Here is a 56,356-nt window from a genome sequence, read left to right as displayed (position 1 = left end):
CCAGGCCTCGGGCGCGCCGATCAGACGGGACATCTCGGCGGTGCGGATCGCGGCCTCGGCGTCCCGGTCGACGGCCACCACGCGCGCGCCGGCCTCGGCGAACGCGTACGCCGTCGCCCGCCCGATACCGCTGCCCGCGCCCGTGACCAGCACGAGCTGTCCGCCGAAACGGTCGGCGTACTTCCCGGTCGCCGTCACGCTCTCCGGTCGGCCGCCCTCCACGGAGGTCACGAACTCGGTGATCCAGGAGGCCAGTTGGGCGGGCCGGGAGCGCGGGATCCAGTGCTTCGCCGGCAGTGTGCGCCGGATCAACTGCGGAACCCACAACTCCAGCTCGTCGTAGAGCCGCTCCGAGAGGAAGGCGTCCCCGAGGGGCGTGATGAGCTGCACGGGCGCGTGGGCGTACGCGTCCGGGCGGGGGCGGCGCAGCCGGGTTCGTACGTTGTCCCGGTACAGCCACGCCCCGTGCGCCGCGTCCGTCGGCAGGGACGGGGTCGGGTAGCCGTCGCCGGGGACCTTCTCCACGCGCTCCAGGATGCGCGGCCAGGTCTTGCCGAGGGGGCCGCGCCAGGCCAGCTCGGGCAGCACGGGCGTGTGCAGCAGATACACGTACCAGGACTTGGCGCCCTGCCCGAGGAGCTGACCGACACGGCGCGGGGTGGGTCGCTTGAGGCGGCTGTTGATCCAGTGGCCGAAGTGGTCCAGGGACGGCCCGGACATCGACGTGAAGGACGCGATCCGGCCCTCGGTGCGCTTGATCGTGGCGAACTCCCAGGCCTGCACCGAGCCCCAGTCGTGCCCCACCAGATGCACGGGCCGGTCCGGGCTGACGGCGTCCGCGACGGCCAGGAAGTCGTCTGTCAGCTTCTCCAGCGTGAACCCGCCGCGCAGCGGCTTCGGCGCCGTCGACCGGCCATGCCCTCGGACGTCGTACAGCACGACATGGAAGCGGTCGGCCAGCCGCGGCGCGACCTCGGACCAGACCTCCTTGCTGTCTGGATAGCCGTGCACCAGGATCACCGTCGGCTGCCCGGGATCGCCCAGCTCGGCGACGCACAGCTCGACCCCGCCGGCCCGCACCCGGCGCTCACGCGCGCCTTCAAGAGTCACCGGCACCGTCACTTCTCCTCCGCCCAGCGCCGCACGTGCGGCAGATCGTCGTCCAGCCAGAAGGCGCTCTGCTCGGGGTCCCTGGAGTCGGTGACGACGAGGATCTCCTCGAACTTCGCGCCCGTCCCCCGGAATCCGAGGTGCGGTTCGACCGCCCACAGGCCCGGCCGCGGGGGATGGTCGGAGAAGCGGTACGGCGACCACAGCGGGGACCAGCCGTCGCGGTGGCCGTGCAGCGCGTCGCTCGCCAGGCCCTTCAGGGACTGGGTGCCGAACCCGAAGACATGCGGTGACCAGCGGCGCTCCTTGACGCGGTCGATCTTGTGGGCGATCACGCCGAAGGGATAGGCGCGGTGCCGGTTGGCGTAGCCCTGGCGGACCATGAGCCGGTCGACGTCCTCGTAGATCTCGCGCAGTGGCCGCCGCTCGCGCACCTCGCGCAGGATCAGCTCCCGGTGTGCCTCCAGGTCGGCCATCAGCTTGTCCTGCACGGGGTTGATGCCGAGCGAGCCGGAGTAGCCGATGTCGGCCGTGTAGCCGTCGTAGACCGGGGCCATGTCCAGGATGAACGGCATTCCGGGCTCAAGGCGGCGGTTCGTGGGGAAGAACTGCAGCGGGATCCGGAAGTTCACGAACGCCGTGCGGTCGCCGAACCAGGCGAAGGGCAGATGGAACCAGTCGCGTACGCCGCGCTCGCGCAGCCATTCGCGCTGCATCCGCGCTGCCTCCCGCTCGGTGATGCCGGGCTCCAGCCGCGCCGCGACGGCCTCCGCGCATGCGTAGGCCAGCTGCTGGACCTGCCTGAACCCGCGCAATTCCGCCGAGTCCACGGAGAGTTCGCCTGTCACCGCCGTAGTCATGCCACCGCCCCACCTTGTCCACGCCGACTGCGGTACGTGCTCGTAACTTGACAGTGGCGAATGTGACAGTTGTTAGAGGCTGCGTCAATAGGGCTGCCGAGCGCTGTGGAAAACTCCGCTGACGGCCCCGCCAAACCCCTCTCGATGTGGAAAACCAGGGGCGTGTTGTTGGACTCAGGGGTGACCCCTAGGGCCCCGTAGTCCTGGAGTCTGACTCCAATACAGCTCTGAGGGGTGACGACCGGCGTGGTCCACGTCACTACCTTCGAAGCGTGACTGTGATCGCGACCGAAAGCCTGAGCAAGCGGTTCCCGAGGGTGACCGCGCTTGACCGGCTCTCCGTGGACGTCGGGCCCGGTGTGACCGGACTCGTCGGAGCCAATGGAGCCGGCAAGTCCACACTGATCAAGATCCTGCTGGGTCTGTCCCCCGCCACCGAGGGCCGAGCCGAAGTGCTCGGACTCGATGTCGCCACCCACGGCGCAGCCATCCGCGAGCGCGTCGGGTACATGCCGGAGCACGACTGTCTGCCGCCCGACGTCTCGGCCACCGAGTTCGTCGTGCACATGGCACGCATGTCCGGCCTGCCGCCCACCGCCGCGCGCGAGCGCACCGCCGACACGCTGCGCCACGTCGGTCTGTACGAGGAGCGCTACCGCCCCATCGGCGGCTACTCGACCGGCATGAAGCAGCGCGTGAAGCTGGCGCAGGCTCTGGTGCACGACCCGCAGCTGGTCTTCCTGGACGAGCCGACCAACGGCCTCGACCCGGTCGGCCGCGACGAGATGCTCGGCCTCATCCGCCGCATCCACACCGACTTCGGCATCTCGGTCCTGGTCACCTCCCATCTGCTGGGAGAACTGGAGCGCACCTGCGACCACGTGGTCGTCGTCGACGGCGGCAAGCTGCTGCGCTCCAGCTCCACCACCGACTTCACGCAGACCACGACGACCCTCGCCATCGAGGTCACCGACAGCGACGACCACCCGGACGGCACCCGCGCGGTGCGCGACGCGCTCCACGCGCGCGGGGTGGACGTCCTCGACGGCAGCGGCGGCCTTCCCGGCGCCGGTCACATCCTGCTGCTCACCGCGCAGGGCGACGAGACGTACGACCTGGTGCGCGACGTCGTCGCCGACCTCGGTCTCGGCCTGGTCCGCATGGAACAGCGCCGGCACCACATCTCGGAGGTCTTCACCGACAGCGAGCAGGGCGGCGAGCAGAGCACCGGAGCACAGCGGAAGGAGGCGGTCGGTCATGGCAGTTGAGCACCCCGTAGCCGCACAGCCGGGTGACCAGACCCGCATCCACAACATCGGCTACCGCAGCTACGACGGCCCCCGCCTCGGCCGCTCCTACGCCACGCGGTCCCTCTACTCGCAGTCCCTGCGCGGCGCCTACGGCCTCGGCCGGTCGGTGAAGTCCAAGGTGCTGCCGATGCTGCTGTTCGTGGTGATGTGCGTGCCCGCGGCCATCATGGTCGCCGTCGCGGTCGCCACCAAGGCCAACGACCTGCCCCTCGACTACACGCGCTACGCGATCGTCATGCAGGCCGTGATCAGCCTCTACATCGCCTCGCAGGCACCCCAGTCCGTCTCCCGCGACCTGCGCTTCAAGACCGTACCGCTGTACTTCTCGCGGCCGATCGAGACCGCCGACTACGTCCGGGCGAAGTTCGCGGCGCTGGCCTCGGCGCTGTTCGTCCTCACCGCGGCCCCGCTGCTGGTGCTCTACGTCGGCGCGCTGCTGGCCAAGCTCGACTTCGCCGACCAGACCAAGGGATTCGCGCAGGGACTCGTCTCCGTGGCACTGCTCTCGCTGCTCTTCGCCGGCATCGGCCTGGTCATCGCATCGGTCACCCCGCGCCGCGGCTTCGGCATCGCGGCCGTGATCGCCGTACTGACCATCTCCTACGGCGCCGTGTCCACGCTCCAGGCCATCGCCGAGGTGCAGGACAGCACGGGCGCCATCGCCTGGATCGGCCTGTTCTCGCCGGTCACGCTGATCGACGGCGTGCAGTCCGCCTTCCTGGGAGCCACCTCCGCCTTCCCCGGCGGAGTCGGCCCGACCAACGCGGAAGGCGCGGTCTATGTGCTCCTCACGCTGGGCCTGATCGCCGCCAGCTACGGCCTTCTGATCCGCCGCTACAAGAAGGTGGGACTGTGACCACGCTCCAGATCGACCATGTCTCCCGCTGGTTCGGCAACGTGGTCGCCGTCAACGACATCACCATGACGATCGGCCCCGGCGTCACCGGCCTCCTCGGCCCCAACGGCGCCGGAAAGTCCACCCTCATCAACATGATGGGCGGCTTCCTGGCCCCCTCCACCGGCACCGTCACCCTCGACGGCCAGCAGGTGTGGCGCAACGAGTCGATCTACAAGCACATCGGCATCGTCCCCGAGCGCGAGGCGATGTACGACTTCCTCACCGGACGCGAATTCGTCGTCGCCAACGCCGAGTTGCACGGCCTGGGCGCCAAGGCGGCCCAAAAGGCCCTGGCTACGGTCGAGATGGAGTACGCGCAGGATCGCAAGATCCAGACGTACTCCAAGGGCATGCGGCAGCGCGTGAAGATGGCGAGCGCCCTCGTGCACAACCCTTCCCTGCTCCTGCTCGACGAGCCCTTCAACGGCATGGACCCGCGCCAGCGCATGCAGCTCATGGACCTGCTGCGACGGATGGGCGACGAGGGGCGCACGGTGTTGTTCTCCTCCCACATCCTCGAAGAGGTCGAGCAACTCGCCTGGCACATCGAGGTCGTGGTCGCCGGACGGCACGCCGCGAGCGGCGACTTCCGCAAGATCCGCCGCCTGATGACCGACCGCCCGCACCGCTACCTGGTGCGCTCCAGCGACGACCGCACCCTCGCGGCCGCACTGATCGCCGACCCGTCGACGTCCGGCATCGAGGTCGATCTGGCGGAGGGCGCGCTGCACATCCAGGCCGTCGACTTCGGCCGCTTCACCACCCTGCTGCCCAGGGTGGCGCGCGACCACGGCATCCGCCTGCTCACGGTCTCGCCGTCGGACGAGTCCCTCGAGTCCGTCTTCTCGTATCTCGTCGCGGCGTAGGAGGCCGAAGATGTACGACCCCACAGTCGCCCGGCTCACCTATCGAGCCCTGCTCGGCCGCCGCCGGGCCCTCATCCTCGGCGCGTTGCCGCTGCTGCTCATCGGCATCTCCGTCGTGGTGCGCGCTCTTGCCGGAGCCGACGACCAGACCGCGTCCGACCTGCTCGGCGGGCTGGCGCTGGCCACCATGGTGCCGATCATCGGCGTCATCGCCGGCACCGGCGCGATCGGGCCGGAGATCGACGACGGCTCGGTGGTGTACCTGCTGTCCAAGCCGGTGAAGCGGCCGACGATCATCTTCACCAAGCTGATCGTCGCGATTGCCGTGACAATGGTGTTCTCGGCGCTGCCGACCTTCATCGCGGGCTTCATCCTCAACGGCAACGGCCAGCAGATCGCCGTCGCCTACACGGTGGCGGCGCTCGTCGCCTCCATCGCCTACGCCGCGATCTTCCTGCTGCTCGGCACGGTGTCCCGGCACGCGGTGGTCTTCGGCCTCGTCTACGCGCTCGTCTGGGAGGCCCTGTTCGGCTCCCTGGTGTCCGGTGCGCGCACATTGAGCGTCCAGCAGTGGGCGCTGGCGGTGGCGCAGAAGGTCGCGGGCGGGGACCTGGTGACGTCGGACGTCACCCTGCCCACGGCGACCGTGCTGCTGGCCGTGGTCACGGTCCTCGCGACCTGGTACGCGGGACAGAAGCTGCGGTCGCTGACGCTGGCCGGTGAGGAGTAGGGCGGCCGAGGAGCAGGGCGCGCGAGGAGCAGGGCGCGCGAGGAGCAGGGCGCGCGAGGAGCAGGGCGCGCGAGGAGCAGGGCGAGTCAGGAGATAAAGAGCCGGGCCCTTGACCGGGCCCGCTCTTGACGGGGGCTTCATCCCTGCCCGGGCACACTGGCAAAGGGGGGCGCACGGTACGAACTGGAGGACGGCGATGGCAGGCGGCATGGCGCAGCACGAGGATCGCGAACAGTCCGGGGACGACACCTGGAGCAACCTGGTCCTGGACGACGACTTCATACGCGCGGCCGAGACCGCCGAGCCATCCGCCCGCGCCCGCATGCTGGCCGCGCGCTGGCGCCGTGAGGATCCCGAGCCGCAGCCGTGGCGCTCCGACGAACCGCCTGCCGGATGGTTCTTCAGCAAGGGCCGCCGACGCAAGTGGCGCCGCCGGTAAGGGCGGTTCGGGGCGGAGTGTTCGGAGGCGGCGTACGGAGGGGCGTGCGGCGCCTGTCCTCGGCCCTTAAATCAGTGGCACCCAACTCGGCGTACAGGCACAGTGGTTGTGTCCACACCGCCGGACGACGAGTTCGGCGCCACGTTCTGGGAGAGGAGCGCGACGATGTCCATGCACGGCAGTACGTCGAGCTCCCGACAGGGCAGCCGGCGGCGGACTCCGGAGTAATCGCTACCCCTCCGTAGAGTCCGTACCGCACGGGGAGCTGCCCGGGGCGGCCGCTTCGAGCACGCGATGTCGCTCTCGCGTGGGTCGCCCACCCGGAGGATTGGCCGAGTGGTAAGGCACTGGCTTGCTAAGCCAAGGTCGGGTCTTAGCCCGCGCACGTTCGATTCGTGCATCCTCCGCGAGACGTTGCCACTGGGGCTGGGCCGTGGTGCAGGGGTTGGGGTGCCTTAAGTCGGCGCCCGGCGCCCGGCGCCCGGCGCCCGGCGTTGCGGCTGAGAGGTCGGCCGCCCAGCCCGGCGTTCGGGTCACCGCCCGCGCCCACCCGTACCGCCCGGGGCGGCACGCATGCCCGCGGTTTCCGACGGCGTCGTTTCCGTGGGCGTCCGGGACTGGCCCTTCTCAGCCGCGCACGCGGCCGGGGGCGCGGGTGACCTCAGCCAGGTGCTGCCGGAACCCGCTGCCTTGGGCTGCGCGTGCCTGGGCCTTTCCTGTTGGTCAGCCGTGCGCGGTGGGGACTCCGTCGGTCTCCGCCACGCGTTGCCGAGGCCCACTGGCCTGAGCCACGCGCCGGTGGCCGCTTGTCCTCAGCCTCGCACGCGGCTGAGTCCCGGCTGACCTGAGCCAAGCGCTGCCGAAACCCGCTGCCCTTAAGCCATCCGCGTTCGGGACCGCCCGTTCCCCCGCCATCCGCGTTCGGGACCGCCTGTTCCCCCGCCATCCGCGTTCGGGACCGCCTGTTCCCCCGCCATCCGCGTTCGGGACCGCCTGTTCCCCCGCCATCCGCGTTCGGGACCGCCTGTTCCCCCGCCATCCGCGTTCGGGACCGCCTGTTCCCCCGCCATCCGCGTTCGGGACCGCCTGTTCCCCCGCCACTCGCGTACGGGGCCGCCTGTTCCCCCGCCGCCCGTGCCCTAGATCTCCAGCAACCGCTCCACCACCACCGCGATCCCGTCCTCCTCATTGGAGGACGTCACCTCGTCCGACACGGCCTTCAGTTCCGGGTGGGCGTTGGCCATGGCCACGCTGTGGCCGGACCAGGCGAACATCGGGATGTCGTTCGGCATGTCGCCGAAGGCGATCGTGTCCGCGGCCTTGAGGCCGAGGCGGCGGGCGGCCAGTGACAGGCCTGTGGCCTTGGAGAGGCCCAGGGGCAGCAGTTCGACAACGCCCTCGCCGGCCATCACCACGGTGACGAAGCCGCCCGCGGCCTGGCGGGCGGCCTCGGCCAGTTCGTCGTCCGAGAGCTTCGGGTGCTGTATGTAGATCTTGTTCAGCGGGGCGCTCCACAGATCGGACGCGTCCGTGAAGGGGACCGACGGAAGGTGGCCCGTCACCGCGTAGCCGGGGCCGACCAGGATGTCACCGGCCAGGCCGTCGCGGCTCGCCGCTAGGAACAGCGGACCGACCTCCGCCTCGATCTTGGCCAGGGCCACGCCCGCCAGCTGCCGGTCCAGGGTCACCGACGTCAGCAGGCGCCGCTCCCCGGCGTGGTACACCTGGGCGCCCTGACCGCACACGGCGAGGCCCTCGTAGCCGAGGTCGTCGAGGATGGGGCGGGTCCAGGGGACCGCCCGGCCCGTGACGACGATGTGCGCCGCGCCCGCCGCGGCGAGGGCGTCCCGGGTGCGCCGGGAGACCGACTCGTCGGAGCGCAGGAGCGTTCCGTCGAGGTCGGTCGCGATCAGCTTGTACGGGAACCCGGCGACGGGCGAGGCAGAGTTCACTTGGCGACCGGCTCCAGGACCTCTCGGCCGCCCAGATACGGACGCAGCACCTCGGGCACCCGGACGGAGCCGTCGGCCTGCTGGTGGTTCTCCAGGATCGCCACGATCGTGCGCGGTACGGCGCACAGCGTGCCGTTGAGCGTCGCGAGCGGCTGCACCTTCTTGCCGTCGCGCATGCGCACGGACAGCCGGCGCGCCTGGAAGCCGTCGCAGTTGGAGGCCGAGGTCAGCTCGCGGTACTTGCCCTGGGTCGGGATCCACGCCTCGCAGTCGAACTTACGGGAGGCCGACGCGCCCAGGTCGCCCGAGGCCACGTCGATGACCTGGAAGGGCAGCTCCAGGCCGGTGAGCCACTGCTTCTCCCACTCCAGGAGCCGCTTGTGCTCGTTCTCCGCGTCCTCGGGGGCGACGTACGAGAACATCTCGACCTTGTCGAACTGGTGCACGCGGAAGATGCCGCGGGTGTCCTTGCCGTAGGTGCCGGCCTCGCGGCGGAAGCACGGCGAGAAGCCGGCGTAGCGCAGCGGCAGCTTGTCGGCGTCGACGATCTCGTCCATGTGGTACGCGGCGAGCGGGACCTCGGAGGTGCCGACCAGGTAGTAGTCGTCCTTCTCCAGGTGGTAGACGTTCTCCGCGGCCTGGCCGAGGAAGCCGGTGCCCTCCATGGCGCGCGGGCGGACCAGCGCGGGGGTCAGCATCGGGGTGAAGCCGGCCTCGGTGGCCTGGGCGATGGCGGCGTTGACCAGCGCCAGCTCCAGCAGGGCGCCGACGCCGGTGAGGTAGTAGAAGCGGGAGCCGGACACCTTGGCGCCGCGCTCGACGTCGATCGCGCCCAGCGCCTCGCCGAGCTCCAGGTGGTCCTTGGGCTCGAAGCCCTCGGCGCCGAAGTCGCGGATGGTGCCGTGCGTCTCCAGGACGACGAAGTCCTCCTCGCCGCCGACCGGGACGTCGGGGTGGACGAGGTTGCCGAGCTGCAGCGCGAGGCGCTTGGTCTCGTCGTCGGCGTCGTTCTGCGCGGCCTCGGCGGCCTTGACGTCGGCCTTGAGCTGCTCCGCCTTCTGCAGGAGCTCCGCGCGCTCCTCGGGGGAGGCCTTGGGGATGAGCTTGCCGAGCGACTTCTGCTCGGAACGCAGCTCGTCGAAGCGGACGCCGGACGACCTGCGCCGCTCGTCGGCAGACAGGAGGGAGTCGACGAGCGCGACGTCCTCTCCACGGGCGCGCTGCGAGGCGCGCACTCGGTCGGGGTCCTCACGAAGCAGGCGAAGGTCAATCACGCGCTCAAGGCTACCGGGGCAGGGTGACAGCCAACGACTCACTATTCCGAGCTGCGGCTTACATGGCTTACGTTCCGTCGTGGGTGAATTGCCAATCGTGTCAATAAAGGGCGTCTCACTCCCTGGAACGGGGCAGGCATGAGGCGGCCGGTTGACTCGATTCCCTTGCGGGGAACGGGACTTGGGCTTCGGTTGTCCACAGGGATCCCCAGCCTCCGAAGAGTTATCCACAGGGTGTGTGGATGGACTGTGGACTTCGGAATTGATCACTCCGTAACGTGCCGAGCGAGTCGAGGATTCCCAGGGCAAACCTGCCTCATCCCCACGTTCGAGTGGAAAGCGGTCGCCTCAAAGGATTGCTCAAAGGAAAAGAGTGGACGAAGGGTGACTTGCGTGGCGGTGGATGCAGGGGCGTCCCAGGGGCTGATTTGTCGACAGACTCACCCATGCTTGTCGACTTGTCCCCAGGTCGAGATGAGTACCTGTGGATAACTTCTGTGGATAACGACAATCAGCTGGTAGTACCGGCCGCGACGACGTGCCGAACCCGGCCCCAGGCGCTCCTCGGAGCCGCCCGGCACCGCCTGTCAGAGCCGCCTGCGACCGCCTGTCGGAACCGCCCGGGACCGCCTGTGACGGCCTGCTCGGAACCGCCCGGGACCGCCTGTCACGGCCTGCTCAGAACCGCCCGGGACCGCCTGTCACGGCCTGCTCAGAACCGCCCGTCCTGGCACCGGGCCACCCAGTCCGCCGCCGACACGAACTCATCGTCCGACGTCCCGAGGCGCGGCCGCTCCACATCCCCAGGCTTGATGCCCGCACGCGGATACGAGCCCAGGAAGCGCACCTCCAGGCAGATCCGCTTGAGGCCCATCAGCGCCTCGGCCACCCGGCGGTCGGAGATATGACCCTCGGCATCGATGCAGAAGCAGTAGTTGCCGATGCCCGCGCCGGTCGGCCGGGACTGGAGCAGCATCAGGTTGATGCCACGCGTGGCGAACTCACCCAGGAGGTCGCGCAGCCCACCGGGGTGGTCGTCGCGCTGCCACAGCACGACCGACGTCTTGTCCGCGCCGGTCGGCGCCGCGGGCCGGGCCGGCCTGCCCACCAGCACGAACCGCGTCTGGGCGTTCTCCGCGTCGTGGATCCCCGTCTCCAGGGCCTCCAGGCCGTACAGCGCGGCGGCGAACTCGCCCGCGAAGGCCGCGTCGTACTGGCCCTCCTGGACCAGACGGGCGGCGTCCGCGTTCGAGGCGGCCGACTCCCAGTGCGCGTCGGGAAGGTTGTTCTTGAGCCAGTTGCGCACCTGCGGCTGGGCGGCCGGGTGCGCGGAGACCGTCTTGATGTCCGACAGCTTCGTGCCCGGCCGGACCAGCAGCGCGAAGGTGATCGACAGCAGCACCTCGCGGTAGATCATCAACGGCGCGCCCGCGACCAGCTCGTCGAGCGTGGTCGTGATACCGCCCTCGACGGAGTTCTCGATCGGCACGAACGCGGCCTCGGCCTCGCCGACGCGGACCGCGTCCAGCGCGGACTGCACGGACACGTAGGGGATCAGTTCCCGGGTCGCGGCCTCGGGGAGGGTGCGCAGGGCGGCCTCGGTGAAGGTGCCTTCGGGGCCGAGATAGGCATAGCTCGCTGGCATGACCTCACCCTAATGGGCCTTGCGCGGGGCGGCGCACGCCTCTCGACCGCGGACCACTCCCGAGAGCGACCTCACCGCCGTACGCCTGTGCACCACCCGTACGACCCTCCCGTCACCGTCACCCCTCCAGCAGCCCCTGCCCCACGTACCCCCCCTCCGCCGCCCCGCCCGGCACCGCGAAGAGGCCGCTCGCCTCATGGCGGATGTACTTCGAGAGCGCGTCGCCCCGGTCGAGCTTGCGCTGGACCGTGACGAAGCCGCGCAGCGGGTCGGCCTGCCAGCAGATGAAGAGGAGCCCGGCGTCGGGGACGCCGTCCGTGTCGATGCCGTCGTGGTAGGAGAACGGGCGCCGCAGCATCGCCGCACCGCCGTTCTGGTCGGGCCGGGTGATGCGCGCGTGGGCGTTGATGGGGACGACCAGGTTCCCGGCCTTGTCCGTCTTCTCCAGGTCCATCTCGGTGGTCTCGGTGCCCCCGGACAGCGGTGCCCCGTCGGACTTGCGGCGGCCGATGACGTCCTCCTGCTCCTTGACCGAGAGCTGCTCCCAGTCGTCGAGGAGCATGCGGATGCGGCGTACGACGGCGTAGGAGCCGCCCGCCATCCACGCGGGGTCCTTCGAGCCGGACTCCGGCACGAAGATCCGCGCGTCGAAGTCGGACTCCGTCGGCTTCGGATTGCGCGTGCCGTCCATCTGGCCCATCAGGTTGCGCGCCGTCATCGGGTGCGAGGTGGCGCCCGGCGACCGGTTGAAGCCGTTCATCTGCCACCGCACCCTGGCGGCGTTGCCCGCGTCCTTCTGGATCGCGCGCAGGGCGTGGAAGGCGACGAGGGCGTCGTTCGCGCCGATCTGCACCCACAGGTCGCCGTTGCTGCGTGCCTTGTCGAGCTGGTCGGAGGAGAAGTCGGGCAGCGGGTCCAGGGCGACCGGACGCTGCTTCTCCAGGCCCGTCCGTGCGAAGAAGCTGTGCCCGAAACCGAAGGTGATCGTCAGCGCCGAGGGCCCGGAGTCCCGGGCGACATCCGTGTCGTCCTGCTGGGCCGCCTCGCCCGCCATCAGCCGCCGAGCCGTCTCCGACCAGCGGCGCAGCAGCGCGGCCGCCTCCTTGCGGCCCGCGCCCGCCGCCAGGTCGAAGGCGACGACGTGGCCGCGTGCCTGGAGGCCCTGGAGGATGCCGGGCTGATGTTTTCCGTGAAACATCACCTGATCGGCGCCCAGCGAGGTGAGTGGCGTCGCCTCGGCCGGCCGAGCGGCGTATCCCACGGCGGCGCCGGCCGCACCGAGCACCAGCCCGGTCGCACCCGCGGTCCCGAGTAGCCGCCGACGCGACAGGACCTCCGTGCGCGACAGGACCTCCGTGCGCGACAGGACCTCCGTGCGCGACAGGACCTCCGTGCGCGAAAGGCTCTCCTTGCGCGAAAGGTCCTCCCTGGAGGAGGCGCCTTCGGAAACGCCGTCATTAAGTGCCGTTTCGGCGGTGGCGGGAGTACGGGCCTCCGGAATGGACTGGTCAGCCATGGTGTGGTTCAGCCGATCTGCGCGTTCTTGGAGACGGTGGTCTGGTCGATGTCGGAGGTCCGCACGGTCACGGCGATCTTCCACTCGCCCGCCATGGGGATCTGCACGCCGCTCGCCGACCAGTGTCCGGTGGAGATGTGGTCGGGGGCGACGGGCAGCGGCCCGATGTCCTGGGACTCCAGGGTGAAGGCCACCTTCACCTCGGGGATGTCGAAGGCACGGCCGTTGGGCCGCTGTACGTAGACGTGCATCTCGTTGCCGCCCACGCGTGCGGGATCGAGGTCGATCCGTACGACGCCCTTGCCGTCCTGGCCACCGGTGTCGAAGGACATGTCCAGGGTCAGTGCCCCGGTCGAGGACGCCTCGGCGGACGAGGCGGCGGTGGCGGCCTTGGCCTCCTCCTCCGTACGCCCCGGTTCGGTCGACGTCAGCATTGTGGTGACGGCGAGCAGGACGACGGCTACGCCGGCCTCGGCGAGCACGGAACGGCGCAGCCCGAAGCGGTTCGGGTCGGCGTCGCGCCGCTGCTTCTGCCGTGCCGTGTCGATCGCGGCCTGCTGCCGGGCGAGCTGGGCGGCGCGCTGCGAGCCACCGCCCTTGGCCGCGTCGCCCTTCTTGCCGCCGACGGCGGAGGAGGAAGAGGAAGAGGAGGAGGAAGAGGAGGGGGAGGGGGAGACGGAAGTGGCTGATGAGGCGGAGGCGGTGGCGGTGGCGGAGTTCGAGGTACCGCCCCGGGCAGCCGCGTGCTCCTTGTCGCCCTCGACCGCCTCGCCCTCCCCGGTCTCGCCCTCGACCGCCTCGCCCTCCCCGGTCTCGCCCTCGACCGCCTCGCCCTCGACTACCTCGTCCTCGACCGCCCCGTCCACGTGCTCGGCCAGCCGCCCCGTCCAGCGACGCGAGATCCACGCGATCCCCACCAGCAGCACCACGAGCCCGATCTTGACCAGCAGCAGCTGTCCGTACCGCGTGCCGGTGAACGCCGACCACGAGCCGAGCTGGCGCCAGGACTGGTAGATCCCGGTGGCGATCAGCGCGAGCACGCTGCCGAAGGCGTGACGCGAGAACCGTCGTACGGCGGTCCCGTTGACCGGCGTGTCCGCGGGTGCCCGGTAGAGGGCGACGAGAAGTGCGGCGAGCCCGCCGAGCCAGTCGGCGACGGCCAGCAGGTGGATGACGTCGACCGGCATCGCGATGCCGGCCTGGAGCCCGGTAGAGGCGTGCTCGGACATCGCCCAGCTGGCCGCGAGCCCCGCCGCGACCACGGTCCCGCCGATGGCGAGCCCGAAGGTGAGGTCCCGCTTCTCGTCGTCCTCGCGTTTGTCGTACGCGCCGAAGAGCACGGCGATGAACAGGGCCGCCGCGGCGAGCAGCAGCAGCCGGGACACCAGCGCGGCACCCGTCTTGGTCTGGAGGACCTGCCCGAGCAGCTCCAGGTCGAAGATGTCCCCGACCTTCCCGGTGCCGGTGTACGACCCGCGCAGGAGCAGCAGCCCGAGCGTGGCGGCGGTCAGCGCCGTCCAGCCGGAGACGACGAGCCGCTGCAGGGCCCGTACGCCCGACCCACGCTGCCAGCAGGCGAGCACGAAGGCGGCGCCGCCGACCATGACGAGGAAGCCGGCGTACGACACGTAGCGGCCGAAGCCGTAGAGCACGCCGACGATCCCGCCGCCCGCGGTCTGGTCGGAGACGGAGACGGTGGTCTGGGATGGCGCTCCGATGGAGAAGGTGTAGGCGCCGGCGACGGGGTGGCTGTCCTCGGACACCACCTGGTAGGTGACGGTGTACGTGCCGTCGGGCAGGCCGCTGTGGAGTTTCACGGCGTACGTCGTGCCGCTGAGGTTGGCCGGGTCGCCGCGGTCGATGCGCTTGCCCTTGGGGTCGAGCACGCGCAGGGAGTCGTCGGACAGGGCGACCTTCTCGGAGAAGGTCAGGGAGACCTGCGTGGGCGCCTTGTCGACCACCGCCCCCTGCTGGGGGTCGCTGCCGGTCAGCGCGGCGTGCGCGGAGACCGGCCCGGCACCGGCGAGAAGGAGGCCGGTGGCGGCCAGGAGCAGCAGCACCAGGGTCCGGACGCCGGGCAGCACCAGGGTCCGGACGCCGGGCAGCACCCGGGGCCGGACGCGGGGGGCGATGGTCTGGGTCAAGGCGATCTCTCCCTCAGTGTCCGGTCTTCGGGCTGTACGTCGCCGACTTCACCGGCATCTCGACCGTGACCGTGCCGGACTCGGCGAAGTGGAGCTTCACGGTCACCTTCTCGCCCTGTTCGGGCTTGCGCTTCAGCTTCTCGAACATCAGATGGCTGCCGCCGCTCTTGAAGACGAGTTGGCCGTGGGCGGGGACGGCGAGGTCCTTGGCCTCCTGCATCGACGAACCGACGGTCTCGTGGGCGGTGACCTCACCGACGTCGCTGGTGACGGAGGTCAACTCGTCCTTCGTACCGCCCTTGTTGGTGACGGTGAGGAAGCCGGCCGCCATGGAGTCGGAGACGGGCTGCGGCATATAGGCGCCGCTGACGGACAGTTCGGCCTTGGAGTCGCCCTGGGAGTCCCCGGATCCGCAGCCCGTGAGGACCAGGGCCCCGCTCAGTACCGCGACGGGCGCGACGAGACGCCTCACGGCTTCTCACCCTTGATGAGCTTGGGGAGGTCCTTGGTGTAGTCGTCGACGTCGGCGTCCTCGGTGTAGAGGACGTACCCGGCGTCGGTCTTCGGCGAGAACGCCACTACCTGTGTGCCGTGGGTGGAGACCATCTTGCCGTTCTTGTCCTTGTGCGGCGGCTCGATGGAGATGCCGAGGGTGCGGGCGCCGGCCTGGATGGTGTCGAAGTCGCCGGTCAGGCCGACGACCTGCGGGTCGATGCCCTTGAGCCACTTGCCGAGGGCGGGCGCGGTGTCGCGCTCCGGGTCGGTGGTGACGAACACCACGCTCAGCTTGTCCTGTTCGGCCTTCGGCAGCTGCTTCTTGGCGACGGCGATGTTGTTCATCGTCAGCGGGCAGACGTCGGGGCAGTTGGTGTAGCCGAAGTAGATCAGCGTCGGCCTGCCCTCGGTCTCCTTGCGGAGGTCGTACTTCTTGCCGTTGGTGTCGGTGAGGACCAGGTCCGGCTTCTCGAACGGCTTGTCGAGGACGATGGCGGCCTCGTCCGAGCCGGCCTCCTCGGAGACCACGGTCACCGGCGAGGCGCTGTCGTCACCGTTGCCGCAGGCGGACAGGGTCAGGGTGGCGGCGGCGAACAGCGCGGCCGCGGCGAAGGTGTTCTTACGCATGGTCTTCCGCGCGGTCTTACGCATGGCAGTTCTTCTTACGCATAGAAAAAACGTCCCAGTGGTGAGTGCTCCGGCGCGCACCGGGGCTGCCCCGGCGCGCGCCGTGAACCGGAGGGGCCGTCAGGCCCCGGTGCGCCGGCGGCCGGCGAGCACGCCGTACGCCACGCCCAGTGCGCCGACGACGATGCCGACGATGCCCAGGACGCGAGCGGTCGTGTCGCTGGTGTCTTCGGGCTCCGCGGCCTCGGTCTTCGTGGCGGCGGCCTCGGCGTCGTCGGAGTCGGCGGCCTTGTCGGAGGAGGACGAGGAGCCGTGGTGGTCGTCCTGGGCGGCGGACAGTGCGAGCACCGGCGCCGGGTTCTCGGGCTCCTCCTGGCCCTCCTGCGGCACCTCGATCCAGCGGACGACCTCCTTGTTGGAGTACGTCTGGATCGCCTTGAAGACCAGTTCGTCGGCGTCCTCGGGGAGCTGGCCGATGGAGACCGGGAACTTCTCGAAGTAGCCCGGCTCGACGCCCTTGCCGTCGGCGGTCCAGGTGATCTTGGAGACCGCCTCGGAGATCTTCTCGCCGTGCATCTCGATCGGCTTGTCGAGCTTGGACTTGGTGACCTCGATCTTCCAGCCGGCCATGGGCTCCGGCATCGCGGAGGCCAGCGGGTGGTCGGTCGGGAAGCTGACCTCGAGCTTGGTGGTCGACGCGTCGTCGCGCTCGTTGGGGACCTTGAAGTCGACGACCGCGTAACCGCCCTTGGCGGCGGTGCCCTCCGGCTGCACGCTGACGTGGGCGAAGGCGGGGGCGGAGAGGGCGAGCACGGCGGTGCCGGCGAGGGCGCCGGCGGCGGCGAGGCGAGAGGCCTTCATTCGGAGCACTCCACTGTGAGTGAGATTCGGATTCCGGTGGTGAAGAGGAGTACGCGTGCGTGGGGGTGCCCGATCAGGCCGGAACGGCCAAAAGACGGCAAGGTGTCGTCCCCCGGTCGAGACACCGGTACGCGCGCGTGCCGCACGACGGCGGCCCTCAGCCCACGTCAGTGGAGTGGCGGTCGCGTCGTGTCAGGCGGCGAGGGCGAGCGCGGTGGCAGGCGGGCCGCGCCGGATCACCGTGTGCTGGAGGGCGACGGTGCGGGGCGCGGGGCGCGCGAGTGACTCGGTGCGCAGGAAGCGCGGGCCCGCCTCGGGTGCGCCCGGCAGCCCGGCACGCAGGGCGCGCACCAGCGCGAGCGCCCCGCGCAGGGATCGTACGAACGCCCCCTCGGCGACCGAATGCGCCGACAGCGTGGACATCTCGGCGATCCGCAGCAGGGCCAGGTCCCCGCGGCGCAGCAGCCACCCCGCGACAACCGCCGCGAGCACGTGGGCGAGCAGCATCGGCAGGGACGGCAGCAGTGCGAGGGAGGAGGCGGAGGAGGCGGAGGAGGCGGAGGAGTTGGCGGCTAGGGACATGGCGTCCGCCGACCGGTGCGAGAGATGCGCCCCCGTGCCCGCCCCCGTGCCGATCCGCGCCTCGGTGAGGATCCGCTGGGCCTGGGCCGGGCTGATCGCCGCCGCGGCGGTCCCGCACAGGAGCCGCGCGGCCTGTTCGACCAGGGCGGCGTCGGAGGCGGGTACGGAAGCGGAGGAGACGGAGGACGCGGCGGACGCGGAGGAGGCACCGGCCATCGTCCCGTGCTGCCCCAGCCCGAACAGCGTGTGCAGGACGGTCTGACCGACCGCGAGCAGCCCGGCTGTCCCGGGCAGCGAGCGTTCGCGGCCCGTGAGCGGCACCGTGACCAGCAGAACCCCCAGGAACCCCGCGACCAGCGTCCACAGCGGGATCGCGGCGCAGGAGCCCAGCACATGCCCGACCCCGGCCAGCACGACGCAGACCGCGGCGAACACCGCGGCCCGCAGTATCCGGAGACCATGTCCGGAGCGCGTCGTGCGCGGGTGGGGGGCACTCATGGCGGGCTCATCATCGCACTGGCCTTATGGCCGCCATACGGCAGGTCCGCAAGATGGCAAACGAGTGCTTGGGGACGTACGGGGCATAGGGGTTGTACGACCGGAAGGTCACTCTCTGGTGTGGCCCGACCCCACATACACCGATTCCATCGTGGATGCATCGACCATATGGGCGGCATCACGTCAATGATGTGCTTACAGCCGGGCACTCGCGGCAATACGTAACGGTATGTCGAGCCGCGGCCGGGAGGCTGGAGCATGAGCATCTGGTGGTCACTCCATCTGCGGCGGGAAGCCGCGAGCGTGCCGCTCGCCCGGCGGTTGCTGATCGGCACCATGGAGACCGCGGGCGTCGACCCCGACGTGTCCTACGACCTCTCCGTCGCCCTCAGCGAGGCCTGCGCCAACGCCGTCGAGCACGGCGGCGGCACCACGCCCGACGGCTCCCCGCCGGCCTACCGCGTCACGGCGTACCTGGACGGCGAGAAGTGCCACATCGAGGTGACCGACTCGGGCCCCGGCTTCACCGCACCCCATCGCCCGCCCCGCCCGGCGAACTCCGACGCCGAGCACGGCCGGGGGCTCTGTCTCATCCAGGAACTCGCCGACCACGTCTCGATCGGCAACAAGCCGGGCCGGAGCGGTGCGGTCGTGAGCTTCGACAAGATCCTCAAGTGGAAGAAGGACCCGTCGCTGATGGCGGTGTAGCGCCGAGGGCACGCAAGGCACGCAGGAGACGCAAGGCACGCAGGAGACGCAAGGCACGCAGGACACGCAAGGCACGCAGGACACGCACGGCGGGCCGCCGCCGGCTTCAGCTTTCTCAGGACTCAGGACTCAGGACTCACAGTCCCCGCACAGCGCCACCCCATGGTCCTGACGGCCGGCGTTCCTAATTTCCTGGCCATGACGGGAAACCACAAGGACAAGTCGATCACCCGGCGCCGCGCCATCGCGGTGACCGGCGGCTCGGTCGCGGCGGGCGGGCTCGCCGTCGCGGGCTACCAGGCGGCCTTCGCCGACGCCGGCACGACCACGACCGACGCGGCGGCGACGGCCGCCACGACGGCCTCGGAGAGCACCGGCTGCATGACGCTGATGTCCAGCGTCACCGAAGGCCCGTACTACCTCGACAACGCCCTGGTGCGAAAGGACATCACCGAGGGCAAGAGCGGCGTCCCGCTGACGCTGCGCCTCACCGTCGTCGACGCCACCGACGGCTGCACCCCGGTCAAGGGCGCCGCCGTCGAGATCTGGCACTGCGACGCCTGGGGCTACTACTCCGGCTACACCACGGCCAACCCCGGCGGCTCCGCGCCCGCCGAGAGCGAGGACGGCTCCACCGCGAACGACAACACCTATCTGCGCGGGTACCAGCTGGCGAACGCAGGCGGGGTCGTGAAGTTCGAGACGATCTTCCCGGGCTGGTACACCCCGCGCACCTGCCACATCCACCTCAAGGTCCACACGGGCGGCCAGAAGGAGGACGGCACCTACGAGGGCGGCAAGGTCAACTACACCGGCCAGCTGTTCTTCGCCGACGACATCGCCGAGGAGATCTTCACGCTGGAGCCCTACTCGAAGCACTCCGGCAACTACACCACCCTCGACAACGACATGGTCTACGACGGCGGCAGCGCCTCCAGCGGCCTGCTCACCCTGAAGCCGGTCAAGAAGGCCGACCCGTCCAAGGGGTACAAGGGCTTCCTCACGGTCGCCATCGACCCCGACGCCGAGAACACCGGCGCGGGCAGCGGCGGCGGTGGCGGCGAGGGCGGCACCCCGCCGAGCGGCGCCCCGACGGGCACCCCGCCCAGCGACGCCCCGTCGGTCTCGGCTTCGGCCTCCTCGTAGGGGATACGGCCATGAGCAGCCGCGAGGACGAGGCGCTCGCGCAGGCCGCCGTGACCGCGCTGACCGGGCAGCTGGCCCTGGCTCCCAAGCCGGGCCTGCCCGACCCGCGCGACCTCGGCGCCCGCGTCAGCCGCCGGACCACCGGATGCTGCGCTGGTCGGCCAAGGCGCTCGCGCCCGGCCTCGCGGCGATGGCCGCTGCCGCCCGCCGCACAGGCGAGCCGACGCCCGGGCTCCGCGCGGAGCTGGGCGCGATCGGCAGGTGCACCGAACACTCGGTGCACCTCGCGGGCGGCGGCCACCGGGGCGCACTGTGGTCGCTGGGCCTGCTGGTCGCCGCGGCCGCGCTCGACCCCCTGGCCGGCGCACGGAACGTCGCGGCGACCGCCAAGCGCATCGCCGCCCACACCGACAAGCGCGCCCCGCGCAGGCCCTCCCGGGGCTCCTCGGTGTCCGCGAAGTACGGCGCCGCCGGCGCGCGCGGCGAGGCACGGGCCGGGTTCCCCCACGTACGCCGTGCCCTGGACGCCCTCACCACAGCCCGCTCGTCCGGCGCCACCGAGGAACAGGCCCGCCTGGACGCCCTGCTCACCGTGATGTCCACCCTCCAGGACACCGAACTCCTCTACACGGCGGGCCCCATCGGCCTACGACACGTCCAGGCGGGCGCCCGAGCGGTCCTGGAGGCGGGCGGCACGGCGACAGAGGCAGGCGCGGCAGCCCTGGCATCACTCGACACCGACCTGCACACACGCGCGTGGAGCCCGAGAGGCAGCGCGGGCCTACTGGCGGGAGCGCTTTTCCTGGACTCACTACGCCGGTGAGGGCAACCCCTGAAGGGGCGGGGGGCTGTATCGATTTGCGGCTCCGCCGCGTGGGCGCGATCAACCCCCACAACCCGCAGCCCGCAGCCCGCAGCCCGCAACGATGGCCGGACACCCCTCCGGTACCCGGCCATCAATCCAACGTCAGCCCTTAAGAGAGGCCATCCAGCCCTCGACCTCATCCGACCGCCGAGGCAGCGCAGCGCTCAGGTTCCGATTCCCGTCGGCCGTCACCAGGATGTCGTCCTCGATCCGCACCCCGATCCCCCGGTACTCCTCCGGCACGGTCAGGTCATCGGCCTGGAAGTACAACCCGGGCTCAACGGTCAGCACCATCCCGGGCTCCAGCACACCCTCGACGTACGTCTCGGTCCGCGCGGCAGCGCAGTCGTGCACGTCCATGCCGAGCATGTGCCCGGTCCCGTGCAGCGTCCACCGCCGCTGGAGCCCCAGCTCCAGCACCCGCTCCACCGGCCCCTCGACGAGCCCCCACTCGACCAGCTTCTCGGCGAGCACCCGCTGCGAGGCGTCGTGGAAGTCCCGGTACTTCGCGCCCGGCTGCACGGCCGCGATACCGGCCTCCTGGGCCTCGTACACGGCGTCGTAGATCTTCTTCTGGATCTCGCTGTAGCGGCCGTTGACCGGCAGCGTCCGCGTGACGTCGGCGGTGTAGTACGTGTGCGTCTCGACACCCGCGTCGAGCAGCAGCAGGTCACCGGAGCGCACGGGTCCGTCGTTGCGCACCCAGTGCAGCGTGCAGGCGTGCGGGCCGGCGGCGCAGATCGAGCCGTAGCCGACGTCGTTGCCCTCGACCCGCGCGCGGAGGAAGAACGTGCCCTCGATGTAGCGCTCGCTCGTCGCCTCCGCCTTGTCGAGGACCTTCACCACGTCCTCGAAGCCGCGCACGGTCGAGTCGACGGCCTTCTGCAGCTCGCCGATCTCGAAGTCGTCCTTGACCAGCCGTGCCTCGGACAGGAAGACCCGCAGCTCGTCGTCCCGCTCGGCGGTGACCTTGTCGGTCAGCGCGGCCTCGATGCCGGCGTCGTAGCCACGGACGACCCGCACGGGACCGGTGGCCTCGCGCAGCTTGTCCGCGAGCTCGCGCACGTCGGACGCGGGGATGCCGTACAGCGTCTGCGCCTCGGTGAGCGAGTGCCGGCGGCCGACCCACAGCTCGCCCTGGCCGGAGAGCCAGAACTCGCCGTTCTCCCGGTCGGAGCGCGGCAGGAGGTAGATCGTGGCCTCGTGGCCCTCGCCCCTGGGCTCCAGGACGAGGACGCCGTCCTCGGTCTGGTTGCCGGTGAGGTACGCGTACTCGACGGACGCGCGGAAGGCGTACTCGGTGTCGTTCGACCGCGTCTTCAGGTTGCCCGCGGGGATCACCAGACGCTCACCGGGGAACCGCGCCGACAGCGCGGCACGGCGGGCGGCCGTCTCGGCGGCCTGGGGGATCGGCTGAAGGTCGCGCAGCTCGGTGTCGGCCCAGCCGGACTTCATGTTCTCGGCGAGCTCTTCGGAGACGCCCGGGTACAGGCCGTTCTTGCGCTGCTTGATCGGCTCTTCAGACTCGGTCTCCGGGGTCTCCGGGGTGAGCTCGTCGGCCACGGTCATCCTCCTCGATACGGCGCTGGACCCCGTCCATCGTACGGTCGTACAGGGAACGATCCGGGGACGACCGAAGTGCCGCCCGACGCTGCTATGGCGCGGACCACATGCCTGTTATGGGCAGTGGCCGGGAGGTGGAGGGGCCGCGGACCGCTACTCGAAGCGCGCCGCCAGCAGGACGACGTCCTCCTCGCTGTCCGCCCGGTCCGTCCCGCCCGGCAGCACGGTCCGCAGGACGTGGTCGACGACGGCGTCCGGGTCGTGCCGGATCGCCCTCGGCACCCCGGCCGCCGCCGCGTGCAGCCGGGCGAAGGCGCGGTCGGTGGCGTCGCCGGTGCGGTGCAGCAGCCCGTCGGTGTACAGCAGAACCGTCTCTCCGGGTTCCGTCGTCAGCTCCACGCTCGGCGCCTCCCAGCAGGCCAGCATGCCCAGCGGCGCGGACACGGAGGTCTCCACGAACTCGGTGCGCCGCTCGCCGATCAGCAGCGGCGGGGTGTGGCCGGCACCGGCGAGCGTGATCCTGCGCAGGGAGGGCTCGCAGTAGGCGAACAGGGCGGTGGCGCAGCGGGCGGGCTCGGTGAGTCTGAGCAGCAGCTCCAGGTCGGACAGGACCGCGACCGGGTCCTCGCCCTCCATCACGGCGTACGCCCGCAGGCTGGCCCGCAGCCGTCCCATCGCGGCGACCGCGCTGGGCCCGGACCCGGTGACCGAGCCGACCGCGAGGCCGAGTGCGGCGTCCGGCAGCGGCAGCGCGTCGTACCAGTCGCCGCCCCCGCGCGGGCCGGTGCGGTGCCGCACGGCGAGCTGGACGCCGGCCATGCGCGGCAGCCGGGACGGGAGCAGCTCCTCGGCCATCGTCTTCATGCACGCGCGCGTGCGCTCGATCTCCAGGAGCCGGGACAGGTGCTCGGTGGCGTAGCGGGTGTACAGGCCGGCGAGGTGGCGCTGGCGCTCGGCCGGTTCGGCGGGCTCGTCGTACAGCCAGACGGCGGCGCCGAGGCGCCCGGCGGCCTCGGTGGACAGGGGCAGGGCGTAGCTGGCGGCGTAGCCGAGGCGGGCGGCGACCTCGCGGTGGCGGGGGTCGAGTCCGTCCTCGGAGAGCAGGTCCGGCTGGGCGATCTCACCGTCGCCGCCGGGCAGTCCGTCGAGGATCCTGCCGTACGACATCGCGCTGCGCGGCACGGTCTCGATGTGCCCGAGGTCGGCGCGGGCGAGGCCCAGACCGATGGTGGTGTCCGGGCCCAGTCCGTCCGCGGGTTCCAGTACGACGAGACCGCGCCGGGCGCCCACGAGGGCGGATCCGGCGCGCAGCAGTTCCTGGAGGGCGTCGGCGAGTGCGTCCGTACGGGCCAGGCGTTCGGTGAGTTCGTGGAGGGTCGTGAGGTCCGAGACCCAGCCGGCGAGGCGGTCCTGGAGCACCGCGCCGGGTGCGTTCGGCGCGGGAACCGCTGGGGTTCCCGGGGCCGCGGGCGCGGGCGCGACAGTGTGTGCGGGCGAGGGAACCGTGGAATCGATTCTGGCCACTTTCGAAGGGTGAGGGGCGTTCATGGCGTCCGGCTTTCCGACCGGTGCGTATTGCTCAAAAGCATCGCAAACCCCCATGTCATTCTGCGCCGCTAGCAGTGTCTCCACATGTACACGCACTCGTAAGGGGATGTCCAGCATTGTCCTGCCGGGATTCCTGGTGTCCGTGGGTAACCTGAGCACTCGTCGTAGACCTCTTGCGTAAAGGCAAAGTTGGCCTAAAACTGCCTCAGGGAACGGGGTATTGCGGTCGACTGGTTTCGCTCCACAGAGCGTCACAGCGGTCGTGATGGGTACGTACTCGGTGAAGGCCAGGGGTGGTTGACAACCACCCGGAACCTGGTGACGGACCCGGGCGTCTTAGCCACCGACGATCGTGCCCCATCCTCCCGTGGCGGAGGCGAAGAGAAATACGCGCGACGGCAAACGCCATACTTCGCCACCCCACGCACGTGCTTTTGATGGACGACGTATGGACGAGGCTGCCGCTGAAGCAGCCAACGCTCGGCCCATAGGGGATCCCCTTGCTCGCGGCAGGGGTGTGATGCGCCTACAGGTACGCACAGTGAAGTGATCGACACATGGTGTGATGTGACCACGGTGTTGCCAGCGGTGCAACGGAAAGGAACGAGCGCTCATGCGCGAGATCCTCGGAAGGCGACGCAGGCTTCTGCGCGGCGACGGGAAGTCTGAGTTGATCAGCGCGGCCCTGACCTTCGCGACGGAATGGCGCTGGCCCGTACTCCCGGGCGTGACGACGCACCCGCAGGGACACTCCCGCTGCGGCTGCCCCGACCCGGACTGCACGGTGCCCGGCGCGCACCCCTTCGACCCCGGACTCCTCGCGGCCACGACCGACGAGCGCATGGTGCGCTGGTGGTGGGCCAACCGGCCCGCGGCGCCGATCATCCTCGCCACCGGCGGCACGGCGCCCTGCGCGGTCAGCCTGCCCGCCCTGCCGGCAGCGCACGCCCTCACCGCACTCGACCGCAAGGGCATGCGCCTCGGCCCGGTCGTCGCCTCGCCCGCCCGCTGGTCGATCCTGGTGAAGCCGTACTCCATGGAACAGCTGGGCGAGCTGCTGTACGCCAAGGACTTCGTCCCCGGCTCCCTCCGCTTCCACGGCGAGGGCGGCTACATCGCCCTGCCCCCGTCCGAGACCGGCCAGGGCCCCATCACCTGGCAGCGCGCCCCCCTCCCCGGCTCGGCCTCCCCGTGGGTGCCCGATGTCGAGGCCGTGGTGGACGCCGTGGTCGAGGCCCTCACTCGTACGGGTGTGAGCGCGCCCGAGTTGTAGGGCCATCCGGCGCGCGCGGAACGGCACATGCCCGTGCGGTCGTTACATTCCGCTGTATGCCGCGTCATACCAGGGGAAATAGGGCACCGTCGTCGCATCGCCGCGGGCCGAACCATCGAAGAGTCCGTCTGATCGCCCTCGCGTCCGTCGCGGCGGCCGCGGTCGCCCTGCCACTGGCCTGGGCGGCCGCCGGCCAGGTCGTCGACGCGGGCCGGGCGGCCGTGGGGGCATCCGACCGGGAGGCTGTACGGCCCTCCTCGCCCGCCCCGAAGAACGGCGCCGTACGTCCCTCGCCACGCGGTGACGCCAAGGCGCCCTCCGCCGACCCGACCGGCACCGCGCTGCTGCTCGACCTCGGCCTGTCCACCGCCGTGCGCTGCGGTCCCGAACTCACCTCGCCCGAGGGCATCGAGGCGCAGACCTGTGTCCTCACCCAGGGTGAGGAGACCTGGGCGCGCACGTACTTCCGCAATGCGACAGGCGGTGCGCTGGACTCCGTGCTGAGCCTCATGGGGCCCGGTGGGCGCACGCTCCAGATGCGCTGCGTCGTGGGCGCCGAGGACGAGCCGGGGACGTGCGAGACGCCTCGGGAGCGCACGCGCGGCGGCTCGGACGCCTATACGGCGGTCACGGAGTTCGCGGAGCGGGCCGGGCGCGGGGCGCTGTTGCTGCGTTCCGCGAGCAACGCCGAGCGGGGCAATTCCGAGGACACCTCGAGCCGTTGACATGTGCCGCCGTTCCGTAAAGGAACGTGCACATGGAAAGACCCGGTTGCTGGCGACGGGGGATGCACCAGCAACCGGGCTACTCGAACGGTAACAAGAGATCGGCGGTTCGCAAATTCGATCCGGGCTTTCCAGTCACGGACTCCCTTGCTCCGCATGGGAGTTGTGATCGGATTCACCCTCCCGGCGCGGGCCGGTTCGGCTGAACGGCCGTTCAGCCGAACCCGATCTCCGCGGCGCGCGTCAGCTGAGCGTGACCTGCCGGTTGGTCAGGCCGCCACGCGCGCGACGCTCGTCAGGAGTGAGCGGTGCGTCCGTGGCCAGGGCGGCCGCGAGGCGCTCGGCGAACTCGGCCGCCGGCTTCTCCACATCCTCGGCGCCGACACCGCGCGGCAGGTCCCAGACCGGCACGGTGAGGCCGTGAGCGCGGAAGGAGCCCACGAGACGGGTGCCCTCGCCGAGGCTCGACTTCCCCGCCGCGTGCAGCCGCGCGAGGGCGTCCAGAAGCTGCTCCTCGGGGTGCGGCATGACCCAGCGCAGGTGGTTCTTCTCCGGCGTCTCGCACCAGTACGCGGAGTCCACGCCGGTCAGCTTCACGGTCGGGATGGCAGCGGCGTTGGCCCGCTCCAGGGAGGCGGTCACTTCCGGAGTGGCGTTCTCCGCGTCCGGGACCCAGAACTCGAAGCCCGCGTGCACAACTGGCTCGAACGCGCCTTCCGGGTCGAGGAGATCCTGCAGCCGCGGACCGTCGGCCGGGGCGCGCCGCCCCTGGACCGGGGTGCCGGGCTTCGCGGTGAGCGCCTGCTGGAGCGTGTCGGCGAGGTCGCGGCTGATGTCGCCGGACGCCGTGTCGTTCTGCAGGCCCAGCAGCACCGAGCCGTCGTCGCGGCGCAGGGCCGGCCAGGCCATCGGCAGCACCGTGGCCAGCGTGACGGACGGGACGCCTTCGGGGAGGCCGCCCTTCAGGGGCAGTTCGACGGTGGCGGCGGGCACCAGCTCGCGCAGGGCCACCCAGTCGCACTCGCCGGGCAGTCCCTCGAACGGACGCTGCACCAGCTCGGTCACCGCGTGCGCGGCGGCCCGGCCGTGACAGGCCTTGTAGCGCCGACCGCTGCCGCAGGGGCAAGGTTCGCGCGCGCCGACCACCGGAATGTGTCCATCAGCGCCTCCGGCGCGGGCTGCGTCGCGGAGCTGCGGGCGCTTGGCCTTGGTCTGGGGTCGCTTCTTGGCCATCGTGGGTGTCTCCCGGTTACGGCTCGTCTCGTACGGGCGCGAGCCTAGCCGTTCACGCCATCGTCGACGGGAGCCTGTGGACAACCAACGGGTCGTGCCGGAAGCGGGGCTTCGGCAACCGGGTGCCCTTCAGTCCAGGTGGTCGAAGGCGTCCGCGAAGTCGAGGCCGGATATCGCGCTCACCGCCGGTGCCGCGACGCGCGTAGCGAAGTCGGCGCGACGGTGCCCCGCGTCGGGATCATGAACGTCGTCATGGACCACGACCCAGACCGTGACCTCGCCCCGGGCGTCGTCCCGGACACCCCAGTCGTCGGCGAGGGCGGTGATGATGTTCAGCCCGCGGCCGCCGTGTGCGGTGACCGAGGGCGTGGCCGGAGCAGGGCGAGTGGGTCCGCCGCCGTCCGTCACCTCCACGGTGAGCCTGCCGCTCAGATCTACGCGCCATGCGGCCCGGACGTCGCCGTCCCCGGCCAGTGCGTCACCCAGTGGCCGGCCGTGTTTGCACGCGTTGCTCAAGAGTTCGGAAAGAATCAGTACGGCGTCGTCGATGACCGATTCCGCAACGCCACCCCTGCGCAACTGTGAGCGCATACGGTGTCTTGCTTTCCCCACGCCCGCAGGGCCATGGGGTACGGCCATGCTCGACGACGTGGGCACCTCCTGTGCCACCACCAACGCCACCCCCGAGACCTCCTTTGCCCCACGCCACGGTGTGGATGCCCCATTGGCCTGTACCGGAAACCGGCCAATCAAGGTCCGGTGACGCATTCGCAACGATCGAATACGGACCGAACGCGCCGGAGCACACCCTGTAATCGGGATGGCTGAAATCCGTCGGTGTGGCCGAGAGTGGAGGATGGGGCTGAAGGGGCTCGGGGGTCAATAGGTTGCGCAGGGATTGGTGAGGTTTCGGGGGTTTACACGTGCACGCTTTGCCTGAGTCCCGCCTTGAGCGCTCCACGCGCGTGTGTGAGCGCTCCACGCGCGCGTGCGTGTGTCAGCGGCCGAGCTGGTGCAGCACCGCGCGCGGGCGGTTGGTGATGATGGCGTCGACGCCCAGTTCGACGCAGAGGTCGACGTCCTGCGGCTCGTTCACGGTCCATACGTGCACCTGGTGGCCGGCCCGCTTCAAGCGCTCCACGTACGCCGGGTGACTGCGCACGATCCGGATCGAGGGGCCCGCGATGTGGACGCCCGCGGGCAGCCGCCCGTCCCGCAGCCTCGGTGAGACGAACTGCATCAGATAGACCGTCGGCAGCGTCGGCGAGGCGGCACGCACGCGATGCAGTGAGCGGGCGGAGAAGCTCATGACGCGCACCGGGGAGTCGGCGGCCGAGGCGGGCGCGTCGAGCCCGAACCGCTTCAGCAGAACCAGCAGCCGTTCCTCGACCTGCCCCGCCCACCGGGTCGGGTGCTTGGTCTCGATCGCCATCTCCACACGCCGCCCCGCGTCCGCGACGAGCTCCAGCAGCCGCTCCAGGGTGAGTACGGAGGTGTCCTCCGGGTCCTCCGGCCGGAACTCCCAGTCGGGCTCCTCGGCCCGGTTCTTCCACGAGTCGCGGTTCTTGCGGGAGCCGAAGTCCAGGGCGGCGAGCTCGGCGAGCTCCAGCGCGGAGACGGCGCCGCGGCCGTTGGACGTACGGTTGACACGGCGGTCGTGGACGCAGACGAGATGGCCGTCCGCGGTGAGGCGTACGTCGCACTCAAGGGCGTCCGCACCGTCCTCGATCGCCTTCTTGTACGCGGCCAGGGTGTGCTCAGGAGCGTCTTCGGAGGCTCCGCGGTGGGCGACGACTTGGATCTGGTGCTGCCGTGCGTGGGTCACCGCGTCATGGTGCCACCGCACAGGGGTAGACGTGCGAGCGGAGAAGGCACGAGGACACTGAGATTGTGCCTTTTTGGTCTCACATGACCTATGTAAGGAGTGGCCGTGGACGCACAGCAACCGCTTATGGTGCTCTGACGGCCTGTGGGAAAAGCTGACCGCATACACAAAGGCATGCACAGCTGAGCGCACCGGCCGTGGACAAGCGTGAACGGGCGTGACCGAGTGCGACCGAAAAAACCAGCCGTGGATCGAGGAGAGAAGCTGTGAGCACCGAGAACGAGGGCGCCGCGGTACCCCCGGCCCCGTCCGCACCCCCCGTGCCGGTGGACGCTCCTGCTGCTCCGGCGCCCCAGGAGCCCCCCGCTCCCGAAGCCGGTGCCGCCCCGACCACCCCGCTGCCACCGGTGCCGCCGGCGCCGAGCGACACCCCGGCGAACGCGAACGGCACCCAGCCGCACGCCGCCGAGCCGCACGCCCCTGAGCCGTACGTCGCCGAGCAGCCGGCCAATGGATCGCAGCCGACACACGCCCCGGCCGCCTCGAACGGAGCCCAGCCGCTCGGCCCGGCCGCCCCGGCCGCTCCGCAGGGCTCGGCCCCCGCCGCCTCCTGGCCGCCCCCGCCGCCCCCCGGCACGCCGCCGTACGCCGACGCCGGTGCCCCTGCGGGTGCCGGTGCCGGTATGGGCGCTGCGGGCATGGGCGCCGCCGGTATGGGCGCAGCGGGCGCGGGCGGAGCCGGTGCCGGCTCCGGCTGGGGCACGACGTACCAGCAGCCGGAGCCGAAGTCCGGCCGCGGCCGCGGTGGCCTGCTCGCCGCCGTGCTCATCGCCGCGCTCGTCGCGGGCGGCCTGGGCGGCGGCCTCGGCTACACCCTTGCCAAGAACGACGACAACACCTCCTCGACGACCGTCTCCGCCTCCGACAGCGGTGGCTCGCTCAAGCGCGACCCGGGCACCGTCGCGGGCGTGGCCGCCACGGCGCTGCCGAGCACCGTCACCATCCAGGCCGAGAGCAGCGCGGGCGAGGGCGGGACCGGCACAGGCTTCGTCTTCGACAGGGAGGGCCACATCCTCACCAACAACCACGTGGTGGCCGACGCGGTCGACGGCGGCAAGCTGACGGCGACCTTCCCGAACGGCAAGAAGTACGACGCGGAGGTTGTCGGCCACGCGCAGGGCTACGACGTCGCGGTCATCAAGCTCAAGAACGCCCCGTCGGACCTGCAGCCGCTCACCCTGGGCGACTCCGACAAGGTGGCGGTCGGCGACTCCACCATCGCGATCGGCGCCCCGTTCGGCCTCTCCAACACGGTCACCACGGGCATCATCAGCGCCAAGAACCGCCCGGTCGCCTCCAGCGACGGCACCGGCAGCAACGCGTCCTACATGAGCGCCCTCCAGACCGACGCCTCGATCAACCCGGGCAACTCCGGCGGCCCGCTGCTGGACGCCCAGGGCAATGTGATCGGCATTAACTCCGCGATCCAGTCCGCGGCGAACGGCCTGGGCGGCACCAGCCAGTCCGGCTCGATCGGCCTCGGCTTCGCCATCCCGATCAACCAGGCCAAGTACGTCGCCCAGCAGCTGATCAAGACCGGTAAGCCGGTCTACGCCAAGATCGGTGCCTCCGTGTCCCTGGAGGACACCGCCGACGGTGCCAAGATCACCGAGCAGGGCGCCAGCGGCTCGGACGCGGTCGAGGCGGGCGGCCCCGCCGACAAGGCCGGCCTCAAGCCCGGCGACGTCATCACCAAGCTCGACGACTCGGTGATCGACTCCGGTCCCACCCTGATCGGCGAGATCTGGACCCACCAGCCCGGCGACAAGGTCACGATCACCTACGAACGAGGCGGCCAGACCCACACCGTCGACGTCACCCTGGCCGCCCGCACGGGCGACAGCTGACCCGACCGCCACACGCGCGTACGGCCCGGCTTCGACCAACAGGGGATCACCATCCCCGCACAGCGGGCGAGGCCGGTAGTCTGTACGCGCTCCGCCCCTGGTGGGCCGGGGCGAGGTGGGTTGCCCGAGCGGCCTAAGGGAACGGTCTTGAAAACCGTCGTGGCAGCGATGTCACCGTGGGTTCAAATCCCACACCCACCGCGCAATGAGCAGTGCGGAAGGCCCCTGACCAGCGGAATCGGTCGGGGGCCTTCGGCGTAGCCGCCCGTGACCGAGCCGCTCAGGCCTTCTTCGCGGTGGTCCGTTTCGCGGTTCTGCCTCCACCGGCGCGAGTCCCTCCGGAACCGGCGGCAGGGCTCCTCCGCCTGCCTCCGGCCTTCTCCGTGCCTCCGGCCTTCTCCGCTCCCCCGGCCTTCTCCGCTCCCCCGGCCTTCTCCGTGCCCGCGGCCTTCTCCGTGCCCCCAGGCGTCCGGGACGCCGTGGACCGGGTGTCGGGCGAGATCGGCCACTTGAGCTCGATCTCCAGCTCGATCTCCCCGTCCTCGACCTCGACCTCGATTTCGCAGTGGAGGTCGGAGGGGACCCGGAGGCTCAACTTCCACGGTTCGAGCTCCAGCTCGGCATCGCCGCCCTGGCGTAGCGCGGCCGCGAGCGCCGTGAGCTGATCAGCCGCCTCGAGGCGTGACAAGGAGCGCTTCTGCTCAAATTTGAGGTCCGTCATGGCCTCTCCGATCCAGCACGCGAACAGCTGACATTCATATTCTGGAGCGAGGAGGCAGATGGGACATCTCGGCCCTTGTGGGGTTGTGAAGAGGGACGGTCGGCTCAGCGCTCCGGCTGAGTCCGCAGCAGTAGCCGTAGCTGCCCGATCTCCGTGACGTTCTTCATCAGCTCGGCGTTCACCCAGCCGATCATGCGGGCGACGGTGTACTGCGGGTCGTTCGGCCAGGGGAACGGTGCCGTGGCGTCCAGGGCCGTGTCGTCGTCGAGCGCGTCCAGAGCTGCCAGCCAGTCCGTGCGCAGGTCGCGCAGCCAGGCGACGGTCGGCTCGCCGTCACCGGGCCAGGTGACGTCGGTCCGCTCCCGGGGCGGGCGGCCGTGCAGATGGTCGGCGGCCACGCTCCACCACCAGCCGATGTGCCAGCTCACCCAGGCGATCGTCGGCACGGGGACGGGGTCGGGCTCGGTGTCCGCCCAGTCCGGCACCCAGGAGCCGTCGGCGGCCCGACGTACCGTCCAGCAGAGGGGTCCCGGTTCCCACAGGAAGTCCTCGGGCCGCAGCCGTTCCAGGTGGTACTCGAACAACGCCCAGGTCAAGTCGAACTGCCAGCGCAGCAGCTCACGTCGGGAAGCGCTCATCGGCCGAGCCTGGCACAGGGGTTCCCTTCCGGAGCAAGCCGTTTTCTTCGCCCCGGCCGGTTCTGTAGTTCGGCCGGTTCTGAATCCGGCCCCAAGTCCGGCGCCGGCGACCCTAGAACTCGTAGTCCCGCGCCAAACCCTCCCAGTCCACGCCGCGCAGCGTCTCCTCCGTGTCGCGACCGTCCGGCACGCGCGCGGTGGGCTGGAACCAGACGATCGTGAGGGCGGAGCGGCGCAGGACCGGGTCGTGGTCGCGGTCGAGGGCCGTGGAGTGGAAGGCGCCGACACACGCCACGGCGGGCAGTACCTCGACCGGACCGAACGCGCCCGCGTACTGGTCGGGATACTCGCGCGGCGGCGGGACGAGGTGCACCGGCACGGCGGGGTGAGCCCGCGCCGCGGCGCGGACGAGGCCCTTGATCTTCAGGTCGTTGACCGGCTTGCACGGGTAGCCCTCCGGCGTCCCGAGCATTCCGAGCATGCCGCCGTACGTCGCCGACAGCCGCAGCTCGGAGAGGTCGAGCGAGCGGCCGGAGGCGAGGACGACGCGGGCGAGCGACATGGTCGGCGCCTTTGGGCGGTGGTGCATCGTGCTCCCGTGCGTTTTCAAGCCCCCGTCGGGCGTCTGGCGTCGGCGCCCGTCAGGGCCGGTGCCCCGTCATCCGCGCCGCCGACGCGATCGTCGCGCGGGCCTCGCGTTCGGTCAGGCCGGTGTTGAGCGCCGCCTCGACCAGGGGGTCGACGAGGGCGGGGCCGATGCCGTCCTCGTAGGCGCGGCAGGCGGCCCAGAACAGGCGGGTGTTGCGCTGGCCCTCGTGCGCGGCGAGTACGAACTGGACGAGCCCCTGGCCGTGGCCGCCGGCCGAGAGGGGCGTGAAGTGGTGCGTGCGGGGCGGGGGGAGCAGAAGGCGCAGGAGGGCGCGCGGACAGGGCGCGGGGCCGATGTGGGAAGTGCCGGGGGCGGTGCTGTAGACGCCGTGGTCGGTGCGGGAGCCGGGGCCGACGAGGTAGCCGCCGGCGCCCCGGATGTCGATGCCGGGTGCGAGGCGGCCCGCCGAGTTGGGGACGACGGCTTCCGGCGGGCCGGTCAGCCAGAGGTGGCGGCCGCCGCTCGGGGTCAGGACGACGACCGTGGGCGGAATCGTGAACAGGTGGCGCAGGGCCAGTTCGCGCAGGGCGGCGGAGGCGTCCGTACCGGACTTGGTGTCGAGGTCGATGCCGATGAGGTGGTGCGGGGGCAGGCCGCAGGCGATGCCGTAGCCCGTGGCCCAGGGAGCGGCGGCGAAGAGTTCACGGATGCGGGCGGGGTCGGTTGACGCGTCGTAGACCCCGTGCCCGAAGCGGCCGCACTCGCCGTGGCAGGGGGCTGGGTCGGGGTCGTCGCGGTGCGGGGATCGCAGGGCCGGGAGTTTCGTCCGGGACAGGGGGATGACGGCCAGTCCGCGCTCGGCGGCTGACAGGGCGTGTGCGAGGGCCAGCGTCGTGGCCTGCCGGTCGGTGGTGGCCATGCCTCTATGTTCGTACGAATGTTCGAAAAATGGAAGGGTCGACGGCTGTGACCTGCCGCCGAAGCGCCGGTCCCTGACGAATGGCCGGAAGCCTGCCGGAACCTTTCCCCTCTTGTGGGCCTTGGGGCGGGACTGGTCGTGCTGCCCGTACTGCCCTGCCATGGGCGCTGGAAGTGGCGAAAGGGGTTTATCGACTTGTCATCACGCTTCAGGGCGAATAGGGGCTTCCGGGGTGGTTCGCCGGGGATTCGGTGGGCAACTCTGATCTCGCGACGTCGTGCAGAACTCCGGGGCGGTCGGCCAACTGCCTTGGGAAGCGCAGTACTTCATGCACTACCAATGCGTCCGGCGGGGAGCCTGGGCGCACCTGTTCTGGAGGAACAAACATGGCAAGCATCCGTACCGCCCGCGTCATCGCCGCCGTCTCCGCCCTCCCGCTGGCCGCCGTCCTCTTCGCCGGCGTCGCGACGGCGGACAGCGGTGCCTTCGCGGACGACGGATCCAGCGCGGCCGTCACGAACGCCGCGCAGGGCCTCATCGGCAGCGGGGTCGGCGGCGACAACTACGGCAACTCGGCCACCACCCAGCAGCAGGCGACCGGCTCCGGCGCCTCGAACCAGAGCAACACCGCCCAGGTCAACGGCTCCGCGTTCACGGCGGTCAACCAGGGCAACGACAACACGTCCGTCAACTTCACCCCCCTCTGGTGGTGAGCTGAGGAGGCCGGTGCCCGGTGCTCAGCACCGGCCTCCTCGGAGTTGTGTGGGGTGTGCTCTGTGGGGTGTGACGCGCCTGCGCGGCGGTACTTCGGTACCGCCGCGCAGGCGTTTTTCCACTGCTGCCTGCTGCCTGCTGCCTGCTGCCTGCGCCCTGCTGCCTGCTGCCTTTCCGCTGCTTCCCGCTGCTTTCCGCTGCTTTCCCCGGTCTTGACAGCGCACAGCATCTGACGGACAGTCAGAAACCTTCGCGGACTCAGGAAAAACTCGTGGGAACCGGATCGGCGTGGGCGGTGTACCAGAAGTGTCAGTGCGATACGCCGCGGGGCGATGAGGGCGAGGGGGCGACGGTGAGCTACGGACCGGTGGTGAGCCGTGAGGCGGACGTGGAGACGGGCGAGGCGTACGAGGCGCGGCTGAAGGTCTATGAGGGGCAGCGCGCCGCCGTCGCCCGGCCCGGCAAGGACCCCGTCAACACGCCCATGATCCGTCACTGGTGCGAGGCGATGGGCGACACCAACCCGGCGTACTCGGGACCGGACGCCATCGCACCGCCCACCATGCTCCAGGCGTGGACCATGAGCGGTCTCTCCGGCCAGACGAGAGGCACGCACGCGTACGACGAGCTGCTCGGCCTGCTCGACGAGGCCGGCTACACCTCCGTGGTCGCCACGGACTGCGAGCAGGAGTATCTACGGCCCCTGCGACCCGGGGACGAGATCATCTACGACTCGGTGATCGAGTCGGTCTCGGAGAAGAAGACGACCAAGCTCGGCACCGGGTACTTCGTCACGACCCGAATGGACATCCGCGTCGGCCCCGACCTCGCGGGCACCCACCGCTTCCGCATCCTCAAGTACGCGCCGCTACGCCCGACGGACCGCCCGGGAGGCAGCCCGACCCGGCGCGACCGGGCACAGAAGCCTTCGCGTCCCCGCCCCGTCGTCAACCGCGACAACGCAGGCTTCTGGGAGGGCGTCCAGCGGCGCCGACTCCTCATCCAGCGCTGCACCACCTGCGGCACGCTCCGCCACCCCTGGCTTCCCGGCTGCCACGCCTGCGGCGGACTCGACTGGGACACGGTCGAGGCGAGCGGTGAGGGGACGGTCTATTCGTACGTCGTGATGCACCACCCGCCCTTCCCCGCCTTCGACCCTCCCTACGCGGTCGGCCTGGTCGAACTGGCCGAGGGCGTGCGCATGATCGGCAACGTGCTGGGGGTGCCGTACGACAAGGTCCGCATCGGATTGCCGGTACGGCTCGAATTCCGCGAGTACGACGAGGAGTTGGTGTTGCCGGTCTGGTGCGCCCAGGAGGTGCCCGAGATGCAGGAGACGCGGGAGGTCGGCACATGAGGGGCGGTGAAGGAGTGAGCGGACAGCCTGTGGAGGCTGGTGACGAACTGCCCCCGCTGGAGATCCCGATCACCCGCACACTGATCGTCGCCGGCGCCATCGCCTCACGCGACTACCAAGACGTCCACCACGACGCGGAGTTGGCACGCCAGAAGGGCTCCCCGGACATCTTCATGAACATCCTGACGACGAACGGCCTGGTCGGCCGCTACATCACCGACCACTTCGGACCGACGGCCGAACTGCGCAGGGTGGCCATACGACTCGGGGCGCCCAACTACCCGGGAGACACGATGGTGTTGACAGGGCGCGTCGAGGAGGTCGACGGAGACACGGCGACGGTCCGGGTGATCGGCGCCAACGGCATCGGCAAGCACGTGACCGGCACGGTGACGGTCACAGTGTCGGCGGCGGAGGGCCCGGTATGAGCGTGCGTGCGAAGGACGCCCTGGCCGGGCGGGCGGCGATCGTGGGTATCGGGGCCACCGACTTCTCGAAGGACTCCGGGCGCAGTGAGCTGCGGCTGGCCGTGGAGGCGGTGCGGGCAGCCCTGGACGACGCCGGGCTGACGCCGGGGGACGTGGACGGGATGGTGACGTTCACGATGGACACCAGCCCGGAGATCACCGTGGCCCAGGCCTGCGGGATGGGGGAGCTGTCCTTCTTCTCCCGTGTGCACTACGGCGGTGGCGCCGCCTGTGCGACGGTCCAGCAGGCGGCGCTCGCCGTGGCGACGGGCGTCGCGGAGGTGGTCGTCTGCTACCGGGCCTTCAACGAGCGGTCGGGCCGGAGATTCGGCTCGGGAGTGCAGCACCGGGAGCCCTCGGCGGAGGGCGTGGCGCTGGGCTGGTCCCTGCCGTTCGGGCTGCTCACCCCGGCCTCCTGGGTGGCGATGGCGGCCCAGCGGTATCTGCACACCTACGGGCTGGCGCCGGAGGTGTTCGGGCATGTCGCGGTGACCGACCGCAAGTACGCGGCGACCAACCCGGCCGCCTACTTCCACGGCAGACCCATCACCCTCGCCGACCACGCGGCCTCGCGCTGGATCGTCGAGCCACTGCGGCTGCTGGACTGCTGCCAGGAGACGGACGGCGGCCAGGCGATCGTCGTCACCTCCGTCGACCGGGCCCGTGACCTGCCCCAATCGCCGGCCGTCATAGCTGCGGCGGCCCAGGGTGCCGGCCGGGGGCAGGAGCAGATGACGAGCTTCTACCGGGACGACCTCACCGGCCTGCCCGAGATGGCCGTGGTGGCGCGGCAGCTGTGGCGGACCGCGGGGCTGGGGCCGGGGGAGATCGACGTGGGGATTCTGTACGACCACTTCACCCCCTACGTCGTGATGCAGCTCGAGGAGTTCGGGTTCTGTGGGAAGGGAGAGGGAGGGGGCTTCGTGGCCGAGGAGCGGTTGCCGCTCAACACGCACGGAGGGCAGCTCGGGGAGGCGTATCTGCACGGGATGAACGGAATCGCGGAGGGAGTGAGACAGGTGCGCGGGACATCCGTGAACCAGATATCCGGGGCGGAAAGGGTGCTGGTGACGGCGGGGGCCGGGGTGCCGACGTCGGGGCTCGTCCTTACTGCCGACCGATGACCCCCAGGGGTAATCCCGCAGTATGTGTCCCCCGCTCGTCCACCTTCAGGAGGTGGAGTCAGCCCCACCCCTACAACCTGAGGCGGACGTGGCTTCGGCACCTGCGGCCGATCCGCTGAAGCCGGGCCCGCTCATAGCGTGGAGTCATGACCACACCCGTCTGCACCAGCGCTTCCGACGCCGCGACGCGGTCCCTTCCGAACGCGATGTATCCGTCCTTCACGTCGTACATGCGGGCCCGCCAGCCGGTGCTGCTGCGTACCGCCCGGTCGCTGACCGCGAACCCGAGCGACGCCGAGGACCTGCTGCAGACCGCGCTCACCAAGACATACGTGGCCTGGGAGCGCATCGAGGACCATCGCGCGCTCGACGGCTATGTGCGCAGGGCCCTGCTGAACACGCGGACGTCGCAGTGGCGCAAGCGCAAGGTCGACGAGTTCGCCTGCGACGAGCTCCCCGAGCCGGAGCCGATGCCCGGTCACGACGACGACCCGGCCGAGCAGCAGGCGCTGCACGACGCCATGTGGCGCGCGATCATGCGGCTGCCGGCGCGGCAGCGGGCGATGGTCGTCCTGCGGTACTACGAGGACCTCAGCGAGGTTCAGACGGCCGAGGTGCTCGGCGTCTCCGTCGGCACGGTGAAGTCGGCCGTGTCGAGAGCGCTCGGGAAGCTGCGCGAGGATCCTGAGCTGGGGCTGGTCCGGTAGGTCCGATAGGACCGATAGGACCGATAGGACCGGTAGGACCGGTAGGACCGGGGGCACGGGGCATTGCGCACGCCGTAAGCCGGAGATCGGAGATCGGGGACCGGAGGTCGGGGACCGGGGACCGGGGGCCGGAGACAGAGAGCCGGGGTTTCACCCCACCCCTAGCGGGAGGGCTCTGTGAACGCAACGTGACATGATCGATCGCCCGACCCTAGTGACATACCGCGCGGTATGCGCGCAGAATCTCCGCAACCCTTACTACCGCGTAGGCAATGTCGCCCCGGGAGGACCGCCGTGCTGAGCACCATGCAGGACGTACCGCTGCTGATCTCGAGGATCCTGACCCACGGGTCGACGATCCACGGCTCATCGCAGGTCATCACATGGACCGGCGAGGCCGAGCCGCACCGCCGTTCCTTCGCCGAGGTCGGGGCCCGGGCGGCACAGCTGGCGCACGCCCTGCGCGAGGACCTGGGCGTGACCGGCGACGAACGGGTCGCGACCCTGATGTGGAACAACGCCGAGCACGTCGAGGCCTACTTCGCGATCCCCTCCATGGGCGCGATCCTGCACACCCTCAACCTGCGCCTCCCGGCCGAGCAGCTGGCCTGGATCGTCAACCACGCGGCCGACCGCGTCGTGATCGCCAACGGTTCGCTCCTCCCCCTGCTCGTCCCGCTGCTGCCCCACCTCAAGACGGTGGAGCACGTGGTGGTGTCGGGGCCGGGTGACCGTTCCGGTCTGGCGGGCGCGGCCGTGCAGGTGCACGAGTACGAGGAGCTGATCGCCGGGAAGCCGACGGCGTACGACTGGCCGGAGCTGGACGAGCGTCAGGCCGCCTCCATGTGCTACACCTCCGGGACGACCGGGGACCCGAAGGGCGTCGTCTACTCCCACCGTTCGGTCTACCTGCACTCCATGCAGGTCAACATGGCCCAGTCGATGGGCCTGACCGACCAGGACACCTCGTTGATCGTGGTGCCGCAGTTCCACGTCAACGCCTGGGGCCTGCCGCACGCCACCTTCATGACCGGCGTCAACATGCTGATGCCGGACCGCTTCCTGCAGCCCGCGCCGCTCGCCGAGATGATCGAGGGCGAGAAGCCGACCCACGCCGCCGCCGTGCCCACGATCTGGCAGGGCCTGCTCGCCGAGCTCACCGCGAAGCCGCGGGACGTCTCCACCCTCGGCCAGGTCACCATCGGCGGTTCGGCCTGTCCGCCCTCGCTCATGGAGGCGTTCGACAAGCTGGGCATGCGGGTCTGCCACGCCTGGGGCATGACGGAGACCTCCCCGCTCGGTACGGTCTCGCGGCCGCCGGCCCACGTGGTCGGTACGGAGGAGGAGTTCGCGTACCGGCTCACCCAGGGCCGTTTCCCGACGAGCGTCGAGGCCCGCCTCACCGGCCCCGGCGGCGAGCGCATCCCGTGGGACGGTGAGTCGGCCGGCGAACTGGAGGTCCGCGGCCCCTGGATCGCGGGCGCCTACTACAACGGCCCCGACGCCGAACCGCTGCGCCCCGCCGACAAGTTCAGCGAGGACGGCTGGCTGAAGACCGGCGACGTCGGCATCATCTCCCCCGACGGCTTCCTCACCCTCACCGACCGGGCCAAGGACGTCATCAAGTCCGGCGGCGAGTGGATCTCCTCGGTCGAGCTGGAGAACGCGCTGATGTCCCACCCGGACGTCGCCGAGGCCGCCGTGGTCGCCGTTCCGGACGACAAGTGGGGCGAGCGCCCGCTGGCCACGGTCGTGTTGAAGGAGGGCGCCACCGCCGACTTCGAGACGCTGCGCGCCTTCCTCGCCGAGGAGGGCAAGATCGCCAAGTGGCAGCTGCCGGAGCGCTGGACGGTCATCGCGGCGGTGCCGAAGACGAGCGTGGGCAAGTTCGACAAGAAGGTGCTGCGCAGGCAGTACGCGGAGGGTGGCCTGGACGTCACGCAGATCTGACGGGGCGCCAACAAGGGGAACCGTTGTCGACCGGCCACGGGCAGTCCGTGGCCGATCGCGCCCACGCGGCGCCAGCCGCACACAGTAGACACGGTCCCGCGCCCCCTACCGCGTGGCGAGCACCAAGGGGGCGCCACCGCACCTGTCCCTCAGTTAGTCCCGATCCTCGACAGCAGATCCACGATCCGGCCCTGCACCTCACCGCTCGTCGACCGCTCCGCCAGGAACAGCACCGTCTCGCCGGAGGCCAGCCGCGGCAGGTCCGCCTGGTCGACGGCGGCGGTGTAGACGACGAGCGGGGTGCGGTTGAGCTGACCGTTCGCGCGGAGCCAGTCGACGATGCCGGCGCGGCGGTGGTGCACCTGCATCAGGTCCATCACGACCAGGTTCGGCCGGAAGTCACCGGCCAACGCCACCGCGTCCGCGTCACTCGCGGCCCGCGCCACCTGCATCCCGCGCCGCTCCAGCGTCGCGGTCAGCGCCAGCGCGATCTCCGCGTGCTCCTCGATCAGCAGGACACGCGGCGGGTGCTGCTCACTGTCCCGAGGCGCCAGCGCCTTGAGGAGTACGGCGGGATCGGCACCGTACGCCGCCTCCCGTGAGGCCTGTCCGAGCCCCGCGGTCACCATCACCGGCACCGAGGCCGCGACCGCGGCCTGCCGCAACGACTGCAGCGCGGTCCGGGTGATCGGCCCGGTCAGCGGGTCGACGAAGAGCGCGGCCGGGAACGCCGCGATCTGCGCGTCCACCTCCTCGCGCGAGTGCACGATGACCGGCCGGTAGCCGCGGTCGCTCAGCGCCTGCTGGGTCGTCACATCCGGGGCGGGCCACACCAGCAGCCGCCGCGGGTTGTCGAGCGGCTCCGGGGGCAGTTCGTCGTCCATCGGCTGCGGCCGCGGAGTGTCGGCGACCTCGACGGCCCCGCCCGGCCCGTCCAACGGCTCGGGCCCTTCGGCCGCGTTCTCGTCCGGGGCGCCTATGGCGTACGAGCGTCCGGCGCCCTCGGTCATCGGCGCGAGCCGCGACTGCCCGGCCGACGACGGCTGGGGCTGAGGCTGCCCGCCGAGCGAGGGCTGCGCCTGCGCCTGCGGTTGGGGCTGCGGCTGTGCGGGCACCGGCGGCTGGTCGTCCGACGGATGCGGGCGCGCCGTCTGCTCGGTCGAGGCACCGGCCCGCGCGGCGGGGTCGGGCGGCGTACCGAGCTTGCGGCGCCGTCCGCCGTTGGTCTGATGCGGGGGAGGCGTCGCCGACGACGGCGCGGGCTGCTGCACCTGGGCCGCCTGCCGCGTGAACGGCACGCCCTGCCCCAGCGTCCGCACACTGATTGCGCGCCCCTGCGTCGAGTTCGGGTCCACCGGGGCGGCGGCAGCGGCACCGGAGGCACCGGCCTCGGCCGGCAACGGCTGGGCCGCCGCCCGCTCCTGCCGACCGGCCCCGGCGACCGCGGTGGCCGCGCCGGCTTCCGGCGGCAGCGGCGTGCCCGGCGCCGGCGTGCCCGGGGCGGGCGTGCCCGGGGCGGGTTGGGGGGCGTTCGGATGCGGCGGTACGGCGGTGGCGGCGGCGTTCGCCGGTACGGCCGTACCGGCGTCGGGGGTGTCGTCCGCGGCCGGCCACGGCTGAGGGGCCGGGACACCCTGCGCCGCAGTGCCCTGCTCGGGCGCCTCGGCGGGAAGCGGCCGACCCGGGGCGGGCTGGGGCTGCCCGGCCTGCACCGGTGCTGCCGGGGCCGCCTGTGCGAGAGCCGGCTGTGCTGAAGCCGGCTCCGCGGGCTGCCCCACGGCCCGTCGGCGACGCCCGGTCGGCGCGCTGGTGGGGTGCGGCTGAGGCGGGGTGTGGTCGTCGGCCTGGTCGTGCGGCACGGCATCGTGCCGGCCCTCGTCGGCGAGAACGTCGCCGGGAGCCCCCTGTCCGGGAACCTGAACCGGGCCCGGGACCGGCGCCGGAGCGGGAACGGGTGCCTGCCCCGGAGTCGGGACCGGTGCCGCAGCCACCGGCGAAGCCGGGGCCATGTTCGCGTCGGCGGCCGGAGCCACCGGCGCGGCGGTGCCCTCGCCCGTCTCCTCCGCGGGCGCGGCAGTGGCGCGGTCCGCCTCGGCCGGCGGCAGCGCGAACACCGGGCGGGGCCCCGCCTCCTGCGCCTGCGCGGCCGCGGCACTGCGCTCGGCCGCCGCGGCCAGAGCACGTCGACGCCGTCCCGTCGGCTGGGGAGCCTCGCCCGGACCGGGCGTAGCGGACCCGGAAGGCGTCTGGGGGGAGTCACCGGCCGCGGGCAGGGCAGGCGGCAGCGCGTGCTGCTCCCCGCCGTCGCGCCGGGCGCGCCGTCCGCTGGGCGCGGGCACGCCCTGCGGCGGTACGGTCCCGCCCAGGTTGTTCCCGGCGGCCGCGGTCCCCGCCGCGTGCTCGGCGGCCGTGACGACGGCCCCCTCGGCGACACCGTCGGCGACACCCCCGGCGCCGTCCAGGCCGTCCGCGCCGTCCAGTCCGTCCACGGAGTCCTGGCCGTCCACGGAGTCCAGTCCGTCCACGGAGTCCTGGCCGTCCTCGGCCGGTCGACCGCGCCGCCGTCCGGTACCACCGGAGGCCTCGCCGCCCGCGTCGCCGGTGCCCTGGGGCAGTTCGGGCGCTGCCGCCGCGCGCCTGCGCCGACGCCCGGTGGGCGCCGCACCCTCGGCATCCGCGGGCCCGCCCTCGGCGTCGGCACCGGGCGTGTCGCTCTCCAGGAAGGCGTCCACGGAGGACCGCCGGGCCCGCCGCCGACCACCACCGGCACCACCCTGCTCCAAGCCCTGCTCGGCACCTGGGGCAGCGCCCCCGGTCCCGTCACCGGCCTCCAGGGCGGCGGGGCCGCCGGGGGCCGCGGGAACGGCACCGGCGCCGCCCCCGATGGGCACTTCGAGGACGTACGCGCTGCCGCTCATCCCCGGCACGTCGTGCGTCTGGAGCACACCGCCGTGGGCCCGCACGATCCCGCGCACGATCGGCTCGTGCACCGGGTCTCCCCCGGCATACGGCCCGCGCACCTCGATCCGTACGACCTCACCCCGCTGCGCCGCCGCGACCACGACGGTGTTGTCCATGTAACCGCCCGCCGACACCGGAGAGTTCCCGGTCGCGTCGACCCCCGCCACGTCCGCGACCAGATGCGCGAGCGCGGTGGCGAGGCGCTGCGGGTCGACCTCGGCCTCGATGGGCGGCGCGTGCACGGCGAACTGCACCCGCCCGGGCCCGATGAGCTCGACGGCGCCGTCGACACCTGCGGCGACGACGGCGTCGAGCATCACCTTCGTACGGACGATCGCGTCGCCGCCCGTGTCGAGCTGCTGGTAGCCGAGGACGTTGTCGATGAGCGTCGTGATGCGCGAGTAGCCGGCCGAGAGATGGTGCAGCACCTGGTTGGCCTCGGGCCACAACTGCCCCGCGTCGTCCGCGGCGAGGGCGGCCAGCTCACGGCGGAGTTCGTCGAGCGGGCCCCGCAGCGAACGGGCGAGCAGCGTCAGCAGCTGCTCATGCCGACCCGCCAGCGCCTCGTACCGGTCCTTCTCCCGCTCCCCGAGCGCGGCGTACCGCTCCTCGCCCGCGGCGAGTTCCTCCTCGTGGCGCTCCTTGAGCTCCTCCAGCTCGGCGACCTGCTTCTGCCGCAGCGCGGTCAGCTCGGAGGCGTGCTCCTCGGCGAGCCGCTCCAGCTGCTCGGCGTGCTGCTCCTCGGCGGCGGTCTTCTCCTCGGCGAGGGCGTCGAAGGGCCGCCGGTCGGCGAAGGTCATCACGGCGCCGACGAGTTGGTCCCCGTCGCGCACCGGCGCGGTCGTCAGGTCGACCGGCACCTTGTCGCCGTTCTTGGCGAACAGCACCTGCCCGCGCACCCGGTGCTTGCGCCCGGAGCGCAGGGTGTCGGCGAGCGGGGACTCCTCGTACGGGAAGGGGGAGCCGTCGGGACGGGAGTGCAGGACGAGGGTGTGCAGCTCCCGGCCGCCCAGGTCGCTGGCCCGGTAACCCAGTATCTGGGCGGCGGCCGGGTTGACGAGGACGATCCGCCCGTCGGTGTCGGTGCCCACGACGCCCTCGGAGGCGGCGCGCAGGATCATCTCGGTCTGCCGCTGCGAACGCGCCAGCTCGGCCTCGGTGTCGACGGTCCCGGTCAGATCCCGGACGACGAGCATCAGCAGCTCGTCGCCGCTGTAGCCGTAGCTGTCGTAGGCCTGCTGGCTGTTCTCCAGATTCGCGGACGTGACCTCGACCGGGAACTCGGCGCCGTCGGTCCGCCGGGCCATCATCCGGGTCGGCTTGGTCCGCCCCTGCGGGGCCATGTGGTCGGGCCGCCGCATGGACCCCGGGATCAGCTTCGAGTCGAACTGCGGCAGCAGATCGAGCAGCCCCCGCCCCACCAGAGCCGTCCCCGGCGCCTCGAAGGCCTCCAGGGCGATGGTGTTGGCGTTGACGACGGTCCCATTGGCGTTGACCAGCACCAACGCGTCGGGCAGTGCGTCGAGTATGGCTGCGAGGCGAGCAGCGCCTCGGGATGGCCTGCTGCTCACGAGACGCTTCCTCCCTGTTACCGCACCTTGCCGACCGCTCGGGCCATCTTGCCAACCGGCCCGCGGCGTGTCACGCGAGGGAGTCTAAAGGCTGGGGTTGCGCTCGCGACGCCGGATGAGAGGCAGGTCGCACGACGAAGTGACCCAGAACGTATGACCGCCCCTGCCGACGTCCTTTCCTGTGCACTTCCGGTGTCATTCCGGCTTCGCGAGACCTTCGCGGGACTTTTACGGTGCCGGTGCTTCCGCCATGGAAAGTCTGTGCGACGACGTACCGGACCCCCTGCTTCCCTGACGGGGTGGCTCGACCGACGGCTCGACCGCCCGCTACGGCCGCCCCGTCTGCCGCAGGTCGGGAAGGAGCGGCACCAGCCGGTCCCACCGTGCGATCTCGCACCCGTCACCGCGATCGAACCGCGCGTCGACGGGCCGCCCGGCCCAGATGCCGGTGACACGGGCGGTGGCCGCCCCGCCGTACTGCATGGTGCAGAGGCTGCCCTGCGGTACGGGGGCGAAGGTGTCCTTGCCCCACCGGGTGCCGCGATCGAGCGCGGCACAGGCGCCGTCGGCGTCGGGGTGATCGCCCCCGGCCGGATGGCAGGACAGCTCGTACGTCCCGTCGGCACCGGCGCCGGCGTCGCGGACGGTGACCGTGAGGTGATCGCCGGAGCGGCCGGCGTCCTGGAGGGACGGGGACGCGAGGGAGAGCGGCGTGGCATGGGCGTACGCGGCGGGCGCGAGGGCGGTGGAGCCGACGGCGGCGAGGGAGCCGGCGGTGACGAGGAGAGCCCGGCGAAGGCGCCCGGCCGCGGCGGAACGGTTGGCCTGCAACATGACCTGACTAACGCCGCACGCCCCTGGACGTTGCGCCCACCCCCCGGCCCCCCCGGACGTCGTGCCCCTAGCCCCGACGCCCGCGAAGCACGCCGGGAAGAGCTTTGCCCTGCGGCCTCCCCGCCTAGTACCGTGGAGGTCGATTGGTGACAGCACGCTCGACTGTGTCATCATCTGCACGCACCACTCGCGCTCGCGCGAGCGGCTGTGCTGGAGGCGTCGCCTAGTCCGGTCTATGGCGCCGCACTGCTAATGCGGTTTGGGCCTTAAAGCCCATCGAGGGTTCAAATCCCTCCGCCTCCGCGCCAGATCACGAAGCCCCGGTCCAGTGGACCGGGGCTTCGTCGTTCCATAAGGCTGTTTCCGCAGGTCACAAGGGGTGCGGCAAACGGATTTCACATGGCGGCGGCAGTCATGTAATGTTCTTCCTGTCGCCGCGAGCGGGCCGGAAGGGCCGGGAGCGACGGAAAACAGAACAAGCACTCGTAGCTTAACGGATAGAGCATCTGACTACGGATCAGAAGGTTGCAGGTTCGAATCCTGCCGAGTGCACAGTATGTTCAAAGGCCCTGTGGAGTGATCCGCAGGGCCTTTGGCTTTTGCCTCGCCCGCAGTTCTGGCGGCGGTCGTGCCTCGCTACGATCCCTGCTCATGGACACCAGGGGCGGGGCTTCCTCACATCAGAACGCGGATTGCGGTACGGCCGTGGAGTTCGTGTACCGGCCGACGTCGGCGGACTTCGAAGAGGCGCTCCGTGCGCGAGCTCGGCGGTCATCGGCGGGGCGGGCCCAGGCACTTATGGCGCCGTTGGTGGGGGTGGGCGCCGTGAGTGTCTTCTCGGTTCTCCGGGATGCTCCGCTGCCCGTGTGGATCGTCTCGCTGGTGCTGACCGTGTCCGTCACCGTCTGGGCCACTCTGCGGGGGCTGCGCACCATGGCCCGCCGGATGTTCAGCATGGTGGAGCCGTACGGGCAGTGCCGGACGGTGGCCGACGACCGTGGTGCGGTCACCACGGGCGAGCGGGCGTCCTTCAGCATGGACTGGACTGTGGTCCGGGAGTATCTGGAGACGCCCGGACTCTTCGTGCTGCTTGCCGGTGACCGCGCGGCCGGAGTCGCGCTCCTGCCCAAGCGGGGCGCTCAGGACCCTGCGGACGTCGACCGGCTCCGGGTGATCCTGGACCGGAACGTGAAGCGGCTCTAGGTGATTAGTCCAGAATCCCCAACTCGCTGTCAGGACGGCAGAACGCGCACGGTTCGATGTGGGGGTCGGTGAGGGCGGCGCGGGCCTCGTGGGGTCTGATCGGGTGGGGGGTGCCCTCGGTCATCGTGCAGTCGGTCGTGTGGATCACGGCGGGTTCCGGGCCGTCGGGGGTGCGCTTCTGTTGGACGACGTAGGTCCCCGGGTGGCCGGGGGCGAAGGAGGGGAGCGTCGGCCGGCGTCGCTCGGGGGCGGGCGGTGTTCGGGGGGCTTCCTCGGTGCCGGCGAGTGCCGTGCGTACGGCGTCGCTCTGGAGGCGCAGATAGATGCCGACGGTCTCGTTCTCGGCGATCCGGGCCTCGAGGTAGGCCAGGATCGCCCGGAGGCGTCGGGCGTCAGGCGGTAGCGCGGCCATCGTCCGTACCGTCGCCGCGCGCGGTGGGGATCCTCACCTCCAGCTCCTTTCCCCACGGCCCAGGCTCCGCAGTTCCCACCATGCCGCCGGTGTTCTGCCGTGCTCCTGCCAGTAGGGGTGGAAGAGGACCGCGGTCGACAGCTGGTTCAGGCGCCGGCGCAGCTCGGTCCGGTCGGGGCGATGGGCGAGCCGGTGGTAGGTGTGGCTCCACTCCTGCTGTGCCTGGACCAGGTCGTCGGGGAACGGTCGCGGTCGCATGGCTGAATTCAATCATGTGTTCGATTTTCTGCGCCATCGCGACGCCGTGCCCCCGTGTCCCACGGAGGCGCCGGTGCGGTCGGGCGCACATCCGGTGGCTGGTCCGGGACGAGTCGGGACAGGGCTTCCGCGAGGTCGTCGCAGGCCTCCTGGAGGGCCCGGAGGGTCTGGTTGCGTTCGGCGATGATCGCCGAGAGCAGGAGGGCGGTGAGGGCCACGGTGCCGTTGAAGGCCTGGAGGATGACCATCTTGGCCACGAGGTTGTGGCCGGCGAAGGGGCCCGAGCCGACCGAACCGGCGTAGATCGCGATGAGGGAGGCGATCAGGGCGCAGGGCGCGGCGCCGAGGAGCTGGAAGCGGAAGGCCGCCCAGATCAGGAAGGGGACGACGAGGAAGAGGAGGTTGACCGAGGTGCGGGTGGCCACCTGGGCGATCGTCGCCGTGCCGCCGAGCAGGAGCAGGAGCTCGGCCCAGCGCCACCCGGGCGAGCCGCGGGGCAGCCGGGCCGTGCGGGCGGCCAGCAGGAGCGGCGTGATGAAGAGGACCCCCATGGCGTCGCCGGTCCACCACACCGACCAGGTCGGCCAGAAGTCGTCGGCCGACAGCGCTTCGGAGGCCACCAGGACGCCGGTGCCGATCGTCGCGCTGAGCAGCATCCCGAGCAGGGCGCCGAGGAAGACCAGCGCGAGGGCGTCCTGGAGCCGGTCGAGTGCCGGGCGGAACCCGACGCGCCGCAGGAGGAGGAAGGCGCAGATCGGGGCGATGGTGTTGCTCGCCGCGATGGCGAGGACGGGGAGGACCGACGGCCCGAGCGTCACGTTCACCACGAACGCCCCGAGCGCGATGGCCGGCCACATCCGAAGGCCCCACAGCATCAGGGCGACGAGGGCGATACCGGTGGGCGGCCAGAACGGCGTGACCTGACCGCGTACGAGCTGCTGTTCCAGGCCGAGCTTGGCGCTGCCGTAGTACGCGGCGGTCACGGCGGCCAGCTTGAGGGCCTCGGTGCCGTACCGCCGGAGCCGCGCGTCGGGCGCCACGCCGGTCATCCCGGGTCGCCGCCGCTTCCCGATCGCTCCCCGAGCTTTCCGTAACGCAGGACCAGGACCGCGGCGTCGTCGTTGTGGCCGGTGAGGTCGGCGACCTTGATCACCTCGGCGGCCAGTTCGTCCGGGTCGGTGCAGCAGGCCTCGCCCACCAGCTCGGCCACCTTCTTCATACCGTCCTCGATCGGGTACTCGGGGCCTTCCACCACCCCGTCGGTGAGCAGCACGAACGCGCCCGCCTCGGTCAGCTTCCGGCGGGACGACGGGTAGTGTTCGCCGGCGTGGATGCCCAGCGGCAGGCCGCCGTCGTTCAGGACGACCTCGCAGCGGCCGTCGGTCGTGGCCCACACGGCCGGGACGTGTCCGGCGCGGGCGTCGCAGAGCTCTCCGGTGGCGGGGTCGAAGCGCAGGAACGAGCAGGTCACGAAGAGTTCGGTGGCCATCGAGACGAGGAGGTCGTTCGTCCGGCCGAGGACCTCCGCCGGGTCCGTGGTGGCGGTCGCGACGGCGCGCAGACAGGTGCGGACCTGCCCCATGAGCGCCGCGGCCTCGACGTCATGGCCCTGGACGTCCCCGATCGCGAACCCCACCGAACCGTCCGGCATCACGAAGCCGTCGTACCAGTCGCCCCCGATGTCCAGCCCGACCCGTGCGGGCGTGTACCGCCCCGCCGCGCGCAGATACGGCAGCACCGGCAGCTCCGCGGCGAGGACCTGGCGCTGGAGTGCGGCGGCGAGTTCGACGCGGGCCTGCTGGAACTTGATCTGGTCCAGTATCCGGCCGGTGAGGTCCCCGAGCTTCTGCAGCAGCTCCCTGGTGGCACTGGCCGAATCGGTGCGGCGGTGGGCCATGGCATCACACTCCGGGTTCTTGCGGAGCGCCGCGCCATATGCGGCGTTTTCACGGTACTACCGTGACGGGAAGGTCTCCCTGGGAACGGCCGCGTCGATGACGTACGCCGGCGTCGATGACGTACGCCGCCCACGCCGACGGCGTACCTAGAACTCCTGGTCCCCCCACGCCAGCGCGTCCAGATCGCCGTCGAAGTCCTCTCCCAGGCCCGCCATGGCCAGGAACGTCCCCTCCAGCGGGTCCGGCGCCGTCGGCTGTACGGCCTGTTCCGTCCAGATGCACTTGCCGGTCGGCGTGTACCGCGTGCCCCAGCGCTGCGACAGCGCGGTGATCAGCTGGAGCCCGCGGCCGCCCTCGTCGGTCTCCGTGGCACGGCGTATCCGCGGCATGGTCAGGCTGCCGTCGAAGACCTCGCAGATCAGGTTGGCGTCGTGCAGGAGGCGCAGGCGCAGGGGGCCCTTGGCGTGGCGGATGACGTTGCCGACGAGTTCGCTGGCCAGGAGTTCGGTGGTGGGGGTGAGGTCCTCCAGGTTCCAGGCGGCGAGCTGCTTGCGGATCAGGCTGCGGGCCTGGCCGGCCGCCTTGGGGTCCTTGGGCAGGGGCCAGGAGGCCATGCGGGAGGTGGGCAGCGCGTGCAGGCGGGCCAGCAGGAAGGCGGCGTCGTCGGCCGCCTGGTGGTGGGCGGGGAGGAGGGCGGCGGTGACCTGCTCGCAGAGGTGCTCCAGGTCCGTCGCCGTACCGTCCGCGTGGGCGGTGCGCAGGACGTCGGCGAGCGCCGCCATGCCCTCGTCCATCTCGCGCTTGGACGACTCCACCAGGCCGTCGGTGTACAGCACCAGCACGCTGCCCTCGGGGACCGGGATCTCCGTCGTCTCGAACGGGGGCTCGGCCGCGCCGAGCGGCGGGTCGGCCGACAGGGGCGGGAACACCACCGTGCCGTCGGGGTGCAGCAGGGCCGGTGGCGGGTGGCCCGCCCTGGATATGGAGCAGACGCGGGTCGTGGAGTCGTAGAGCGCGTAGAGACACGTCACGTACGACTCCTCGCCCATGGCGCCGACGATGTCGTTGAGGTGGCTCATGATTTCGTCGGGCGGCAGTTCGAGGTCGGCCAGGGTGTGGACGGCGGTGCGCAGCCGGCCCATCGTCGCCGCCTCGGGCAGGCCGTGGCCCATGACGTCGCCGACGACCAGGGCGACCTGGCCGCCCGACAGCGGGATGATGTCGTACCAGTCGCCGCCGACGTCCATGCCCTGCCCGGCCGGGAGATAGCGGGCGGCGGCCGTGCAGGCGGGCAGGTCGGGCAGGTCGCGGGGGAGCAGGCTGCGCTGGAGCTCGCGGGACCGGGTGTGCTCGGCGTCGAAGAGGCGGGCCCGTTCCAGGGCCTGGGCGACCAGGGCGCTGGTGGCGGTGAGGAGGGTGCGCTCCTCGTCGGTGAGGCGGCGCGGGTGGTCGAAGGTGACCGCGCAGACGCCGAAGGTGTGGCCCGAGGCGGTCAGCGGGAGCAGCGCCCAGGCCTGCTTGCCGGCGCGGGCGGGCAGGTCGGCGAGGTCGGGGTAGCGGGTGGCGAACTCCCGCTGGGAGGACATGAACATCGGTGTGCCGGCCCGGACCGCGTCCCACAGCGGGCTGGGTTCCGTACGTTCACGGCCGTCCAGGATGGCGAGGATGTCCCGCGGGTAGCCGACGGAGCCGACGGTGGTCAGCCGGTCGCCCTCCACGGCCTGCACCACCAGACCGGTCGCCTCGAACGGCGGCAGCACCCGGCGGGCGACCGCGTCCACCACGTCCTTCGAGGTCGTCGCCTTGGCGAGCGCCTCCGTCAACTCCGCTATCCGCGCGGCCCGTTCGGACGCGGCGCGCTCGGCGCACCGGCGCTCCTCCTCCAGCCGGCGCTTCTCGGTCACGTCGGTGAAGTAGATGGTGCGGCCGTCGGGACCCGGCACCAGCCGCAGATGGCACAGGCGGCCGTTGGGCAGGCGTACGTCGAAGCTGACCGACTTCTCCGCGGCGGCGGCCTGCCGGCAGCGGATCTCCAGGCCCGGCACCTGCTCGGCGGCGGGCAGGTCCCACAGCAGCCGGCCGAACAGCTCCTCCTCGGAGTAGCCGAGGGTGCGTTCGGCCTCCAGGTTGGCGAAGGTGATCCGCCAGTCGTCGTCCATCGCGAGGAAGCCGTCGCTCATGTGCCGCAGGGCCCGGCCGAGCGCGTCACGGGCGGACCGCGGCTCGTTGCTGTCCCAGCCGACGCCTATCATCCGGTGCGGCTCGCCGTTGTCGTCGTACGTCGCCCTGGCGCGGGCCTGCGTCCAGCCCCAGCTGCCGTCCAGCTTGCGCACCCGGTACTCGGCCTCGAACACGCCGTGCTCCAGGATCGCCCGGTCCACCAGGGCCAGCGTGGGCGCCAGGTCGTCGGGGTGGACGCATCTCATCCAGTTCTCGACCAGGCCGGTGTACTCCTCCGGCCGGGTGCCGTACAGCTCCAGCGCGGCCTCGTCCCAGAGCAGTTCGCCGGTCTGGATGTTCCAGTCCCAGGATCCGACGCTGACCTCCTTCAGGGCCTGGCGCAGCCGTTCGCCGTTCTGCTCCGGCTGCACCGGCCGGGAGGGGCCGGCCGTCGGCGGCGCCTGGACCATGCGTTCCTCGGTCCACGCGACGACGGCACGCAGGAACTCCCAGTGCTCGGGGGTCGGTTCGCCCTGGTCGCCCATCAGGACGCTGAGGGCACCGGTGCTGCGCCGGCCCCGGTACAGCGGCAGGGCGGCGATGCCGGTGCCGGGCCAGGTGGGGGGTGGGGTGTCGGGTGCGGGTGCGGGTGCGGGGGCGGGGGTGGCGGTGGCGGTGGCGGTGGGTACAGGGGTGGTCAGGTAATTGCTCGTGGGGAAGGTCGGCGGACCGGCTGTGAGGCGGGTCAGGGGGCCGGCGAGGGGGTTGGCCGGGGAGGAGCCGGCCGTCCTGGAGCCCGCCTGGGGGTGGGCCGGTGAGCCGGCCGAGAGGTGGGGCGGGGGGCCGAACGGGGAGGCAGCCGTAGGGCCGAACGGGGAGGCGGCGTCGGGGCCGGCCGCAGAACCGGCCCGGGAGTCGGCCGATGAGCCGCGCGGGTAGCCGGGCGCGGGACCTGCCGAGGAGCCGGGCGCGGGGCCCGCCGGGCCGCCGGTCCGGGAGCCGGGCACAGAAGGAGTCGGTGAGCCGGGCGCGGAAGCAGTCGGTGAGCCGGACGCGGAGCCGGCCCTGGAACCGGCGCCCCCGGCCATCCTGGTCGCCCCGCTTGCCCCGCTCGCCCCAGCCGTCCCAGCCGCCCCAGCCGCCCCCATGGGGACCCAGACCCCGCCCCCCTGGTGCAGCGCACGTGCCGGAGCCAGCGGGCCCTCCTGGTCGATGATCTCCCAGCTGCGGGTGAGGGCGGGCGGCAGCCCGGCCGTCGACACCAGGCGCAGCGCGGACATCGGCCCGCGCAGATGGATCATGCCGCCCAGAGCGCCCAGCTCGCCCACCGCGTGCTGCAGGGCCAGCCGGAAGACCTCGCTTTCCGCGACACCGGGGGCCACCGTGCCGAGCAGGGTCAGCCGAGCGTTCATGTTGTGGACCCTACCGTTCCGCACTCAACCGAATCGATCGTTCGCAAGATCCTCACGCCTCGTACCCGGGCGGTCGACACGACGTCAACAGCCAATATCTAACGTTGAGTTGATGTACTCCGCTTAGCATCACCCGGGATCCCCCAACCCGCTGAGGAGTGTCATGGACATCGGCGTATTCATCCCCATCGGCAACAACGGCTGGCTCATATCGAAGAGTTCGCCCCAGTACCTGCCCACCTTCGAGCTGAACAAGGCCATCGTGCAGAAGGCCGAGGAACACGGGCTCGACTTCGCGCTGTCGATGATCAAGCTCAAGGGGTTCGGCGGTGAGACCGAGTTCTGGGACCACTGCCTGGAGTCGTTCACGCTGATGGCGGGCCTGGCGGCGGTGACGGACCGGATCAAGCTGTACGCCTCCACGCCGATCCTGGTCCTGCCGCCGGCGATCGTCGCCCGGATGGCCACGACCGTCGACTCGATCGCCCCCGGCCGTTTCGGCATCAACATCGTCACCGGCTGGGCGCCCGGCGAGTACTCCCAGATGGGCCTGTGGCCCGGCGACGACCACTTCGGCAACCGCTACGACCGGGCCGTCGAGTACGTCACCGTGATGAAGGAGCTGTGGCGCGAGGGCGTCAGCAACTTCAAGGGCGAGTTCTACGAGATGGACGACTGCGTGCTGTCGCCGCGCCCGACGGACGGGCACATCGACATCGTTGCCGCGGGCCAGAGCAACACCGGCATGCGGTTCGCGGCCGAGCACGCCGACTACAACTTCATCCTCGGCAGCGGCGTCAACACCCCGCTGGCGCTGGCCGACACCACGGGCACTCTCGTCGACGCGGCGCGCGAGACCGGCCGGGACGTCGGCGCGATGTCCCTCTTCATGGTCATCGCGGACGAGACCGACGAGGCCGCCCAGGCCAAGTGGCAGGACTACCACGACAACGCCGACCGCGCCGCCCTCGCGTACATGGCGGGCGAATCGGCCTCGGACACCAACGCCGACGACTCCTCGACCGCCCGCACCATCGTGCTGCCCGAGGGCGCGGTGAACTTCAACATGGGCACGCTGGTGGGGTCGTACGAGACCGTCGCGAAGATGCTCGACGAGGTCGCCGAGGTCAACGGCACCAAGGGGATCATGCTGGTCTTCGACGACTTCCTGGACGGCATCGAGAACTTCGGCACCCGCATCCAGCCGCTGATGAAGTGCCGGCAGGCGTGAGCGGGTTACGGCACCGGGAGCCGCCGGGGGACGAACCGGGGGACCATCGGGGGGACGACCGGGGGGACGATCCGGAGGCCGACTACGAGCGGGCCGGACTGGCCGGGCACCTGGCCCCCGGCACCTCCCCCGCCCTGCTCCTGGTCGACCCGGCCCGCGCGTACGTGGACCCCGACTGCCCGCTGTACGCCGGGGTCGAGCCGGCCGTGGAGGCGATGAGGGCGCTGCTGGCGGCGGCCCGGCGAGCGGGGATTCCCGTGGTCGTCACGCGTGTGCGGTTCCGGCCCGACGGCCGCGACGGCGGGGTCTTCTTCCGCAAGGTGCCGACCCTGCGCGTGTTCGCCGAGGGCAGTCCGTACGGCGACTTCATCGACGGACTCGGCCCGGCGCCGGACGAGTTGACGGTGACCAAGCAGTACCCGAGCGCCTTCTTCGGCACCTCACTGGCGGCGTACCTCACCGGGGCCGGAATCGACACCCTCCTCATCGCGGGCCTGACCACGAGCGGTTGCGTACGCGCCACCGCGCTGGACGCCATGCAGCACGGGTTCGTCCCCGTCGTGGCGGAGGAGGCGGTCGGCGACCGGGACCCGGACGTGCACGCGGCGAACCTCTTCGACATTCGGCACAAGATCGGTGAGGTGTGGCCGATGGAGCGTGTCGAGGAGTACCTCGGAGCGAGGGGCTGAGCCTGGGCCGGGGTGGCGTTCGCCGGGGCCGCCTGCTTCCTCCGCTCGGCGAACACGAACAGCCGCAGCACCAGGAACCGTCCGATGCCGGCCAGCCCGGAGGCGGTGAGGTAGACGGCCTGTTCCCAGAGCAGCGTCGGGGACGGCTGGACCGCGTGCAGTACGAGCATCGCGGCCGTCGTGGCGAGGTAGGCGGCGCCGGCCGACCCGGAGGACGCCAGGTGCCGCCGCAGTCCCGGGCGGCGTCCGGTGCCGAACGTGAACAGGGCGTGCAGTTCGGTGCACAGGAGGGTGGAGGCGATGGTGATCAGGGCATTGGCCAGCGCCCAGGGCATCGCGGCGGCCAGCAGGGGGACGGCGGCGCTGGAGAGGAGGCCGACACCGCCGCCGCACACGACGAAGCGGACGAAGGAGGAGAGGGGGCTGGGCGTCGAGGGGTGCGGCACCACCGACAGGCCCGGCTCCGACCGGCTCGGCTCCGACCGGCTCGGCTCCGACAGGCCCGGCTCCGACCGGCTCGGTATCGACGGGCGCTGCGACTCCATGACGGTTTCCTTCCGGGCGGGCCTGTCCTCTGAGGGACTCAGCTCATCCCGGTGCGGCTTCAGCGGTGCCTCAGTCGGGCTTCAGCCGGTATCGACGGGGCTTCAGCCCGTGTCGACCGGTTTCAGCCGGGATCAACCGAGGCCAACGATTCCGCTGTCCGCCCGCGGAAACGATGGAGTGCGCCGCCGGACCGAGGGTGGTGCAGACCCCACCATGTGATGGGGGGTGGCGGCGGGGTCATGCCGTGCGTCGGGTCGTCAGCGTCAGGCGGCTCGTCGGGGCGTCAGCGTGAGGCCGTTCGTCGGGTCGTCAGCGCCATGCCGTTCGTCGGGTCGTCAGCGTGAGGCCGCTCGTCAGGGCGTCAGCCCTTGTCCTGCTCGCGGAGTTCGTCGATGTAGCCCTGCGCGAGGCCGGTCGTCCGGGTGAACCAGTCCGTGAGTACGGCGATCTCGTCGGTGGAGTAGTCGGCGAAGAGGTCGGTCAGGCGGGCGTAGTAGGGGCCGTAGAGGGCCTCGACCCGGGCGACGGCGGACGGTACGGCGGCCACGCGGACGCGGCGGCGGTCGTTCGGGTCGGGCCGGCGCGTGACGAAGCCGGCGCGTTCCAGCCGGTTGAGGATGCCGGTCATCGCGCCGGTCGTGACGTGGGCGTGTTCCGCGAGGTCACCGGCCGTGAGGAGGTTCTCGCCGGCCTTCAGGACGCAGCCGAAGCAGAGCAGGTCGGTGATGTTCAGGCCCAGCCGCTGGGCCATCTCCTGCTGACCGAGCAGGTGGGCGGCGATGAGGGAGTCCATCGCGTCCAGCGCCTGGGCCGGGGTGGCGGTGGGACGCGGCGGCTTGGCTTGCATCTTTTCTTATTGCCTTAGCTCGTGAGAGATTTAGTCTCTAAACTTCTTACGTCGTGAGGAAGTTTTGCTGCCTACAGGAGGGAGCAGGCACATGAGCCAGTATGACGAGGGACATACGGTCGCAGGATGGACCGGAACCGCGATAGCGACCATCGGTTCCGCCGTGCTGGGGGCAGGGGTGTGCACGGTGTCGGCCCCGCTGATCGCGGGCGGACTCGGCATCACGGCGGCGAGCGTCCTCGTCACCTGGGCCCTGCACCTGTCCGGCTGGGGCAAGCCTCCGGGCGTACGGCCGCGGGGCCAGTGGCGGATGGGGGCACGCGACGTGACCGCGCGGGCGGGGCATGTGGGGTGCTGGGGGTGCCGGTTGGCGGGGCGGGGGCGAGGGCGGGCACAGGGACGGGGACAGGAACAGGGACGGGGGGTGCGTACGGCTGAGGTGGCGGTCGGGGTCCCGGTGGTGGGGGAGCCGGTGGGGGAGCCGGAGGTGGCTGCGGCGGAAGCCGGTCGCTGAAGTCCGGCGGTCACTGGACGGTCACTGGACGGGC

48 protein-coding genes, 4 tRNA genes and 1 pseudogene (1 of these 53 cut by a window edge) are annotated in these 56,356 nt (G+C 71.2%); 25 read left to right on the top strand and 28 right to left on the bottom strand.

Annotated elements, in window-relative coordinates; all coding sequences use genetic code 11:
* Positions 1-1,110 carry the 5' portion of an SDR family oxidoreductase gene (locus tag AQJ67_RS23870; RefSeq protein ID WP_062721579.1) on the bottom strand. It extends 648 nt beyond the left edge of the window, so only the first 1,110 of its 1,758 coding nucleotides appear in the window; it begins with the start codon at positions 1,108-1,110; its stop codon lies off the left edge, out of view.
* Positions 1,111-1,118: 8 nt separating this feature from the next.
* Positions 1,119-1,970 (bottom strand): M24 family metallopeptidase, encoded by an 852-nt coding sequence (locus AQJ67_RS23865; protein ID WP_062721123.1) that lies wholly within the window; start codon positions 1,968-1,970, stop codon positions 1,119-1,121.
* 278 nt (positions 1,971-2,248) lie between these two features.
* Here AQJ67_RS23865 and AQJ67_RS23860 point away from each other — a divergent pair, with 278 nt between their 5' ends.
* From AQJ67_RS23860 to AQJ67_RS23835, 6 genes are all read left to right on the top strand, one after another.
* A complete protein-coding gene (locus AQJ67_RS23860; RefSeq protein ID WP_062721122.1) occupies positions 2,249-3,238 on the top strand; it encodes an ABC transporter ATP-binding protein in 990 nt (329 codons plus the stop codon).
* Positions 3,228-4,136 (top strand): ABC-2 transporter permease, encoded by a 909-nt coding sequence (locus AQJ67_RS23855; RefSeq protein ID WP_062721121.1) that lies wholly within the window; start codon positions 3,228-3,230, stop codon positions 4,134-4,136. The genes AQJ67_RS23860 and AQJ67_RS23855 overlap by 11 nt, the downstream gene beginning before the upstream one ends.
* On the top strand, positions 4,133-5,044 hold the full coding sequence (locus AQJ67_RS23850) for an ABC transporter ATP-binding protein (RefSeq protein WP_030048414.1): 912 nt from the start codon (positions 4,133-4,135) through the stop codon (positions 5,042-5,044). The genes AQJ67_RS23855 and AQJ67_RS23850 overlap by 4 nt, the downstream gene beginning before the upstream one ends.
* Positions 5,045-5,054: 10 nt before the next feature.
* Positions 5,055-5,774 (top strand): ABC transporter permease subunit, encoded by a 720-nt coding sequence (locus AQJ67_RS23845; protein WP_062721120.1) that lies wholly within the window; start codon positions 5,055-5,057, stop codon positions 5,772-5,774.
* Between the two features lie 196 nt (positions 5,775-5,970).
* Positions 5,971-6,213 carry an SGM_3592 family protein gene (locus AQJ67_RS23840; RefSeq protein ID WP_062721119.1) on the top strand — a complete coding sequence of 81 codons (243 nt, stop codon included), beginning with the start codon at positions 5,971-5,973 and terminating at the stop codon, positions 6,211-6,213.
* Positions 6,214-6,535: 322 nt separating this feature from the next.
* A tRNA-Ser gene (locus AQJ67_RS23835) sits at positions 6,536-6,620 on the top strand.
* 732 nt (positions 6,621-7,352) lie between these two features.
* Here the strand turns inward: AQJ67_RS23835 and AQJ67_RS23830 are convergent.
* From AQJ67_RS23830 to AQJ67_RS23790, 9 genes are all read right to left on the bottom strand, one after another.
* Positions 7,353-8,165, bottom strand: a complete 813-nt coding sequence (locus AQJ67_RS23830; protein ID WP_062721118.1) for an HAD family hydrolase — start codon at positions 8,163-8,165, stop codon at positions 7,353-7,355.
* Positions 8,162-9,439 (bottom strand): serine--tRNA ligase, encoded by a 1,278-nt coding sequence (gene serS, locus AQJ67_RS23825; protein ID WP_062721117.1) that lies wholly within the window; start codon positions 9,437-9,439, stop codon positions 8,162-8,164. Before serS ends, AQJ67_RS23830 begins: the two co-directional genes overlap by 4 nt.
* A 712-nt stretch (positions 9,440-10,151) precedes the next feature.
* Complete coding sequence (pheA, locus tag AQJ67_RS23820; protein ID WP_062721116.1) at positions 10,152-11,084, bottom strand: prephenate dehydratase; 933 nt, start codon at positions 11,082-11,084, stop codon at positions 10,152-10,154.
* Between the two features lie 118 nt (positions 11,085-11,202).
* Positions 11,203-12,600 carry an iron uptake transporter deferrochelatase/peroxidase subunit gene (efeB, locus tag AQJ67_RS23815; protein WP_079056124.1) on the bottom strand — a complete coding sequence of 466 codons (1,398 nt, stop codon included), beginning with the start codon at positions 12,598-12,600 and terminating at the stop codon, positions 11,203-11,205.
* 8 nt (positions 12,601-12,608) lie between these two features.
* The gene (locus AQJ67_RS23810; RefSeq protein ID WP_425264178.1) at positions 12,609-14,744 is read right to left on the bottom strand and encodes a copper resistance CopC/CopD family protein; all 2,136 of its coding nucleotides are present in this window, start codon (positions 14,742-14,744) and stop codon (positions 12,609-12,611) included.
* A gap of 13 nt (positions 14,745-14,757) precedes the next feature.
* Complete coding sequence (locus tag AQJ67_RS23805) at positions 14,758-15,216, bottom strand: copper chaperone PCu(A)C (protein WP_062721115.1); 459 nt, start codon at positions 15,214-15,216, stop codon at positions 14,758-14,760.
* On the bottom strand, positions 15,213-15,866 hold the full coding sequence (locus AQJ67_RS23800; RefSeq protein WP_062721573.1) for an SCO family protein: 654 nt from the start codon (positions 15,864-15,866) through the stop codon (positions 15,213-15,215). The genes AQJ67_RS23805 and AQJ67_RS23800 overlap by 4 nt, the downstream gene beginning before the upstream one ends.
* Positions 15,867-15,986: 120 nt before the next feature.
* A complete protein-coding gene (locus AQJ67_RS23795; RefSeq protein WP_062721114.1) occupies positions 15,987-16,727 on the bottom strand; it encodes a YcnI family copper-binding membrane protein in 741 nt (246 codons plus the stop codon).
* Between the two features lie 192 nt (positions 16,728-16,919).
* Entirely contained in the window at positions 16,920-17,807 is an 888-nt protein-coding gene (locus tag AQJ67_RS23790; RefSeq protein WP_062721113.1) for a hypothetical protein, read from the bottom strand.
* A gap of 258 nt (positions 17,808-18,065) precedes the next feature.
* On the opposite strand from AQJ67_RS23790, the gene AQJ67_RS23785 reads away from it, so the two are divergent.
* The 3 genes and pseudogenes from AQJ67_RS23785 to AQJ67_RS23775 all read left to right on the top strand — a co-directional run bounded on the left by AQJ67_RS23785 (position 18,066) and on the right by AQJ67_RS23775 (position 20,484).
* A complete protein-coding gene (locus AQJ67_RS23785) occupies positions 18,066-18,515 on the top strand; it encodes an ATP-binding protein (protein WP_062721112.1) in 450 nt (149 codons plus the stop codon).
* A 198-nt stretch (positions 18,516-18,713) separates the two neighbouring features.
* Positions 18,714-19,661: an intradiol ring-cleavage dioxygenase gene (locus AQJ67_RS23780; RefSeq protein WP_062721111.1), complete on the top strand. Its 948-nt coding sequence runs from the start codon at positions 18,714-18,716 to the stop codon at positions 19,659-19,661.
* Positions 19,662-19,672: 11 nt separating this feature from the next.
* Positions 19,673-20,484, top strand: a pseudogene (locus tag AQJ67_RS23775) (triphosphoribosyl-dephospho-CoA synthase).
* Between the two features lie 144 nt (positions 20,485-20,628).
* On the opposite strand, the gene AQJ67_RS23770 reads toward AQJ67_RS23775, so the two are convergent.
* Both AQJ67_RS23770 and AQJ67_RS23765 read right to left on the bottom strand, forming a co-directional pair.
* Positions 20,629-22,095 carry an aminopeptidase P family protein gene (locus tag AQJ67_RS23770; RefSeq protein WP_062721110.1) on the bottom strand — a complete coding sequence of 489 codons (1,467 nt, stop codon included), beginning with the start codon at positions 22,093-22,095 and terminating at the stop codon, positions 20,629-20,631.
* Positions 22,096-22,242: 147 nt separating this feature from the next.
* A complete protein-coding gene (locus AQJ67_RS23765) occupies positions 22,243-23,754 on the bottom strand; it encodes a PP2C family protein-serine/threonine phosphatase (RefSeq protein WP_208615034.1) in 1,512 nt (503 codons plus the stop codon).
* Positions 23,755-24,250: 496 nt separating this feature from the next.
* On the opposite strand from AQJ67_RS23765, the gene AQJ67_RS23760 reads away from it, so the two are divergent.
* Together AQJ67_RS23760 and AQJ67_RS23755 are read left to right on the top strand one after the other, a co-directional pair.
* Complete coding sequence (locus AQJ67_RS23760; RefSeq protein WP_062721108.1) at positions 24,251-24,910, top strand: bifunctional DNA primase/polymerase; 660 nt, start codon at positions 24,251-24,253, stop codon at positions 24,908-24,910.
* Positions 24,911-24,966: 56 nt separating this feature from the next.
* Complete coding sequence (locus AQJ67_RS23755) at positions 24,967-25,635, top strand: hypothetical protein (protein ID WP_244190563.1); 669 nt, start codon at positions 24,967-24,969, stop codon at positions 25,633-25,635.
* Positions 25,636-25,878: 243 nt separating this feature from the next.
* Here the strand turns inward: AQJ67_RS23755 and AQJ67_RS23750 are convergent, their stop codons facing one another.
* The 3 genes from AQJ67_RS23750 to AQJ67_RS23740 all read right to left on the bottom strand — a co-directional run bounded on the left by AQJ67_RS23750 (position 25,879) and on the right by AQJ67_RS23740 (position 28,693).
* Positions 25,879-26,868 carry a DUF5926 family protein gene (locus AQJ67_RS23750; protein WP_062721107.1) on the bottom strand — a complete coding sequence of 330 codons (990 nt, stop codon included), beginning with the start codon at positions 26,866-26,868 and terminating at the stop codon, positions 25,879-25,881.
* A gap of 129 nt (positions 26,869-26,997) precedes the next feature.
* Positions 26,998-27,636: an ATP-binding protein gene (locus AQJ67_RS23745; RefSeq protein WP_062721106.1), complete on the bottom strand. Its 639-nt coding sequence runs from the start codon at positions 27,634-27,636 to the stop codon at positions 26,998-27,000.
* Positions 27,637-27,865: 229 nt separating this feature from the next.
* Positions 27,866-28,693: a glycerophosphodiester phosphodiesterase gene (locus AQJ67_RS23740; RefSeq protein ID WP_062721105.1), complete on the bottom strand. Its 828-nt coding sequence runs from the start codon at positions 28,691-28,693 to the stop codon at positions 27,866-27,868.
* A gap of 266 nt (positions 28,694-28,959) precedes the next feature.
* On the opposite strand from AQJ67_RS23740, the gene AQJ67_RS23735 reads away from it, so the two are divergent.
* Positions 28,960-30,600, top strand: coding sequence for a S1C family serine protease (locus tag AQJ67_RS23735; protein WP_062721104.1), 1,641 nt, complete (start codon positions 28,960-28,962; stop codon positions 30,598-30,600).
* 114 nt (positions 30,601-30,714) lie between these two features.
* A tRNA-Ser gene (locus tag AQJ67_RS23730) sits at positions 30,715-30,801 on the top strand.
* A gap of 79 nt (positions 30,802-30,880) precedes the next feature.
* On the opposite strand, the gene AQJ67_RS23725 is transcribed toward AQJ67_RS23730, so the two are convergent.
* From AQJ67_RS23725 to AQJ67_RS23710, 4 genes are all read right to left on the bottom strand, one after another.
* Positions 30,881-31,321, bottom strand: a complete 441-nt coding sequence (locus AQJ67_RS23725) for an amphi-Trp domain-containing protein (RefSeq protein ID WP_062721103.1) — start codon at positions 31,319-31,321, stop codon at positions 30,881-30,883.
* A gap of 104 nt (positions 31,322-31,425) precedes the next feature.
* Positions 31,426-31,959: a DinB family protein gene (locus AQJ67_RS23720; RefSeq protein WP_062721102.1), complete on the bottom strand. Its 534-nt coding sequence runs from the start codon at positions 31,957-31,959 to the stop codon at positions 31,426-31,428.
* A 112-nt stretch (positions 31,960-32,071) separates the two neighbouring features.
* Entirely contained in the window at positions 32,072-32,521 is a 450-nt protein-coding gene (locus AQJ67_RS23715) for a hypothetical protein (RefSeq protein WP_062721101.1), read from the bottom strand.
* A gap of 79 nt (positions 32,522-32,600) precedes the next feature.
* Positions 32,601-33,467 carry a bifunctional DNA primase/polymerase gene (locus tag AQJ67_RS23710; RefSeq protein WP_062721100.1) on the bottom strand — a complete coding sequence of 289 codons (867 nt, stop codon included), beginning with the start codon at positions 33,465-33,467 and terminating at the stop codon, positions 32,601-32,603.
* A 386-nt stretch (positions 33,468-33,853) separates the two neighbouring features.
* Here AQJ67_RS23710 and AQJ67_RS23705 point away from each other — a divergent pair, with 386 nt between their 5' ends.
* The 6 genes from AQJ67_RS23705 (at position 33,854) to AQJ67_RS23680 (ending at position 39,786) form a co-directional block, all read left to right on the top strand.
* Entirely contained in the window at positions 33,854-34,180 is a 327-nt protein-coding gene (locus tag AQJ67_RS23705) for a hypothetical protein (protein WP_062721099.1), read from the top strand.
* 353 nt (positions 34,181-34,533) lie between these two features.
* Positions 34,534-35,538, top strand: a complete 1,005-nt coding sequence (locus AQJ67_RS23700; protein WP_425264177.1) for a bifunctional MaoC family dehydratase N-terminal/OB-fold nucleic acid binding domain-containing protein — start codon at positions 34,534-34,536, stop codon at positions 35,536-35,538.
* 29 nt (positions 35,539-35,567) lie between these two features.
* A complete protein-coding gene (locus AQJ67_RS23695) occupies positions 35,568-35,966 on the top strand; it encodes a MaoC family dehydratase (protein WP_062721098.1) in 399 nt (132 codons plus the stop codon).
* Positions 35,963-37,129, top strand: a complete 1,167-nt coding sequence (locus AQJ67_RS23690) for a lipid-transfer protein (protein ID WP_062721097.1) — start codon at positions 35,963-35,965, stop codon at positions 37,127-37,129. The genes AQJ67_RS23695 and AQJ67_RS23690 overlap by 4 nt, the downstream gene beginning before the upstream one ends.
* A gap of 146 nt (positions 37,130-37,275) precedes the next feature.
* Positions 37,276-37,836: a SigE family RNA polymerase sigma factor gene (locus AQJ67_RS23685; protein WP_062721096.1), complete on the top strand. Its 561-nt coding sequence runs from the start codon at positions 37,276-37,278 to the stop codon at positions 37,834-37,836.
* Positions 37,837-38,130: 294 nt separating this feature from the next.
* Entirely contained in the window at positions 38,131-39,786 is a 1,656-nt protein-coding gene (locus AQJ67_RS23680) for a long-chain fatty acid--CoA ligase (protein WP_425264176.1), read from the top strand.
* Between the two features lie 149 nt (positions 39,787-39,935).
* Here the strand turns inward: AQJ67_RS23680 and AQJ67_RS23675 are convergent, their stop codons facing one another.
* Positions 39,936-44,318: a PAS domain-containing protein gene (locus AQJ67_RS23675; RefSeq protein ID WP_079056122.1), complete on the bottom strand. Its 4,383-nt coding sequence runs from the start codon at positions 44,316-44,318 to the stop codon at positions 39,936-39,938.
* A gap of 327 nt (positions 44,319-44,645) precedes the next feature.
* Positions 44,646-45,152, bottom strand: a complete 507-nt coding sequence (locus AQJ67_RS23670) for an SSI family serine proteinase inhibitor (protein ID WP_062721095.1) — start codon at positions 45,150-45,152, stop codon at positions 44,646-44,648.
* A 212-nt stretch (positions 45,153-45,364) separates the two neighbouring features.
* Here AQJ67_RS23670 and AQJ67_RS23665 point away from each other — a divergent pair.
* The 3 genes from AQJ67_RS23665 (at position 45,365) to AQJ67_RS23655 (ending at position 46,355) form a co-directional block, all read left to right on the top strand.
* Positions 45,365-45,455, top strand: a tRNA-Ser gene (locus AQJ67_RS23665).
* Between the two features lie 176 nt (positions 45,456-45,631).
* A tRNA-Arg gene (locus AQJ67_RS23660) sits at positions 45,632-45,704 on the top strand.
* A gap of 273 nt (positions 45,705-45,977) precedes the next feature.
* A complete protein-coding gene (locus tag AQJ67_RS23655) occupies positions 45,978-46,355 on the top strand; it encodes a YcxB family protein (RefSeq protein ID WP_159058811.1) in 378 nt (125 codons plus the stop codon).
* 4 nt (positions 46,356-46,359) lie between these two features.
* On the opposite strand, the gene AQJ67_RS23650 is transcribed toward AQJ67_RS23655, so the two are convergent.
* The 5 genes from AQJ67_RS23650 to AQJ67_RS23630 form a co-directional block, all read right to left on the bottom strand.
* A complete protein-coding gene (locus AQJ67_RS23650; RefSeq protein WP_062721093.1) occupies positions 46,360-46,767 on the bottom strand; it encodes a DUF6233 domain-containing protein in 408 nt (135 codons plus the stop codon).
* Between the two features lie 33 nt (positions 46,768-46,800).
* Complete coding sequence (locus AQJ67_RS23645) at positions 46,801-47,025, bottom strand: hypothetical protein (RefSeq protein ID WP_062721092.1); 225 nt, start codon at positions 47,023-47,025, stop codon at positions 46,801-46,803.
* A gap of 8 nt (positions 47,026-47,033) precedes the next feature.
* Positions 47,034-48,074: an MASE1 domain-containing protein gene (locus AQJ67_RS23640; RefSeq protein ID WP_079056121.1), complete on the bottom strand. Its 1,041-nt coding sequence runs from the start codon at positions 48,072-48,074 to the stop codon at positions 47,034-47,036.
* Entirely contained in the window at positions 48,071-48,922 is an 852-nt protein-coding gene (locus AQJ67_RS23635; protein ID WP_062721091.1) for a PP2C family protein-serine/threonine phosphatase, read from the bottom strand. The genes AQJ67_RS23640 and AQJ67_RS23635 overlap by 4 nt, the downstream gene beginning before the upstream one ends.
* A 147-nt stretch (positions 48,923-49,069) precedes the next feature.
* Complete coding sequence (locus tag AQJ67_RS23630) at positions 49,070-52,495, bottom strand: SpoIIE family protein phosphatase (protein WP_062721090.1); 3,426 nt, start codon at positions 52,493-52,495, stop codon at positions 49,070-49,072.
* A 163-nt stretch (positions 52,496-52,658) separates the two neighbouring features.
* Here AQJ67_RS23630 and rutA point away from each other — a divergent pair, with 163 nt between their 5' ends.
* A complete protein-coding gene (gene rutA, locus AQJ67_RS23625; RefSeq protein WP_062721089.1) occupies positions 52,659-53,726 on the top strand; it encodes a pyrimidine utilization protein A in 1,068 nt (355 codons plus the stop codon).
* On the top strand, positions 53,723-54,415 hold the full coding sequence (locus AQJ67_RS23620) for an isochorismatase family protein (RefSeq protein ID WP_079056120.1): 693 nt from the start codon (positions 53,723-53,725) through the stop codon (positions 54,413-54,415). The genes rutA and AQJ67_RS23620 overlap by 4 nt, the downstream gene beginning before the upstream one ends.
* A 907-nt stretch (positions 54,416-55,322) precedes the next feature.
* Here the strand turns inward: AQJ67_RS23620 and AQJ67_RS23610 are convergent.
* Positions 55,323-55,808: a MarR family winged helix-turn-helix transcriptional regulator gene (locus AQJ67_RS23610; RefSeq protein ID WP_062721087.1), complete on the bottom strand. Its 486-nt coding sequence runs from the start codon at positions 55,806-55,808 to the stop codon at positions 55,323-55,325.
* A gap of 91 nt (positions 55,809-55,899) precedes the next feature.
* On the opposite strand from AQJ67_RS23610, the gene AQJ67_RS23605 reads away from it, so the two are divergent.
* Positions 55,900-56,322, top strand: coding sequence for an HGxxPAAW family protein (locus AQJ67_RS23605; RefSeq protein ID WP_062721086.1), 423 nt, complete (start codon positions 55,900-55,902; stop codon positions 56,320-56,322).
* Positions 56,323-56,356: the final 34 nt, after the last annotated feature.

Origin of the sequence: Streptomyces caeruleatus, assembly GCF_001514235.1 — a bacterium.
Lineage (GTDB): Bacteria > Actinomycetota > Actinomycetes > Streptomycetales > Streptomycetaceae > Streptomyces > Streptomyces caeruleatus.
This window is presented reverse-complemented; position numbering and strand designations above follow the sequence as displayed.

Coding starts and splice junctions, on each gene's coding strand:
- AQJ67_RS23865 (WP_062721123.1), bottom strand. CDS start 1,970: ATGACTACGGCGGTGACAGGCGAACTCTCCGTGGACTCGGCGGAATTG.
- AQJ67_RS23855 (WP_062721121.1), top strand. CDS start 3,228: ATGGCAGTTGAGCACCCCGTAGCCGCACAGCCGGGTGACCAGACCCGC.
- AQJ67_RS23845 (WP_062721120.1), top strand. CDS start 5,055: ATGTACGACCCCACAGTCGCCCGGCTCACCTATCGAGCCCTGCTCGGC.
- AQJ67_RS23840 (WP_062721119.1), top strand. CDS start 5,971: ATGGCAGGCGGCATGGCGCAGCACGAGGATCGCGAACAGTCCGGGGAC.
- pheA (WP_062721116.1), bottom strand. CDS start 11,084: ATGCCAGCGAGCTATGCCTATCTCGGCCCCGAAGGCACCTTCACCGAG.
- efeB (WP_079056124.1), bottom strand. CDS start 12,600: ATGGCTGACCAGTCCATTCCGGAGGCCCGTACTCCCGCCACCGCCGAA.
- AQJ67_RS23800 (WP_062721573.1), bottom strand. CDS start 15,866: ATGCGTAAGAACACCTTCGCCGCGGCCGCGCTGTTCGCCGCCGCCACC.
- AQJ67_RS23795 (WP_062721114.1), bottom strand. CDS start 16,727: ATGAAGGCCTCTCGCCTCGCCGCCGCCGGCGCCCTCGCCGGCACCGCC.
- AQJ67_RS23790 (WP_062721113.1), bottom strand. CDS start 17,807: ATGAGTGCCCCCCACCCGCGCACGACGCGCTCCGGACATGGTCTCCGG.
- AQJ67_RS23785 (WP_062721112.1), top strand. CDS start 18,066: ATGAGCATCTGGTGGTCACTCCATCTGCGGCGGGAAGCCGCGAGCGTG.
- AQJ67_RS23780 (WP_062721111.1), top strand. CDS start 18,714: ATGACGGGAAACCACAAGGACAAGTCGATCACCCGGCGCCGCGCCATC.
- AQJ67_RS23770 (WP_062721110.1), bottom strand. CDS start 22,095: ATGACCGTGGCCGACGAGCTCACCCCGGAGACCCCGGAGACCGAGTCT.
- AQJ67_RS23765 (WP_208615034.1), bottom strand. CDS start 23,754: ATGCTGGACATCCCCTTACGAGTGCGTGTACATGTGGAGACACTGCTA.
- AQJ67_RS23760 (WP_062721108.1), top strand. CDS start 24,251: ATGCGCGAGATCCTCGGAAGGCGACGCAGGCTTCTGCGCGGCGACGGG.
- AQJ67_RS23755 (WP_244190563.1), top strand. CDS start 24,967: ATGCCGCGTCATACCAGGGGAAATAGGGCACCGTCGTCGCATCGCCGC.
- AQJ67_RS23750 (WP_062721107.1), bottom strand. CDS start 26,868: ATGGCCAAGAAGCGACCCCAGACCAAGGCCAAGCGCCCGCAGCTCCGC.
- AQJ67_RS23745 (WP_062721106.1), bottom strand. CDS start 27,636: ATGCGTCACCGGACCTTGATTGGCCGGTTTCCGGTACAGGCCAATGGG.
- AQJ67_RS23725 (WP_062721103.1), bottom strand. CDS start 31,321: ATGACGGACCTCAAATTTGAGCAGAAGCGCTCCTTGTCACGCCTCGAG.
- AQJ67_RS23720 (WP_062721102.1), bottom strand. CDS start 31,959: ATGAGCGCTTCCCGACGTGAGCTGCTGCGCTGGCAGTTCGACTTGACC.
- AQJ67_RS23715 (WP_062721101.1), bottom strand. CDS start 32,521: ATGTCGCTCGCCCGCGTCGTCCTCGCCTCCGGCCGCTCGCTCGACCTC.
- AQJ67_RS23710 (WP_062721100.1), bottom strand. CDS start 33,467: ATGGCCACCACCGACCGGCAGGCCACGACGCTGGCCCTCGCACACGCC.
- AQJ67_RS23705 (WP_062721099.1), top strand. CDS start 33,854: ATGGCAAGCATCCGTACCGCCCGCGTCATCGCCGCCGTCTCCGCCCTC.
- AQJ67_RS23690 (WP_062721097.1), top strand. CDS start 35,963: ATGAGCGTGCGTGCGAAGGACGCCCTGGCCGGGCGGGCGGCGATCGTG.
- AQJ67_RS23685 (WP_062721096.1), top strand. CDS start 37,276: ATGACCACACCCGTCTGCACCAGCGCTTCCGACGCCGCGACGCGGTCC.
- AQJ67_RS23670 (WP_062721095.1), bottom strand. CDS start 45,152: ATGTTGCAGGCCAACCGTTCCGCCGCGGCCGGGCGCCTTCGCCGGGCT.
- AQJ67_RS23650 (WP_062721093.1), bottom strand. CDS start 46,767: ATGGCCGCGCTACCGCCTGACGCCCGACGCCTCCGGGCGATCCTGGCC.
- AQJ67_RS23645 (WP_062721092.1), bottom strand. CDS start 47,025: ATGCGACCGCGACCGTTCCCCGACGACCTGGTCCAGGCACAGCAGGAG.
- AQJ67_RS23640 (WP_079056121.1), bottom strand. CDS start 48,074: ATGACCGGCGTGGCGCCCGACGCGCGGCTCCGGCGGTACGGCACCGAG.
- AQJ67_RS23635 (WP_062721091.1), bottom strand. CDS start 48,922: ATGGCCCACCGCCGCACCGATTCGGCCAGTGCCACCAGGGAGCTGCTG.
- AQJ67_RS23630 (WP_062721090.1), bottom strand. CDS start 52,495: ATGAACGCTCGGCTGACCCTGCTCGGCACGGTGGCCCCCGGTGTCGCG.
- rutA (WP_062721089.1), top strand. CDS start 52,659: ATGGACATCGGCGTATTCATCCCCATCGGCAACAACGGCTGGCTCATA.
- AQJ67_RS23610 (WP_062721087.1), bottom strand. CDS start 55,808: ATGCAAGCCAAGCCGCCGCGTCCCACCGCCACCCCGGCCCAGGCGCTG.
- AQJ67_RS23605 (WP_062721086.1), top strand. CDS start 55,900: ATGAGCCAGTATGACGAGGGACATACGGTCGCAGGATGGACCGGAACC.